The sequence below is a fragment of the Pantoea sp. Nvir genome (assembly GCF_009829915.1).
Classification (GTDB): Bacteria; Pseudomonadota; Gammaproteobacteria; order Enterobacterales; family Enterobacteriaceae; genus Pantoea.
The window spans coordinates 173,015-230,685 of sequence record NZ_SZZW01000002.1; the positions used below are offsets into that span (position 1 = coordinate 173,015).

The window sequence follows — 57,671 nt, forward strand, 5'->3', positions numbered from 1 at the left end:
GCGATGTTCTTGATTAATTTCTGTAATCATTTGCTCAGGAGAAATCCCTAGCTGCTGCGCTTTCAGCATAACTGGCGTACCATGCGCGTCATCTGCACATATAAAGTAAACTTGATTACCACGCATTCGCTGGTAACGTACCCAAATATCAGCTTGAATATGCTCAAGCATGTGGCCAATATGGATCGATCCGTTTGCGTATGGTAGGGCACACGTTACCATTATTTTCTTAGGGACTTGAGTCATAGTTACGTAGCTTTCTGTTGAATAACAAATGGTCTTAGATGTTAACTCATGCCATAGCTTTCGTAAATATAAGGTAGGTCTATATCCAAACTATATGATAGTACTATTGTGTTACTATTAAATACAGCGACAAAAAAAGAATTAGAGTATGATATCACAATATCGAACTTCACATTTATCTAAATGTAATGCATAAAATAATAAAAAGTGTAGATATAAAAATTATAAGTGAGTATTCTTGATGAGGTTGTTTATGGTACGTGAGTACTTTATCTATATCGGGTATCTCCAAGTTTTAGATGATGCACTCAAAACAACTCCTTTAGCAATTAAACACTATCAGGACTTAGTAAAAATAATAACATATTTTTCTTGTTATCCTTTTAATATATGCAGTAGTAATCTACTCACTGCCAATAATAAAATTTTTATACTTCTTTATTAGGTTTTAAAATAGAAATTTTTAAGTCACTTTTCGGTAAATTATGACGCCCTAATTAACCATCAAAGTACAGGCGATATGCTTCTTAATGTTTCTGCACTGACGAAACTAACCCGACTATCTTTTATTAAAAATAGCGGTTGCTACTTGTCGCATTTCATAGTTTTCGTATATATGATTAAAAATAGATAAGTATTATCTCGAGAATTTCTTTTAAAAATTACATTTTTAGCGGAGGAATTTAGATGTCTATTATTAATACTAAAATTAAACCTTTTAAAAATAAAGCTTTTAAAAACGGTCAGTTTATAACAATTACTGAAAAAGACGTTGAAGGTAAATGGAGTGTTTTCTTCTTTTATCCAGCTGATTTTACCTTTGTTTGTCCCACTGAATTAGGAGACATGGCGGACCATTACGAAGAATTCTATAAATTAGGGATAGAACTCTACTCAGTTTCTACTGACACCCATTTTACCCACAAAGCTTGGCACGATTTTTCTGCAACAATCGGAAAAATTCAGTATGCGATGATTGGTGATCCGACTGGTGCGCTAACTCGCAATTTTGAAATCATGCGTGAGGATGAAGGACTTGCAGACCGTGGTACTTTCATTGTTGACCAGAAAGGTATCATTCAGGCGATTGAGATCACTGCTGAAGGTGTCGGCCGTGATGCAACTGACCTATTGCGCAAAGTAAAAGCAGCTCAGTACGTTGCTTCTCACCCAGGCGAAGTTTGCCCTGCTAAATGGAAAGAAGGAGACAAAACCCTCTTTCCATCTCTAGATTTAGTCGGAAGAATTTAATTTATGTGTCGATTTTTTGATTATTCTTCATCGGGTGCTATTGTTATAGCACCCGATTTTTTTAAAATAAACTAACTATATTCAATACTATATTACTACATTGAAAATGTATTCTAAGGCCTATATGATATTACTTTCTACTTTATGAAAAGATTAACGGTCTTTTAAAAATAAACGCATACTCTTATCAGAGGCGGTAACATAAGTAGTATTCCAGCTATGTTTAAGATTTAAAGATAGTAACTTGTGTTTAAGTAATCAACTAAACAATTTTTTATACATATATTTTATGTCATTATTTAAATGATTTTAAATAAATTGATAGATAAGTTAATTTATTTACTGAAATCATGTTAGGGTGAGTGTTAGAAGGATGAAAAATTATCAATTTTTTAGTAACTTACTATGAGTGTAATAGTATTTCATTTCTTTATAGCATCTGAAGAATGATATTTATGCTCACAGTTAGCTACTCTATATAGCAGCTCTAATTATTGAATTTTTAGATAGAAAGTATGTATGACCTATCATACTCACCTCCTACCACCAGTGATAAAAATGGTGTACTGGACCAGTTCCCTTACCAACTTCCAGTGTATCAGCATGCATTAATGCTTGCTGTAGCCATTTTTTTGCTTCACGTAGAGTTTGCGCCCAATTTTCATGGCGTGGGCGCAATGCAGCCAGTGCGGAGGAGAGCGAACAGCCGGTCCCGTGCGTATGGTGAGTTTTGACTCGTGGCATGCTGAAACGCACTGCTCCGTGGCGCGTGATCAACCAGTCCGGACTGTCACTGCTGTTGATAAGATGCCCGCCTTTCATCAGCACAGCCTGGCAACCGAGTGCTAGCAACGCCTCGCCCTGTTTTAGCATGGTGTTTTCTTTACGTGCAATTGCACAATCAAGTAATGCCGCTGCTTCTGGTAGGTTCGGAGTAATTAAAGAAACCTGTGGCAGTAGCAGATCGCGTATACTGGCGATAGTGCCGGACGAAAAAAGAGGATCGCCGCTTTTTGCTACCATAACTGTATCTAGTACTACAAAGGGAATATCGATTCTTTTCAGTTTTTCCGATACTGTCTGTACAATGGCTGTTTCAAACAGCATGCCAATTTTCGCAGTATCGATACGTATGTCACTCAGTACTGAATCAATCTGTGCGCCTATAAAGTGGGGATCTATACGGTAGATAGACTGCACGCCGCAGGTATTCTGCGCTACTAAAGCAGTAATAACGCTAGTCCCATAAGCTCCTAATGCTGAAAAGGTCTTGAGATCAGCCTGAATACCTGCACCACCACTGGGATCGGTACCAGCAATAGTAAGCGCGTTGATCCGTTTTATGATTATACCTCCTGGACCAGCGGCCATAAGACATAAATAAAAACTACAGTAAATGCTGCCCAGTAAGCTGGGCTCGACTACACTACGATAAAAAATATGTAATCGATACTTACATAGGTACTAAAATACGTTGCATTACTTATCCTGATACTGCTCTTACCTTGAACAATTGTCAACTTAAGTAAGAAGTTACTCCACGAAATATTACAAAGAATATAACTTTAATATCGTTATATTAAATGGCCTTTAGTCAACAGCTAATACTTCAGTATTTTTTAAATGAAATGTATATATTACATATATAAAACATATAAAACAGCGGGGAAAAGTTCGAGGAGTAGAGCATTCCATGCGATATGGAGACACTCTTGTGTTTTTGATATTTAGCTTATGATACTAATCTTTAGTTCTTAACTAAAGTTCTAAACTTTAACTTAAAAGTTGTAGAAAAGTTCACATCACTCAAAAAGAATAACCTTAAACTAGCAATAGACACTTCTATGGAAGTGTGACAGCTGAGTGCACCTGGCATTACCTCAATCTTAAATGCGCGGCCGGAGAGCGCTTCACCATCTATATTAAAGGTCATGTCATTTAGCGATATACGGACTTTAGTGTTTCTAGCGTTTCGTTAATGATACACGTGCCGAAGCCACGAGTAGCCATGTTGATAAAATAATACTCTTCATTTACCCGTGCTAAATCTATAACATGGGCTTTACCTTAGAGCACTAGACGCAGTACAGCTTGCATTTTGATAGGAATACCTACGCCATTAGAGAAATAGTTCGCTATTCCAAGTGGAAGAATACCCAGTGCAGGCCTTTTTATATTCTGAATCGTAGCCAGCACTGTAGCAATTTCGTTAATAGTACCATCTCCTCCAACTGCAATGGCAGTTTTAACATCTAGCTGCATCGCTTCGTCAGCATAACTTCAATGTAGCCTTTCTCCCAAGTTACACGTACGTAGATCATAAATACTTCATTACGTAGCTAGCGCACTTATCGCGGTACGTAAATTCTCGTTACCAATGCCTTTACCATTAAGAATCATTAGACTAATGAAATTGCTTATTCATTTTATTTCCTTAAAAAACATAAAAATTTCTGCTTATAGGATAGTTAGGATGGAAAATTTCAGGAAGGAAATTCGCAAAGAAGAATGTAAAAGTTCTTGATAAAATAATTAGTTGAGTAATGTTACTTTTAACAAAATAGTTAATGAACGGTATCTTGCTTGTAAGAGATCCTCTGTAGGAGGAAGGGATATTGACGAGATAATCATAGGCCTCGGTCTCTAGTATTAAGGTCTATCCCACATCCTCTCTAACGCGCAGTCGGGAGGGGTACTTTTGTTACTCTTATCTTTGAAGAGTCCTATGCATATTTTTAGCGATATTAAAAAAATCGCGCCAGATTTTCTAAATTTGTCAGATGTCCGATATTGAAAGATTATTTTTCAGAAAGAGTCTTCAAAGTATGAAAATTGCCATGCAGAGAATACATTTCTCTCTTTCTTAGCTTGCTACTAGCAAGCGTATAATTACAATTGCTTATCACTTTGCCGGTTTTATCTTTCCTTGCAGTAAAAACCTTATCGGCATGTTAGCTGATATGCTTTGTTTTAAATTAACATTATTTATTATAATCGATTTATATATCTCAAAGGAAAGAAGGGGGGGATCGCTTTGTTTTTTATCTTTCTTACACTGATACTATTACGGTCAGGATTTACCAAGTGGTGTCCTGATGTATAAGCGCTATATTTATTACATAGGAACATAATTAGGCAGTGGCTAGATAGATCATATAGAGTGTGTATATGCAAGGTAAGCTCAATTTAGTGATTGGCTTGAAAATGTGCTAAATTAGCATTTTTGGTAAGATACTCAAGCACTAGTATAAGCATTGACCGTGGTGGAGATATTTTCAATTTTTTGTTATGTAGCGTGTTAACCCCCTTTTGCATAATATTTATTTCATACTCCCGCGGATGGATATCAATCTAATGTCTGTGGTGACGCATCACATTAACTAGGGCGTCCGATCTATGGGTGATACTAATTATTTAGTATCAGAATACTGTACATCCAATATTTCTTTATTTTATCGGAAGTTAAAAGAATAATTTTGACATTATTATTCCGCATTGAATAACGCAGTTTAAAAGACCTTATCATACTTGATATATTCAAGAGCAAAATAAGCCATTTTAATAGATCGTGTCTAGATTAACTCTTGGCGGGTGGCTTAACACGTGATCTTCATACTATTTATTCTACTTGTTAGGAAGTTACCATTAATGAAATTATGTGACCGCGATATTGAAATTTGGTTGGATAATGGCCGATTAGCCATTGATCCACGTCCGCCGATGGAGCGCATTAGCGGCGCGACTGTTGATGTGCGTCTGGGCAAGCAATTCCGTACTTTTCGGGGGTATACTGCGGCCTTTATTGATTTAAGCATTCTGAAAGATAAAGTAAATATTGCATTGGATCGAGTAATGAGCGATGAGATCGTATTATCTGAAGGTGAAGCTTTTTTCCTACATCCTGGAGAATTAGCGCTAGGAGTGACATACGAGTCAGTAACAATACCGGATGACCTTGTTGGGTGGCTAGATGGCCGTTCTTCGCTAGCACGTCTTGGTTTAATGGTTCATGTTACCGCACATCGTATCGATCCGGGCTGGCATGGAAGTATAGTACTGGAGTTTTATAACTCTGGTAAATTACCTCTGGCGTTACGTCCTGGTATGCTAATTGGTGCCCTAAGTTTTGAGCTACTTTCTGGCCCAGCGGCACGGCCTTATAATCGTCGTAAAGATGCTAAATATCGCGGGCAGCGGGGTGCTGTTGCCAGTCGTATTGATAAAGATTAATATCGTGTTATGGCATATTAGCACATGACAGTGCTTCTAATGAAGCTTAAAGTGGAAAAAGAGTGTATAATGTAAGCTAATATACTTTATACTCGAATGCCATGCACAACGTGGCATGGTGTGTATTTTTAATCTCTAAATAGAGACCTGAGAACTAAAGATTTAGATAGGATACATTAAATTTTCATTAATCTACGTAGTAGAAGTGTGAACCTACATGCAGTAATAAAGTTAGCATAGAATTTATTTATAGCAGTGATATTTGTGTAGTGCAGTTGCTAATGCTAGAGATCGCCTCAGTAATTATGAGAGTATTGATAATAGTCAAAATATCAAACAAATAGGCGATTTCCTAGTGTTTAGTTGTGGCATATGATACTTTCAAAAATTATAAATTAATACTATGTCCTATTTACAGGATACTGGGTAGCAGATATACCAAAATAGTAGCTAAATGTGGCATTTTCTTAAAATCAATCTGCTAAACGTTGATGATAGTATGTAGTATACATGATTGGTCGTCGATAAAATTTTTTAGTAATTTAACAAAACATAAAATAGCTTATCGATGTAAAATCGGTCGATCGCCATACAAAAAAAGTGATAACGATTGCTTAAGCAGTGACTACATTGATAAATCCTGCCTTTAATCATGTTCTTTATGGTTTTTCAAAATTTCAACTTTTTGCACGCGATGATTTTCTACCTGTAAAACACGTAATAGGTAAATGCCAACTTGTAAAGTTTCCCCTTCTTCTGGCACGTGCTGCAGACTGTCCATCAGTAGTCCTGCTAATGTGTGATAGTCTTGCCTCTCATATAGCGGTAGCTTGATATAAAGCGCTAAATCCTCTAAAGGTATATGACCGTTGACAATCCAGTGGTTTTCTGCTACCGCTTGCACATCGTAGCGAGCATCAATATCTTCTCCTTTAAGAGGTAAATTACCGGCAATAGTCTCCATTAAATCGCTGAGCGTAACAACGCCTTCTACTGAGCCAAATTCATCTACAACAAACGCAAAATGGGTGCACGCTTGGCGAAATTGTTCTAGCGCCTGTAGCAACGTCAGGCGCTCTGGAAATACTAATGGCTGACGAATCAAAGCACGCAGATCAAGAGAATGCTGGTGCAGTGACTGGTGTAACAAATCGATAGTATGCACTACACCCATTAGTTCATTACTTTTATCAGTAATAAATAGGCGCGTATGTTGGTTGCGGTCAAGACATGCCATAATCTCCGATAGATCAGCATCTAAATTGATATGTTCCACATCATGGCGTGGCGTCATAATGCTGTTGACGTGGCGCTGGGCAAAGCCCAGCACACGCGCAATCATAATACGCTCCTGATAATTAAATAAAGCGTGCCTATCGTTCTCAGTAATGAGTAGCGCACTTTTTGGATCTAGCTCATCATAGTCATTCTCGCCTCGCAATAGTCTTAATACAGTTTCTGCAGTACGCTGACGAAGAGGTCGACCCGCTGACAGCTTGCGGCGTTGGTTACGCTGTGCAAGTTGGTTGAACGCCTCTATTAAAACTGAGAAGCCAATTGCTGCATACAGATATCCTTTAGGAATAGCAAATCCGAGTCCTTCCGCCACTAGGTTAAAGCCTATCATTAATAGAAAGCTAAGGCAGAGAATAACTATGGTGGGATGGTTGTTGACGAAGTGCGTTAATGGCTTACTTGCTAACAGCATCAACAGGATTGCGATTGTCACCGCAGTCATCATTACCGGGAGTTGGTTAACCATGCCAACGGCGGTAATTAACGCATCCAACGAAAAGATAGCATCTAGTACTACAATTTGTACTACGACTGGCCAGAATTTAGCACCGCGTTTTTGTTGATTTTGCGTGTTTTCGTGACCTTCTAGGCGCGTATTAAGCTCGGTAGTTGCTTTAAATAACAGAAATAGCCCCCCAAATAGTAGCAGGATGTCGCGTGCGCTAAAAGGATGATAATGTAAGGTGAATAGCGGTTGAGTTAGAGTGACTAACCAAGATAGTACGGCTAGTAACAGTAATCGACAGAATAAGGCTAGCAGTAACCCGCTAATGCGAGCGCGATCTCGATCTTTGTCAGGCAATTTTTCTACTAGAATAGCAATAAACACTAGGTTATCGATTCCAAGAACCAGTTCTAAAATAATTAGCGTGATTAACCCCGCCCATAACGAGGGGTCTGCAAATACCTCCAACATTCTTTAGCCGCCTGAATATATCCTAAGCTAGTAAAATTTAAGAATGGAGCACAGTGCTGGGCACAGCGATACCTTATCCTGGTCATTCGCATAATGTGTAATACGGTAGCTAGTACTGTCCAATAAAGCACATAAATAATCTAATTGATTTCTTTTAGAAAATTGAAAAATCATTCAAAGTAGTGAATAGTAACATAGCATATTATTATGGTAGCGAAGAGAAAAAAGTTTTGTCAAAAGTGTAGTTTGTTTTTCTAATCAATATGGAATAAATCATATTTAAGTAGATGCACTTTTCAAGTGGCCTTCTAGTAAGTTTATATATTTATCTCTACTTATTTTAAATAAAAAATTATAAATAATATAGTAATACATTGACGAAAATTTATAATGATGTTCATACTCATTGATGAGTCTAATGTTAAATTTAGATAGTACAAATTATAGCATGGTGTTAAAGATAAAGTATCTTTTCTAATATTTAAATTGAATCCATGTTAATTTGTTATAGTACTTTACAAGGTAAAGTGTAAAGCAATTATCATGTAACTAATGATTTTTATTAAAAATCAACCTTCCTACTTAGGTAGATACTAGTAGGGATACCAATGAATAGCGTATTAGTACATTTATCTTATTTTCTTCTGCAGGAAGAACCTATTAGCATTAGGTCCTGAGTAAATTTATCCATACAGTACATTACTTATAAGGGAAAATTGAGAGTTATGTAGTGTTGGAGCTAGTTGAAATATAACTAATTGACCCATTTTAGCAATACTTATTTTGACACTATATCGCAAATTGTGTGTTGTCTGCTATTATACGGTGTTTAAAGCACTCAGTATAGTGCAACTATTAACTCCCCTAGTGAGTAGGAGTATTTTTATATTTTGTGAATATTTTATAAATTAGAGCTAAAAAGATAATGTGTCAGCATGATTTTAGTGGAAGCGCTATGAATATGATCTAGGTAATAAAAGTAATTACCAGTTATTATTCATAATTTTATGATTTAACGTATGTTTGCGAAACATAAAGAGATTGTATTAGTTCCCCCACATTTTACCAAAAATAAGTTGAAAAGTTTTTTTGATATGCATTGTCTGATTAAGATCATTTGTTAAATCATATTAAAAAATAAATTTTAACAGCCGTGCGTCGCATTATGACCTATGAATATAAATTATTTACGGTCGCGTTAGAAGTGCTACCAGATGCTCGATCATGGATGATTAGTGATAGTTCCTTTATGTTAATATCGCATTATTGTTTTTTTGACTGAATGACTTTCTTATTCATCACTTGTTCTACATACTCAAAGTGATAGGGTACTTTTCTCGAAGATATCGGCTTCATACTAGGTGTTAGAGAATGATATGCTGAGTGTTGCTCTTTCTAAAAATTTAGCCATTATTACCCAATAATATGGGTAATATTTATTATTTGTTATCATATGCTTTTTACATGACCAGGCGATATGTCATCAATAAACTCCTGTTTGTTTTTTAAAAGCTGTCATGTTTTTTTGTCAATATCTGGAGCGAACCTGAGTATTACTAGTTAAGGCGATAATGGTAGTAACGTATCTTATTCTAATGATAATGGTAGTAACGTATCTTATTCTAATATAGGGAAGGTAGTTGGCATTGCTGAATGGTCATAAGTACGAATGTAATTGTAAACTCATCTATATACATGTTTAGTTTTCTTATAATTTTCAGTAATAAGGAAGCTTTGAAAGGAGCTCACATGGCTATTTTGGTAACAGGTGGGGCAGGATATATCGGATCTCATACTGTGCTAGCTCTTAAGCTACGTGGTGATCAAGTTGTGATACTTGATAATTTATGCAATGCGTCTCGTGAGGTCATTAACCGAATTGAGAAATTAGCTGGGGGAGGGAAAGTTGTTTTTGTTGAAGGTGATATCCGTAACCGTGCTTGTCTCCGTGACCTGTTTAGTAGTAATGATATCTCAGCGGTCATTCACTTTGCCGCACTTAAGGCTGTGGGTGAGTCGACACGTATACCATTGGTATATTATGACAATAATGTCACTGGTACTGTAGTGCTATTGGAAGAAATGAATAGATCTGGTGTTTATAATTTTATATTTAGTTCTTCTGCTACCGTCTATGGTGCTAATGCACCTGTGCCTTATGTAGAAACCACTCCGATTTGTGCTCCTAGCAGCCCGTATGGTACATCTAAAATGATGGTTGAATTTGTTATGCGCGAATTTGCATTTGCTGAACCTAAATTCAAAGCTATTGCGCTGCGCTACTTTAATCCAGTTGGCGCAAACGAATCAGGCGAGATGGGAGAAGATCCAGTTGGTATTCCTAATAATCTTTTACCTTGTATTGCTCAGGTAGCTATTGGGCGGCTACCTTATTTGAGGGTTTTTGGTAACGATTATCCAACAGTGGACGGGACTTGTCAGCGTGACTATATTCATGTTGTTGATTTGGCTGAAGGACACCTCAAAGCACTGGACTATTTATCAAAAGTTAAAGGATATAAAGTTTATAATTTAGGAGGAGGTAAATGTTACTCAGTACTGGAGATGATTAAAGCATTTGAAATTGCTTCAGGTAAATATATTCCTTATAAGATCAAGCCACGTCGTAATGGGGATTTGGCGACATTTTGGGCTGATACGAGGTTAGCAGAGAAGGATTTGGACTGGCGCGTATCGCGCGGTATTACTGAGATGATGCGCGATACTTGGAACTGGTATTTAAAAAATCCGAATGGGTTTCGTTAGTGCTTATGCTTCCTGATTGCAATAATTTAGAATAGAGCTTTATTATTAATATTTTTTATGATAAAAAATCATGAATTAACATGTAGATATATATCCAATTAACTATAGAAATAGTTGGCCTGATCTGCTATCTACATAGCAGATGTAAGAAGAATTACCAATTATATTTTAAGTTATCTGACCAAGATTCATCAATTAAACTTATGTAGATAAGTTTAATGTTCTAAGGTCATGACTGAAAATAAATTCCTGCGAAAATATTACTTAACTTTTCCTTTGATTTCAAAAAAAATTTTATCTTAATGTATGTATATTTATACATTGTACAATAGAGAACCATGTTGGCAGGAGATAAGTTTGATTTAAAAATCAAATTAATTTTATGGATACCTATAGGATATTAAGAGAACATGGCTGTTATTAGTGTAAGTTAGGCAATGTTGTATATCAAATAATTTTTCTCTCATCATATGTATACTAATGATGTTCATAGTACTTTTCCACATTAGAAACAAGATAAATGATAAGCTATTATTTTTTACTTAAATTATATTTTTCTAATCTAGAAAAAGATAATTTTTAATAAAAACAGTTAATAATTATTTAGTGGCAAATGATGATTATTCTAATAAGTTACAATCAGTATTACCAATTGCTTAATTAGTTATAGTTTATTTTTTCCAAAAAATTATTTCGTTTAATGTTATCTATATTTTGAAAGGTAGACCTTTTTGATTTTTGTTGATTTAATTAAATTAGCTTCTGATTGTATGCTAATGATAATATGCCGATACTCTATTGGGTTATGATAAAAGCATTAACTGGTGTTGGTTAGATCTCGACTTCAATAAAAAGGAGAATATTGAAATTTCCTATAAAAACTTTGCACTACTTTATAAAATAATTCTAGTTCACATGATATTATAAAAATATAAGAACTAAAATAACAAAATAATTTAGCTATAATACTATTATTTTTATATGATCGGATTTCTTGAATAATATGCACTTCAGCTAACTAGAAGCTGAAAAATTCTTTCAAAAAAGGTCTACATAAAATCATTTAATGATTTTATGTAGACCGATACTTATCAAAATTTAATTTAAAAATAAGGCCAATTGACTTAATGTTTACTAAATGTTAGGTAGCAAATAATCCTATATGCTAAAATAATAAATGTACACTACATTATCTCACAAAGATAATCATCATATTCCTTGATTGTTCATTATTAGTAATTTAAACATTTATTATATTACATAAATTAATGAATCTAATTACTGTATTAAAATAAAAACTAATAAATTCCGATTATTTTAAATAAAAATGTAAATTAGCATCATCAGAAAGATAATATATATTAACTAAATAATAATATCGATACATATAAATTACATTATATAAAAATACGCACACATAGATAATATTTAACGTTTAACAAAAATATTATTTACGTAAAATAAAACTTTATTTTAAAAAAATAAATTTTTACATAAATTATCTTATTTTTTATATTAAAAGATTTCTTTATAGACGTATTGCTTTTAAATTAAAATTTAATATATATTTAGTAGCTTACATTTTATTTTTATTTTAACCGTATCAGGATAAAACATCCTAGAGCATTTTAGGAGGAGTAAAAGAGTGTGTAAGCAACAAATTGGAGTTATAGGTATGTCAGTAATGGGTCGTAATTTGGCTCTTAACATTGAAAGCAGGGATTATACTGTATCAATTTTCAACCGTTCGCATAGTAAAACCAGAGAAGTTTTTACTAAAAATCAGGGCAAGAAATTAAAGCCTTACTATTCTCTTGAAGAATTTGTGGACTCTCTTGAAAAACCACGTTGTATATTATTAATGGTTCAGGCAGGTCAAGCAATTGACAAAATCTTAGTTTCACTAAAGCCGTACCTTGACAAAGGTGATATCTTAATTGATGGGGGCAATTCTCACTATAAAGATACTATCCGTCGCAGCAAAGAACTTTCAGAACAAGGTTTTAATTTTATTGGTGCTGGTATTTCCGGCGGTGAAAAAGGTGCTCTGCAAGGTCCTTCTATTATGCCTGGTGGACAAAAAGAAGCTTATTATATTGTTGCACCGATCTTAGAAAAAATTGCTGCTCGTACAACAGACGGTGAGGCTTGTATAACTTATATTGGTCCAAACGGCGCGGGTCACTACGTAAAAATGGTGCATAACGGCATCGAGTACGGAGATATGCAGCTTATCTCTGAAGCATATGCATTGCTAAAAGGAGCGCTTTATCTAACTAATAAAGAGTTGGCTAAAATCTTTATTGAGTGGAATGATGGTGAATTAAGTAGTTATCTTATCAATATTACTAAAGATATTCTCGTTAAAAAAGATGAGGAAGATAATTATTTAGTTGACGTTATCTTAGACGAAGCAGCTAACAAAGGTACTGGTAAATGGCTCAGCCAGAGCGCGCTTGATCTTGGTGAGCCACTCTCTCTAATTACTGAGTCAGTATTTGCACGCTACCTATCTTCTATAAAATTACAGCGTGTAGAAGCTTCTAAAGTTTTAAGTGGTCCGCAAGTACAGACTTTTACTGGAGACAAAACGGAATTCGTTGAAAAAATTCGTCGGGCACTCTATTTCGGCAAAATTGTTTCTTATGCGCAAGGCTTCTCTCAGATGTGTGCAGCCTCCAAGCAATATAACTGGAATCTACCCTATGGTGAAATTGCTAAAATTTTCCGTGCCGGTTGTATTATCCGAGCCCAGTTTTTACAGAAAATTACTGATGCTTACTTAGAAAACGCCAATATTTCTAACCTGCTGTTGGCACCTTACTTTAAGACAATCGCTAACGAATATCAGCAGGCATTGCGTGATGTAGTCTCTTATGCCGTAATAAATGGTATCCCGACACCAACTTTCTCTGCTGCTATCGCTTACTATGATAGTTACCGTTCAGAAGTGCTGCCTGCTAGTCTTATTCAAGCTCAACGTGATTATTTTGGTGCGCATACTTATAAGCGTATTGATAAAGATGGTATATTCCATACAGAGTGGTTCGACTAATGAAGTAAAAGGCTCCCTTATGGGAGCCTTTTACTTCATTAGTCGAACCACTCTTTCTTGCTATATCTTTCACCTTCTATATTAAAAAATAAGTCATACATCTTAAACTCCTCCTCCGAAGATCACCTATATCAAAAATTGATAAATACTAGAACATCATTTTCCAGAATAATCTCTACCATAACCTAAATAAGGTGAATACACATTCTAGAAATGTTAAATCAGCTTTTAAAAAAACATACAACTATATTTTGATCTCAGGGACAGCTTATTGTCACTAATAAGAAAAATATACAGATATTTTGGGATAAATAACCGGTTTGTTCTACTTTTTCGCAAAAAAATAGCTGTGTTTCATAACACATACAATTCACCAATAAATCACCTTGATGTCATATTACTCCATCTTAATAAATAATCGAAACTTAAGCATACCGTACGGAACCAGATAGTAGTTATTAAAAAATTTTCCAAATAAATTTATTAAAATATCTACCAGAACGTCTTATGTACGTACAAAAAACCGTACTTTCCCTATCTAGTACTAAAAAGTTTAAACTTGATAATCAATACCCTATTAAAAATAAAAATTAGAAGCTTACTTTTATTTAAATAGGTATATATTCTCATGCTATAAAACAGTTTAATAAAAGAAATCCATATCAAATACTTCTTCCATAATATCCATATATATGATATTTCCTTTTAACTTAAATAAAAAATAATCAGGATTACCCCGTATAATATTTATTATTTTATTTATACCTTGTGCGTAAATTATTAATAATCGTACTAAAATTAAGATTTTGATCCTGTAATAGAACTAGCAAATGATAGATCAAGTCAGATGCTTCACTAATTAGCTCACAACGATTGTTGACCATAGCCGCCAATGCGGTCTCGACTCCTTCTTCACCCACTTTTTGAGCAATCCTTTTAGTACCGCTTTTATAAAGCTTTGCGGTATAAGAGCTCTCTGGATCAGCATTTTTCCGAGTCACCAAAAGTTGCTCAAGCTGATAAAGAAACACCCAATCTGGAGTAGAGTCAGAGAAGCAGCTTGATGTTCCGTAGTGACAAGTCGGACCTACAGGATCTGCCAGTACTAGTAGTGTATCGTTGTCACAATCAGGAGTGATACTGATTACTTTGAGAAAATGACCTGATGTTTCGCCTTTTGTCCAAAGACGGTTTTTAGTACGCGAAAAAAAAGTAACGTTACCTTCGCTGAGAGTTTTCATCAACGCTTCTTGGTTCATATAGCCATGCATCAGCATTTCTCCAGAGATGCTGTGCTGTACAAGAGCTGGCATCATACTCTCAGTTTTAGTCCAATTAAGGTGGACCAATTGCTCTTGAGTTAACACGGACGAATCTCCACTCCATTTTCTTGTAAAAAAATTTTCAGCTCGCCAATATTGACAATCTTCTTATGAAATACTGAAGCAGCTAGCACACCGTCGACGTTCGCTTGTTTAAATGCGTCAAGGAAGTGCTGCAAAGTGCCCGCACCGCCGGAGGCAATAAGCGGTACTTTACAAACCTCGCGCACTTTTTTCAGCTGCGTTAAATCATAGCCTTTGCGAACGCCGTCTTGATTCATCATATTCAGCACTATTTCTCCAGCACCTCGCTTTTGTACTTCTTGAACCCAATGCAACGTTTCCCATTGAGTAAAGCGAGTTCGTGCTTGGTCACCAGTGTATTGGTTAACGTAGTATTTGCCGGTCGAACCGTCGAACCAAGTATCAATCCCTACAACAATGCACTGAATACCAAAACGCTCTGCTAGACGTGTGATGAGCATAGGTTCAGCTAAAGCAGGTGAGTTAATAGAGATCTTATCCGCACCAGATTCTAAAATACTCGTTGCATCTTCCTCGTTTCTGATACCCCCAGCTACACAAAATGGAATGTTAATCACTTCTGCTACGCGCGAAACCCAGCTTTTATCTACCACACGGCTACCACTTGAGGCGGTGATGTCATAGAAAACCAGCTCGTCTGCGTCTTCCTGAGAATAGCTTTGTGCCATTGGTACAATATCCCCAATGATCTTATGATTACGGAATTGTACTCCTTTGACAACCTGGTAGTTGAGCACATCAAGGCAGGGAATTATGCGTTTTGCCAACATGCCATAGCCTCCGAAACTGTGAACTTGCCTTCTAGTAGAGCACGCCCGATAATCACTTCCTTAACACCACTGCAACGCAGCGCCATGATATCTTCAATATCCCTAATGCCACCAGAGGCCTGAAAAAAAATTTCAGGATAGCATGTAGTCAATTCCTGATAGAGTGAAATATTTGAACCACTAAGTGTACCATCACGAGAAATATCGGTGCATAAAACACGCTTTAGACCTAGAGGTTCAAACTGCGTAATAACTTCTTCCAGAGTCACTCCAGATGCTTTTTGCCATCCGCTAATGGATACTTCTTTACGGTTGTTCACAGAGTGAATCTTTACATCCAACGCCAGCACAATTGTTTCAGAACCAAATTCTCTGAACCAATTTTTCACTTCATCCTGTTCTTTTACTGCCATGGAGCCAACTACCACACGGTGGGCGCCTGCGTTTAATATCGCTTTAATGTCATCACGTGTACGGATGCCTCCACCAACTTGGATCATCGCCTCTACACCATTAAAAAGATTTTTCAGTAATTGGATCTGACGCTGCGCTGGATCTTTTGCGCCATTTAAGTCCACCAAATGTAGCACTGTAGCACCTTGGAGAACGTAATGCTGTAGGCGTATCAGAGGAGGATATTCATCGTAATCAAGTTGTTGACTATAATCACCCTGATATAGTCGGACAACTTTGCCGTTAATCAAATCTAACGCGGGTATAATCATTACATCTCCAGAAAATTTTTTAGTAGCAGCGCGCCTGCTTTACCAGAACGCTCAGGGTGAAATTGCACACCAAAGAAATTGTCTTTTTGTAGTACAGCAGTGAAGGACTGGCCATACTCGCATGTAGCAATAGTGCTAGAGTTAACCGGCATGGCATAGCTATGAACAAAGTAGAAATAGCTTTTCTTATCAAGTCCGCGCAATAGACGATGATTGCCCACTTGTTCAATAATTTGGTTCCAGCCCATATGTGGCAGCGGTAGTCCTTTAGTATCCATTAGTGTGCAGGCTGTTTCGATAATGCCAAGAGTCAAAACACCATTATTTTCATCACTACTACTACCAAGTAGCTGCATACCAAGGCAAATGCCTAGTACTGGCTGAGTACAGGTTTTAATTACGTCTATCAAATGGTACTGCTTAAGCTGGTTCATCGCAGTTTGCGCAGTACCTACGCCAGGCACAACAAGTTTATGAGAGTGCAGCACCACGTTAGGATCGTTGCTCACCTCAAGTGAATATCCCAAGCGCTTGACCGCCCACTTAACAGATAACAAGTTAGCACAACCAGTATCTAGAACGACTACCTTCATTACAGCACTCCTTTTGAGCTAGGGAGTGTTTTTCCATCCAAGCGGATCGCCTGGCGAAGCGTGCGACCAAAAGCTTTAAACAGACTTTCGACACGATGATGATCATTTTTGCCTTCGGTTTTCAAGTGTAGGGTGCTCTTCATGGCATAGGAGAGCGAATGAAAGAAATGCTCGACCATTTCAGTACTCATATCTCCGACGCGCTGGTAGCTGAACTTAGCCTTAAATTTTAAGTAAGATCGACCAGAGATATCCAGGGCACAACGTGCTAAACATTCATCCATCGGGAGCATAAAACCAAAACGGCCAATACCATGCTTTTCACCCAGCGCCTTAAACAGCGCTTCTCCGAGCACTAAACCCGTATCTTCAATAGTATGGTGATCGTCGATGTAGAGATCGTCGTTTTTGACTTCTACGTTCATACGGAAGCCGCCATGTACAGGAATCTGATACAGCATATGGTCGAAGAAACCTATGCCAGTATTAATTTTACTTCTGCCTTCCCGGTCTAACCATACTTCGGCTTGAACCTGTGTCTCTTCTGTATTACGGTTGATTAATGCATGGCGATCGCATTTTGTAAGACGTGCTTGGATGACATTCCAATCATTGCCTTCACGGTCAAAACGGATGCCTTGAATTCCCATATTTTGTGCCAGTTTAATATCAGTCAACCGGTCACCGATAACGTAGCTGTTTGCTATATCAATTGCACCCGCTGCCAGCCATGCTTCCACCATTTTAATTTTCGGTTTGCGGCATTGACAGTCATCTTCCGGTCTGTGTGGGCAGATGAGCACGTTGTCAAAGTAAATACCCTGTGAGTTTAACACCTGCATCATCAAGTTATGAGGGCCATCAAAATCTGCTTGCGGGAAACTACTAGTGCCCAATCCATCCTGATTGGTGATCATAACTAGTCGGTAACGGTCAGCTTGTAGCGCCAATAGCGCCGGAATAACATTGTCTTCAAACGCTAGCTTTTCCAAGCGATCTACTTGCAAATCTTCAGGTGGTTCAACAATGATTGTCCCATCACGATCGATAAAAAGGGTCTTTTGACTCATGCTCCCTCCATAGATAAAGCCTGTAATGCAGAAATTAGAGACTCGCACTCTTTACGTGTACCGATGGAGATGCGCAAGCATCCCGTAAGGCCTGGATTTTTGTTCTGGTCACGTAAAATAATACCCTGATTCCATAGAGTTTTAAATATGCCAGAGGAATCAGTAAATCGCACAAGAATATAATTAGTCTCACTCGGAAAGATATGTTGTACTATTCTAAGTTGCGATAGGCTCTCAAGTAACCAGGTGCGGTTAGCATTCAGCTCTGCAACATGATTACGCATCAGTGTAATACCTTGTGCGCTCAGAGCCTGGCTAGCAACGTCGGCGACAGGAATAGCTAACGGGTAGGGTGTGATTACTTTCATTAGGAGATCGATCACTGGTTTGTTCGCTAACGTAAAACCACACCGAAGCCCTGCCAAAGCAAAGGCTTTTGATAATGTGCGCAAAATCACTAGATGCGGGTAATTACTTAGCCAACCGCTTAGGGTAGCTTCCGGACAAAACTCAATATAGGCTTCATCAACTACTAACAGCGCTTTCCCGACCGTTATCTCTAACAGCACACGAATGTCATCTTGGTTGATTAGATTGCCAGTTGGGTTGTTGGGTCTACATATATATACTACTTTAACACCATTAAGCTGAGCCTCGATGGCATTTAAGTTGAGTTGCCAGTTTTTTATTGCGGGCACAGTACGGTATTCAACTCCCATAGTTTCGGCGCTGACGCTGTACATGCCGTAAGTGGGTGGACAGAAGAGGATAGCATCTTTTCCTGGCTCACAAAAAGCGTTCATCACCAGTTCAATGCCTTCATCAGCGCCGCGGCTTACCAGCACTTGGTGCGGTTGTAGACCTGCGTAGTCGGAGTAGCGCTTGATAACTAGTGTTGGTTGACATTCCGGATATCGGTTAAACGTCTTCTGTGACAGCTCGAAAGAAACCGGCAAGGGAAACTCGTTGGCATTGAGCCAGACGTCGCCTTTTCCGCCTAGTCGCCTCGCGGACTGATAAGGCGTTAGATAGCGTACGTTATTGCGCGCCAAATATTCAATATTTCGTGTGTGATCTTTTAATGCGGCTACGCGCAAGGTCACTGCGTTTTTATGGGCTTCCATTTTCTCGGCTGTAGCGAGGGTTTCAATAGTTGAAGCCAAGTTAAGGAAGCCTTGTTGTGTCAATTCCTGAACCGTCATGCGTTTTTGAAAATCGATTAAACCTAAGCTAGAACTAGTGGCAACATAGCCGTAGGTCGGTAGTACATGGTTGGTCCCAGAAGCATAATCACCTGCAGCTTCCGGTGACCAATCGCCGAGAAATATTGAACCGGCATTAGTGATCGAGTCTACTAGAGCGCGAGGTTGGAGAGTCTGTGTCTGGATAATAAGGTGCTCTGGGCCGTACTTATTAGAAATTACCACGCATTCTTCCAAGTCGCGTGCTACTATCAGACGGCTATTTGCTAGTGCTTGACACGCAGTGGAAGCACGAGGTAGTCCTTGTAACTGCTCTTTAATCATCTGGGCTACAATCTGTGCTAACTTAAGCGACGGCGTTAACAAGATCACCTGAGAATCATGGCCGTGTTCTGCTTGCGATAGCAAATCGCAAGCGACAAAAGCTGGTACAGAGCCTTCATCTGCAATCACCAATACTTCTGATGGACCAGCAGGCATATCAATTGCAGCGCCATCTAGACACTGACTGACTTGACGTTTTGCTTCGGTGACATAGGCATTACCGGGACCAAAGATTTTGTCCACTTTTGGGATGCTCTCGGTGCCGAAGGCGAGGGCGGCAATCGCCTGTGCGCCACCGACTTGAAACACCTCTTCAACACCGCAGAGCTGAGCCGCATAAAGGATTCCATTTGCAATCGGTGGGGGAGAGCAGATCACCACACGACTACAACCCGCAATACGCGCTGGTATTGCCAGCATGAGTACAGTAGAAAAAAGAGGAGCAGAACCACCGGGAATATAGAGCCCGACCGATGAAATCGGTCGGGTAACTTGCTGGCAGCGCACACCTAATTGGGTCTCTACATCTACGTCTACGAATCTTTGCGCTTTATGGAAAGTTTTAATATTAGCTCCAGCGACAGCCATCGCTTGCTTTGTAGCCTCGCTTAGGTAGTTACTAGCGGCCTCTATTTGAGCGAGCGTCATGCGCAGCGTGTCTACCTGCTCATTGTCGAATTTGGCACTGAATTCACGCAGCGCGGTATCCCCGTGTTTTTTTACCTTACCCAGCACGGCGCGCACCGTGGCGCTTATAGTCTCATTAGTGGCAATCACGGGACGCTGCAACAGCATCTGTTTCTGTTCTGAACTACATTGCTGCCATTCGACTGGGGTCATAAAGGACATGATTTACTCCATTATTTTTTCAATCGGCATCACTAAAATCGAGCTAGCGCCAAGGGCTTTAAGATTTTCCATGGTTTCCCAGAACAGAGTTTCCGTACTTACCATGTGCACCGCTACACGGTTTTGATCTCCTGCAAGAGGCAGTACTGTAGGGCGCTCTGCACCTGGTAATAATTTAATTACATCTTTCAAACGCTCGCTTGGCGCATGCATCATAATGTATTTAGATTCTCGTGCCTTGATGACGCCTTGAATACGCGTCATTAGCTTATCAATAAGCTCCTGCTTTTCTGGAGACATTAATCCTGCACGCTGGATCAACACCGCTTTTGAGAAATAGATTACTTCTACTTCACGTAGTCCGTTAGCTTCCAGTGTGGCACCGGTCGATACTAGGTCACAAATCGCATCTGCTAGCCCAGCACGAGGCGCTACTTCTACCGATCCGTTTAGCATACAAAGTTTGAAGCTAAGGCCTTTTTTGTCGAGATATTGCTTCAGTAAATGAGGATATGAGGTAGCAATTCGGGAATTATGTAAACACTGCAAGCCGCTATACTCTTCATCAACTGGCATCGCTAACGATAGGCGGCAGCTACCGAAATCTAAACGACGTAAGATACAATAGCGCGGATCTTCCCCTTGTGCACGGCGGGTCAGAAGTTCCTCTTCGAGAACATTTTCGCCAATAATCCCAATATCGACCACACCATCCATTACAAGACCGGGGATATCGTCATCACGTACGCGCAAAATATCGATTGGTATGTTCTCTGCGAAGGCGATTAGACGCTGCTGCTGAAGATTGATTTTAATGCCGCATAGTGATAGCAGTTCACGTGATTCATCACTTAAACGGCCAGATTTCTGCATAGATATGCGAATTCGCTTGTTATCTAACATCGACACCTTCCTTTTCTTTCATTCCTATACAAACAAACAAGGGTATTTGTGCCAATCCATAAAAAAAGCCCCAAGAAGATTGCTTCCGGGGGCTTTGACTTGCGTTTATTCCATTGGAAGATTTAAATATCTCCCAGTGCACACCTCCTGAAAGACTAGTCAGGGTGATGGTGGTGTTTATGGTGGTAATTAAATTGAACGTGTGCCATTAAATTCCATTACTGAATTAGTATTCATTTATATGTTGGTTAAGCTAACGAAGATAATGATAATACGCAACCCTTTTTTAACCTTTGCTATTCTCAAAGAGTGCGCACTAATATGAACAGTATAGATGTAAGTTTAGGAGTTGATATGAAGAAGGTAGCAATCATAGGTCTAGGATGGCTGGGCATGCCGTTAGCACTAGCATTAACAGCGCGCGGATGGCAGGTTACTGGTAGTAAAACTATGTCAGACGGTATTGAGGCAGCCCGCCGCTGCGGTATTGACGCGGTGCAGCTAGAGCTAATGCCAGAGATAAACTGTGATGCCAGGGATCTAGGTACCCTATTCAGCGCTGAAGTATTGGTAGTGACCTTGCCAGCCAGCAACACAGTAGAAGGCAGCAAGATCTATATGCAGGCAGTACAGAACATAGTGAGCCGTGCACTGGAGAATCACGTATCACATATTATTTTTACTAGCTCAACATCAGTTTACGGTAGTGGGAATGGAGTGATAAGAGAGAGTAGCACCCTACAACCGGAGACAGTTGCGGGGAAAACTTTGGCAGCGCTAGAGAGCTGGTTACACGATTTACCGAGCACCTATGTTGATATTTTGCGTCTTGCCGGATTGGTAGGGCCGAAGCGTCATCCAAGCCGTTCCTTAGATGGGAAAATCCGACTAAATAACGGCGGATATGGTGTTAATTTAGTGCATGTGGACGATGTGGTTAGTGCAATTACACTCCTACTCCAGATGCCCAAAGGCGGCGGCCGTATTTATAACCTTTGCGCGTCGCAGCACCCATCACGTGAAAATTTCTATCCTGCGGTATCGCGCCAACTTGGCTTAATACCACCTACATTTCTACCTTCGAATCACGGTGAGATCGGAAAATTAATCGACGGTTCACTCATCTGCAAGGAGCTAGGTTTTGAATATCGCTACGACAATCCTGAAAAAATGCCACTAGAATAATGAAAAAGTCCAGAACCAAAGATAGAATCTGGGATAGTCCAGAAGAACTTTCAAGGGTTATATAGGTACTAATGGATAGTACCATATGTTCTATGATTTACGGTACTTTAAAATGTAGAATGTGTTTTATCAACTGAGCTAAGAACTCTTTGATAAGGTGAGAAAATATTTACTAATCCTTGAAATAGTTATTGTTCGATACCAACAAGGTATTACAATCTACATATTATGCTTTTCTCGATGGAAATAGCTCTATATTTGAAGACAAAGGGAAGTACTATAAAGATATTAAAAATAAAAATTACTTTCCCATGGGCCGTTTTGACTCGTTGCAGAGTCTTAAGTCAAGACAACACAAAGGTTTATTGCGCTATCTAGGACTTTAAATCGGAATTTTCATTATTCCACAGTTTCTGTTAGAGAATGAGTGAAAGGCATGTATCCTGATCCCAGTACCATATTATACGCTCTTTGGTTAGATAGAGTAAAATGAGAGTTTAGTAAACTCAACCTGAAGAAAAAACTGTCTAGCATATAGGAAGCGAACGTGAAGGGTATGCGCAGAACGATTAATCAGACTGCACGAGAAAATCACTATTAATATATTCTCATGTGTATTTCACGATCTTTTTTCTGTGTATAGAGTACCTTGGTCCTAAATAAATTTCACGAAAATCACGTGCGATAGGGAGCTGGGTTCTAGGCGTCGTGATGTATAATACTTTACTCGACCTTGACCTTGGTCGTGATCATATGTAAGCAAGCGGCGCAATATTTATTAAAATAAACTTGATTATTAGGAAGAAATTATAATTTCCCACGGTAAATCTAATTATTCTAGAATAAAATGAATTTCTCTAATACCATAATCAATAATACAGATGTCAAAGGACAATAACAACTGCATAATCTCTTGATGTATGTTGACGTCTTCCTTTTACTGAAAAAATCATCACTTGGCAAGGGTAACTACTGAGAAACTATAGCTGATTATAGGGCGATTTGTTACAAGGCCTTATAATTATAAGGCATATGTAGTTTACACGCATGTTTACCACGACGAGGATTGACTGGATTCCAAAATAACTGAGAAAAATTTGCTATGTTCACCAATATGTGTTGTGTTTTACAGACATTTTAGGGAAAATGCGCGCTTTGTAAAAATATGTATATGACCGATGCTTTTCATGGAAAAGCGGTTATTTTTTGCATGACGTCAACTAATTTGTGTGAATTGGATTTCGCCAGGATAGATTTAATTTAAAAGACGAAGAAGCTTAATAACTGAGGATACAAAGATGGGACTGTGTTCCATTCAGTCATATCACCCTGAAATTAATTTCCGTGATGGTTACAGCGTATCTCTAGCTCATAATTTCATTTTCGTTACTCACTTGAGCAATTTAGTATGGTTGCAGCGCAGGGAGGTTTGAAACATGTTATTTAATACCCCTGCATCACGGGGTGCATATTTAAAAAAAACACTCACTCTACTTCCAGTTGTTATGATGGGCCTAGCATACATACAGCCGATGACCCTGTTCGATACTTTCGGTATCGTATCGGGTCTAACCAACGGACATGTTGTTACTGCTTATATTTTTGCACTCATTGCTATTCTGCTTACTGCTGTAAGTTATGGCAAGCTAGTACGTCGTTTTCCATCTGCCGGTTCTGCTTATACTTACTCTCAAAAGGCAATCAATCCGTACATCGGCTTTATGGTTGGTTGGTCATCTTTACTAGACTACCTATTAATGCCAATGATAAACATACTACTGGCGAAAAACTATATCGAAGTATTGTTACCTAGCATGCCATCTTGGATTTTAGTTGTTCTTTTAGTAGCATTTATGACTTTTTCAAACTTATATGGTATTAAAATAGTAGCTAATTTTAACAGCTTGATTGTAGTATTGCAGGTTATAGTGATGATTGGTATTACTGGCACGGTGATTTATGGTGTAACGCATGGCGAGGGAATGGGTACGCTTACTAGTTCAGCGCCCTTCTGGTCCACTGACACGCATATAGCGTCGGTGGTTACCGGCGCGACAGTACTCTGTTTTTCATTCCTTGGTTTTGACGGCATCAGTTCATTATCAGAAGAAACGAAAAATGCAGAATACACCATTCCTCGTGCTATTTTCTTGACGGCGATGATCGGAGGTCTGATTTTTATCGTAGTCTCTTATTTCTTGCAGCTCTATTTTCCAGATCTCTCACGTTTTAAAGATGCGGATTCATCTCAGCCTGAGATTATGCTTTACGTTGTTGGTTATATGCTACAGTTTAGTATTCTGATCTTTTCATTAATGACGGTCCTGGCATCAGGTATGGCAGCGCATGCAGGCGTATCGCGTTTAATGTACGTCATGGGACGTGACGGCGTCTTCCCGGAACGCTTCTTCGGTTATATTCATCCGGTATGGCATACTCCATCGCTGAATGTGTTACTGGTTGGTGCTATTGCACTGATGGCCATTCGCTTCAATCTACTGACGGCAACTGCATTGATCAACTTCGGTGCACTAGTGGCGTTCACCTTTGTTAATCTGTCAGTCATAGCCCAGTTCTGGATCCGAGAAAAACGTAACCGTAAGATAAGCGATAACATTCATTATCTAATATTACCGGCGTTTGGTACCTTAACTGTTGGAGTACTCTGGCTGCACTTAGAAGAAAGTTCGATGGTGCTCGGTCTAATTTGGGCATTCGTAGGGATTATTTACCTTGCGTTTGTCACTCGTAGTTTCCGTAATCCAGTACCACAGTATGGTACTGACAAATTATAAGATAAAAAAGTTGAGGTGGTAGGTATATTATTTTTTAGCTACAGTTTTTTTAGTTAATCGTACACCATCTCTTCTCTATTTTATTTATAGGTAGCGTTAAATTGCCATTGTAGATGTTACTTATAATTGATTATTATCAAAAAAAAATTTTGATAATTTCTTATTGGGTGTATAAATTATCTAGATAACCTATCAAGTCTACATTAGAGTTCTTTACTCCTTTATCTGTTGTTTGATGCTAGATCAATGTCATTGATAACAGACATATAGGCATATAATGAAAAATTCAGGGAGGTTTTTACACGAACTGATTTTTTTATTATAATATTCTTAACTGCAATATTCATTTTTGCATACTGATAAAAATTAATGTTCTTTAATTACTCAGGTTACTACTATAAAAGTAGTATTGGAAATATTTTACTTTCCTAGAGATAATTTTTATTATCTAAATAATTATTTCTGAAATAGATTAGATAATGTTTAATATATTTCTTTCCTATTAATAAATGTAAATATCTACTGAGTAGATTGTAAACAACAATTATTGTTGTTAGATAATATTAATATTTATTCATCTTTATGAATTATATAATATGGATGTTCTATATTTTACATATAGTGAAATTTTAAAAAAACGTGAATTACGTTGTTTAAATAATGGATATTATCTTAATGTATGTTTTTTTTAAAACATAGTGTTTTAAAAGCATTTCAATGTATCTAACATGGGAAAATACAAAACGAACGTACTATCAGTAAGATGCTAAATCGTAACCTACATAATATATGTGATGTCCTAGCTAGGAAACCAGATCTTGTAAATAAAGACACAGTGCTTTAAGTTGGAACATTTTCTTAACTTCGTTTTGATGTAAGACAGCAAGTGATTCTATTTCCAGTAAAAAATTATGCACACGTTCTGTATTAAGTATTTCACGACGGTGCTGTAACCAGCGTTTCTGTTCGGCATCATCCAGTGTACCAGGAAAATTCCTCGCACGATATCGAAACAACAGGTTTGTTACACGCGGATCTTGGAAGGTTAGAGCTAATGCTGGCAAATCGCCAGGTGCGGTTTGACGCAGAATATTCATTCCTGCACGATCAGATTCACTAAAAAATCCATCATAGAGCTGAGCATCTACATCATCTGATGAGGTAAAAGGCTTAGTATTTGCGAATACCTTCACAACTTTGTCACGCACTGCCGGATGCTGACGTAGTAACATTAAATTAGCAAGGCAAGCATCACGATCTATACATAAACGCTTTATGTCTTCTGAACGTAATGTATTAGCAGGTGCTAGCACGGGGCATTTATTTATATGAACTAGCTTGATTGGTAACGATATATTTTTGTTAGATAAATTACTCTTACGTGTATAAAAGTGTTCGCCAAGCACATCCGCATCCAGCTCTAGCAGAGGTGACATATCAGCAGCTAGGTCGGCAACAATCAACAAGTTGTGATTATTAGGGTGCCAAGCTAACGGAACGATCCAGCTAACATTACTTCGAGCGTCGCCAAAAATGCTGGAAACGTGCACTAGTGGCTTCATCTGCGGAATGTTGATCAGTGTCATTAGCTTCTGTTTCTTACGATAGGTGAACAAAAAATCAAATAGCTTTGGTTGTTTCTTTTTTACCAGCTTCGCCATCTCTAGGGTAGCATAGACGTCAGAGATGGCGTTGTGGGGATTTTTATGCACTGTACCATTAGCTTTGGTGATATGCTCTAGCTTAAAACTAGGAAAGCTATTCTTATTTTCTGGCCAGACGATGCCTTCTGGACGTAATGCATAGCAAGCACGCATCACATCTAGCAGGTCCCAGCGCGAATTATTGTTCTGCCAGCTCCAGCCGTAGGGATCAAAGAAGTTTCTATAAAAAAGGTGGCGTGTCACTTCGTCATCAAAGTTCACATTGTTATAGCCCACTATGCAAGTCCGTTCTTTTTTAGTAAAAAGTTTGTAGATACGAGCGGCAAACTCTGATTCTGTGACGCCATTCTTGCATGCCACCTGCGGCGTAATACCAGTAACTATTACTGCTTTTGGCTGTGGCAAATAATCATCAGCTAGACGGCAGTAGAAAATCTGCGGCTCTCCTATTGGGTTTAAGTAGCTGTCTGTACGTAGTGCAGCAAACTGTGCTGGACGGTCTAGCGAGGGACTTTTACCGAATGTTTCATAATCGTGGAATAAAAAAGTGCTATCATCAGGGGAGGACACGATCCTATGCTTTCCTTTACTGTGGGGGGTCAATAAATGGTGTGACTGAACGAAATTTCTATTACCAACTACTCGCATCTAGCTTACAACAACATTTATAACCATCCATAACAACTCACATGTTTTGAATTTATTCAAAATAAATGATACTTAACTTATTCAGTTACTCCAAAAGTGCTAATTTTAGCATAAAATTTATGATTAGCTCTTGAAAATATTTAATTAATAATTGTAAATAGAAATTTATTCTAGCTTTGCACACTCACGCAAGCTTCGCGTTTTTTGGGCAGAGATTTATTGTAAAAGTTGTTGGTTGATATTCTGTAAATTACGCAAGAAGGTAAAAGTACTCGATCTTATCTGAGTTTGAATCATCATTTCTCACGAAAATGTAGCATAAAACTAGCTGATTATTATTTAGCTGATGAGAGATGAAATTTCTTTAACATAGTGTAGAATCTAAGTCTGAATTTTACTCATTTAAAATACTAGCACTCTGCTTTATCTCATACTGAGTAAATCATGAGTATTAAGATGTACTAATGAAGAAAGGCTTGTTTATCGCGTAAAGATAATGATCAATTGAACATATCGGTGGTAGTCGGTGTTCTTATCTCCTATGCTTTATATTTAACCAAATACATAGCAGCAGTCTATCTGATCTAGATCTATTGTTTCTATAGCTTAACTAAAATTAGGATTTGAAAAAAATTATGTTGTTTAGATCACTCTAAACAAGAGGAAACAATTTTTTATTGTCCCTTTACAAGGGACATAATAATCATTATCCGGGCTAATTATGAGATTTATTTCATAAATAAGAAGCGTAAAAGAGATTCTCCATATCTTCAACTACGCAAAAAACAACGATCCACTTGTTTTTTAGTAGGTTTAACAGCATAACAAAAGATATTATCACCGAATAATTCAGAATTATGGCACAATTACAAATTGTAGTAGCATTGTACTAAATTTTAGTAGTTGCGATAAAAATATACATCGCCACACCAGAGTAAAACACCGAACTCGTCAGTACATGATATTGACGAGTTCGTACTTTCATGAACTGTGCTAAAATGTTTCAAAAACATGCACAAGGAAACATGATTAGTTTTCTGAAATTGAGCTCCTCTGACTGGACTCGAACCAGTGACATACGGATTAACAGTCCGCCGTTCTACCAACTGAACTACAGAGGAATAGTTAGAATGGGATGTATCCTAGCGATATTCTTCTACTTTGTCAAAGTAAAATTTTATTTTTACTCAGTAGAATGTTTATGAGAGAGGTATCGTATTATAATTTTTCAAAAAAATAGAATTTCACTTTGAATTCATTACATGCGTAGCTTTTGCTAGCTGACACAAAATACGGTAAGAGTATGTTTGTTCATGTAATTAAAGAACTACCGTTGATATTATCTTCTACTAACAAATAGTTATTGGATAATCATCATTAATCCATATATAATACGACTAGGATATATAAGATACTTTATGACTGTAAGTATTTTATACTATCCAATAGATAGTCACTCTAAATTTCATCCGATAAGTTTCTGGGAATTTCAATTATCTTGATCAAATGAATATGTCTGCTAAAATAGTCTGACCGTTAGTAATGATAGCAAGCAAGTTAGAGTATCCATAAGATACTAGGGATGTGTACATAGAAAATTCATGCTCCCCCCTAATTATGCGCCAAAGCTCTCACACTGTGTAATCCCAGATGCTCTGTTATATTCTTTAAATATAAATATATACATAACTTGTTATTTTTTCACCTTTCTGTAAAGAAAAGAGCTCTTTTTGACTTAATTCGTTTTTGATAACTTTCAGAAGTGTACTGGTCTTTCATAAGACATGGTAACCACCGTGTATCCGTAAGAAATCTTGTATGTATTATATTCGGCTTACAATAATCATATAGGCTAATCACAATATTATTTTAATGTGTATAATAAATAATGAAATTCATCATATTTGACATTTTGATAAATACTGATATATCATGCCGTCGATATATGTACTTTCAATGCATTTTACCTAGTAAAAAAACTCCTATAGACTCAGAATATTATTCTGAAATAATGATGATGTCATCGCCACGGTTGTTTTATTTTAAGGGATATTACATAATTTATACAGTAGCGTAATCTTATCAAGAATATGTAATATAGCAGAAGCTTAAATAAGCTAGCATATTTTTATAGATGCTATCAAAATATTGAGCTTATAGTTCATTCTCAATTTCAATACTAAACTCTCAAGTATTATCTCTTACTCTAAGAAAAAGTCTCTCAGTTTCCTTAGCAGAAATGCCAAGGATAGTGTGAGATAATTTACGCTCACTTGCCTCGATCAGAAAGAAAATAAATATCAGGATTTACTTCTATTGCGAGTACAAATAGCCATAGGTTGCAGAAAATTTACTGAGTATAGATAACGGTAGGAATCAGAAAGGCTAAAAATATTAGATAAGAGAAATCTAAGTGGCAATGGCAATATCTTTGCGACTTTTAGGTGGACAATATTGTTAAAGTTAACATAATAAGAAAAAATCAATATTAATATGTTAGAAGTTGTGTTACGAATATCATATAATTTTTTTATAATTAAATTTACTGATTTATTTATTATGATTTACGAAGTAAAAAATAAGTAGACGTCACAGATTTTTTAATAAAACAATCATCTATTAGTATTTATATACACCCTATTTTATTAAATATTTTACTTAATGTGTATAGGTTGATATTTTCAATATTGTTTATACTTTTTTTAATTATTTAGCTTTACTAAAGTTCAACTTTTATTTAAAGTAATCAACTAAAAATTATCATAGGATGCATGTATGAAAATTAATGATCGTGTCACCATTAGAACCCGTAGTAGTCTAAAGCGTATTGGTATTATTCTCGCAATAGAGCACTTTAATGGAAGTATTATGTATCTAGTAGCACTAGAAGATTATCCATTAGGAATTTGGTTTTTTAACGAAAGTCACCATCCAGAAGGGATCTGGATTAACGCTTATACAAACTAAGCTAGATTTTTATATTAAATTAATTATAACAAAAAATAATTTCCTTAAATCTAACCTCTTAAGGTATACTGAAAGACCTCGTCCACACAACTTTTTTTGTTTGTGAAGTTTTCCATCACTATCTGATATAGTGATCACAAAGTAGTAATTACATCAATTTCGACATTTTGAATAAACTTCCCCTGAAGTTTTATATCTTACTTGGGGTCAGTCTATTGAGGGTATGCATGTTTAGAAAGCCGTACAGTTCTATTGTACTCAGAAAATATAGTGCTTGAAGGCTGAATAGATGATGGAAATTTTAGATCTTAGAATTGTTGCTTGTGCGCGGCAGGAGTGTCTGTAACTACTGAGTTACATTAAAAACAAGTCATTATATCTGTAATGTTGGTATAAGATTCAAAATAACCTTCTCTGCTACAGCAGGGAAGTATATTTACATATACTCAATAGTTTTAAGCCCGAGTATGTCCATACCCTGTTTTAGTGTTTTTGCCGTAAGCAATACTAGCTGAAGTCGACTCTGGCGCGTGGCTACGTCTTCCGCTCTAATAATTGGACAATGCTCGTAGAAGCTAGAAAAGAGACAAGCTAAATCATAGAGGTAAGAACACATAACATGTGGCGTACCAACACACGCTACTTGTGTAATAATCTCTTCAAATTGCAATAAACGTGTTGCTAGCTGGGCTTCATTCTCCTCGGTAATTGTCAGCGGTCCGTTAATATCGTCGATACCGTCACCCGCTTTTCGGAAAATTGAAAGCATGCGAGTGTAGGCATACTGTATATAAGGAGCAGTATTACCTTCAAATGATAGCATCTTATTCCAGTCAAAGATATAATCAGTGGTGCGGTTTTTCGATAGATCTGAATATTTCAGAGCACTAATGCCAATTACCTCCGCCAATTGCTGTAGTTCTGCTTCACTCATTTTCGGGTTCTTCTCGCGTACTAGAGTCAGTGCACGGTCGTGTGCTTCATCTAGCAGATCAGCGAGTTTGATAGTATCGCCACTGCGAGTTTTAAATGGATGGCCATCTTTACCGAGCATCATACCAAATGCATGATGCTCTAGTGGAACTGATTCCGGCACATAACCTGCTTTACGTACAATAGTCAACACCTGCTGAAAATGCTGATGCTGACGGGAATCAATATAGTAAAGCACGCGATTAGCGTGCAGCTTTTCATAACGATATTTAGCACAGGCAATATCAGTAGTTGTATAGAGGTAACCACCATTCTTTTTTTGAATGATAACTCCCATTGATCTGCCTTCCTTATTTTGAAACTCCTCAAGGAAAACAACAGTCGCCCCTTCATTGGTAACTGCTAAACCCTTAGCACGCAGGTCGGCTACGATGCCCGGTAGCATATCGTTATAAAAGCTTTCTCCCATTACATCCTTACGCGTTAGGGTGACGTTTAGACGATCATAAATTTGCTGATTTTGGTTAATAGTGATGTCAACCATTTTTTCCCACATAGTACGGCAATACTCGTCACCACTCTGCAATTTTACTACATAAGTGCGTGCGCGTTCGGCAAATTCTATATTTTGATCATATAAATATTTTGCTTTACGGTAGAAATTTTCAAGGACTGCCAGTGTAATCGTTTCATGGTATTCATCCTGTTGCTTTTCTAAATAAGCTATTAGCATACCGAATTGTGTACCCCAGTCACCGATGTGGTTGGCACGAATCACTTTGTGACCAAGAAACTCTAAAGCACGCACAGTAGCATCACCGATGATTGTGGAACGCAAATGACCAACATGCATCTCTTTTGCTACATTTGGCGCAGAATAGTCGACTACAATAGTTTGTGACTCGACAACAGTAACGCCCAGACGTGGTTGACTCAGCGCCCATTTCACCTGTGTAGCGAGCCAGTTACGATCTAAAAAAATATTAATAAAACCAGGACCTGCGATTTCTATTTTGCTGGCAATACCATCTAGTTCAAGATGTTGAATCACTTGTTCAGCTAGCTGTCGCGGTGCCTGCTGGCTTAGTTTTTTCGCGATGGTCATCATGCCGTTTACTTGGTAATCCCCAAATTGAAACTTATTAGACTGACGAATTTGAGGTGCACAGCCGGTCGGTATTCCAGCTAAAATCATTGCTTGGCTAATTTTTTCGGAAAGAAGAACCTGAATATTCACTATATTACCTTTTGTGATAAAAATCTCGGCTGTGGTACAGTATCAAGCTTTTATCGTCATCCTTTCTAATACGCCCGTAAGATACCGGAAAATGGAAGGAGAGACAGTATATTTGAAATCTTATGATACGTCAGCAGTAGCAGTTCTCGTATAGAAGTGAGAGGTACAAAAAAATGTACAAAATTTTCTTAAACAGAAAATGGCGGGAAATTTTAAAAGTGCTATTTTGAAAAAAGTGTCAAGGTGTCAACTTTTAGCATAATTCTTTAGTTTATTTTTTTAAGGTTTTTAGTAGTCTTGGGATGGTAGTATGTGTTAAAAACGCATCAATGATATTATGTATAAAAATTTTATAAAAAATCAACCTTCAGTAAGGATCGTAACGATTTTATATAAACGGATACTTAACTTATGAAGATGGGCATATCCTGGCTGTAGTTCTAGCATCTTATGTAGGTAAGGAGTGTTACCGAATTACCGCTACTTAATCTGGGTGATAACCCAGGACCTACTTCCCCCTGTTAGCAGGAGATATTGATTATCTCTTTTGTATATTTCTCCTTAACTCTATATAAACCTACACCGTTCATAAGTTTTCAATTGCTCTTAATATCCTGATTGCAAAGGAAACTACTTGCAAACTATTATATTCAGCATATTGGTTATTCTTGAGAGTACATTTGTTCTGTGATGTAGTGCAAGTAATCCAGTGATGTTAATATAATTAATGTACTAATAGATATATTTTTATCAGCTTCAAGGCCAAGCTAATATTCTCTATCACTATGATAGGTCAAGGTTTAGTGGCAACTAGTACGGCACGCAGCGGTGCCGGATGTCCCTCCACTGTTTTATACGGGTCTCGCGGATCGAGAAAGTCAGCTAATGATTTGCTAGTCATCCAGCTAGTACGACGCTGCTCCTTTATCGAAGTGAAGGTATAATCGACCATTTTAACATTGATAAAACCACACTTTTCGATCCAGTTTATCAGTGCCAATGCTGATGGAATAAAATAAACATTATGCATTTGTGCATAGCGTTCACCAGGCACCAGCACATCTCGCTCATCACCCTCAATTACTAGCGTTTCTAGTACCATTTCACCAGAGCTTACCAGCTGATTCTTAAGATGCAGAAGGTGATCAAGAGGTGAACGACGATGATAAAGCACTCCCATGGAAAAAATAGTGTCAAATGCTTGCAACGATGGCAGCTGTTCAACGCTGAGTGGCAGAAGATGTGCACGACGATCATCTCCCAGTAGCTTCCGTACTGCCTCAAATTGACAAATTGACAACTGCATAGGATCAATGCCGACTACTAGTCGTGCGCCTGCACCTACCATACGATGCATGTAATAGCCGCTGCCACATCCGACGTCTAGCACGGTACGACCCTCTAAGGAAGAGATGTGCGGTAATACGCGCTGCCACTTCCAGTCAGAACGCCATTCAGCGTTAATTTCAGTACCATAGAGCGAATAAGGGCCTTTACGCCATGGCATTAAACTACGCAGTAATTTCTCTATACCTTGACGCTGACGATCGCTGAGGTCATCGTGTTGCGCGCTTACACTGTGCAGTAAATCGAGATATTGTGGCTGCAATTGCGGCAGATGTTCAATCGATTTTTCCCAATTGGGAAACAGGCCATGTAGTGTCTTTTTCTGCCAAGCGGCAATCTGTGCTGGCAGAACTTCAAGCCATCTAATAAGCGGGCCGGTGGCAATCTGCTGATAAAATCGCCCAAACTCAATCATTTCAAAGCCAATAGTGACCCAAAGTTTAAATATTGGAACCAGAGTTCCACATGTGAGAAGAATGCCTGTTTTAGCCGTGCCTTATGGGTCTCTACGCTATCGATCAGCATTACATTCTTCAGCATACTGCGTTTTTGGCTAATTTCTAGCTCACTGTAGCCGTTGGAGCGTTTAAAATCATGGTGCATATTGAATAATAGCTCATTTACTTCCGCATCTTCAAAGCTGAATTTTTCAGATAATATTAAAGCACCGCCAGGGTTTAATCCTTGCCAAATTTTCTTTAATAGATTCAAGCGTGCTGGCCGTTCAAGAAATTGAAGTGTAAAGTTGAGAACTACTAGTGAGGCATTGTTAATATCTACATCTCGAATATCGGCTTCAATTATATTTACCGAAGTATATTCGTAGCAGGAATCGATATGGCGACGACAGCGCTCTACCATTGCGGGTGAGTTATCTACGGCGATGATGGTGCAGCCCGGAACCTGAATGTTACGACAAACGGATAGTGTGGCATCACCTAAAGAGCAGCCGAGATCATAAACTTGACTATCGGGCTCTACAAAACGCTCAGCTAGCATACCAATCATTGAAATAATGTTAGAATAACCAGGCACGGAGCGCTGCATCATGTCATGAAAAACTTCAGCGACGCGCTTATCGAAGGTCCAGTCACCTAGTTTATCGATAGGATCTAAAAATAGCATATCTCGATCAGACATAGTGAATCCAAAGAGCAAAAAAACAAATAAGGTACTATTTTGTTATATAGTACGGTATGAGCACTCCCTTAAGTCTACAGCCAGCTTATCAAGTTTAAATACTAAATTTAAAAGCAGACAAATAATATTAAACGCTAAAGTGCGATAGCATCAGTATTTTGATGTATCTGCAGTATGCTAATCAGTGCGAAAAGCATAATACTTCAGCATGAATTACTGGACTCATGCATAAAAGCAGGGCAGTCAAATATACCATTTAGATATTTGCTCCAGTAACAACATAATATCTCTATAACGTTGCAGTAAATGTGTATTGTTACGCTCATATAGCAAAATTACTATCTTTAAATGAAATAAAACGATATAGTACGATGTTAACTATGAAATTTGTCAATATATCCAGCACAACGTATTTACATAGTTATCGTAGAATAATCAGCTGGCTAAGTTCTCTAAAATAGCGATATTTATCGCAGTTAAGATGCTCAACTGCTCTATATTGTGTCAATTCACCTGTAACTTAGATTATAAACACTATATCAACTAAACACCTGGGGCCAGGAGCATCGAAGCTTTAAAAAAAGCATGCTGTTGCCTTCCACATGAAGAAAATATATAGTCCATCGGCTTCTCTTGATACCTCCTAAGTTTTTAGTACCAATGCTGCTACAGTGGAAGCTCCATACGACCGTTACTGCCTTTTTTTCTGTCAGTTTTGTTGTGTAGGCAATTTTTTGCATGCTGGATAGACAAAAGGCGACGAGATAGCAGTTTAGCGTGCTTATTGTTTATCCCGTTTGCCTCTTTTCATTATATTTGCCTCTTTTCATTATAAAAATTGTCTTTTTATAGACTTATTTTAAAAAGTGACACTTTGTAACAAGTAGCGGTGTCGTAGTTAAAAGGAAATATGGTATGCGTACAGAATATTGCGGACAGCTCAATCTATCTTATGTAGGTAGGAAAGTCACTCTTTGCGGCTGGGTCAACCGCCGTCGCGATCTAGGAATGCTCATTTTTATCGACATGCGGGACCGCGATGGCATCGTACAAGTCTTCTTTGATCCTATTAGCCAAGGGGTTTTCAAATTAGCCTCTGAATTGCGCAATGAATTTTGTATCCAGATTAGTGGCACTGTACGTGCGCGTACCGAAAAAAACAAAAACACTGAGATAGCAACAGGTACAGTGGAAGTCTTTGCTGAATCTTTGACAATAATTAACCGCGCTGAGCCTTTGCCGCTCGATTTCAACCAAAGTAATAGCGAAGAGGCGCGCCTCAAGTACCGTTATCTAGATTTACGCCGCCCCGAAATGGCGCAACGACTTAAGATACGTGCAAAAATATCTAGTTTTGTACGCTATTTTATGGAGAGAGAAGGTTTCCTTGACATTGAAACTCCGATGCTAACTAAGACAACACCGGAAGGAGCTCGTGACTACTTGGTGCCAAGTCGAGTACATAAAGGCAGATTTTATGCATTGCCGCAGTCACCTCAGTTGTTTAAACAGCTACTCATGATGTCCGGCTTTGACCGCTATTACCAGATAGTGAAGTGCTTCCGTGATGAAGATTTACGCGCAGACCGCCAACCGGAATTTACCCAGATCGATATCGAAACTTCATTCCTGACAACTCCACAGGTACGTGAAATCAATGAAAGAATGATTCGTGCTTTGTGGCTGAAAATAAAGAACGTTGATCTCGGTATATTCCCGCAGATCACTTTCGCCGACGCAATGCATCGTTACGGTTCTGACAAGCCAGATCTGCGTAATCCAATGGAGTTAATGGACGTTGACTATCTACTGAAAACAGTTAATTTTAAAGTATTTTCTGATGCTGCCAACGACGTCAAAGGTCGTATCGCTGTGCTGTGTGTTCCTGGAGGCTCACAACTGAGCCGTAAGAAGTTAGATGATTACGGTAAATTTGTTGAAATTTATGGCGCGAAAGGGTTAGCATGGATGAAAGTCAATGCGCGTGCCGAGGGCTTAAATGGCGTACAAAGCCCTGTTACTAAGTTTCTTAATGCAGAAATAGTGGAAGCAATTTTAAACCTTACTAATGCAGCGGACGGTGATCTGATCTTTTTTGGTGCCGATCGCACTAAAAAAATAGTAGACGAATCGCTTGGCGCACTGCGCTTAAAAGTAGGCCGAGATCTACAACTTACTAATAATAATGCCTGGGCGCCGCTGTGGGTAACGGACTTCCCTATGTTTGAAAAGGATAAAGAAGGTGGCCTAGTGGCAATGCACCATCCTTTTACTGCACCGAAAAACTTGTCAACGGAAAAGTTAGCAACCAATCCTCTAAGCGCGGTAGCGAACTCCTACGATATGGTAATTAACGGTTATGAAGTAGGAGGTGGTTCTGCGCGTATCCACCTCGGTGAAATGCAAAAGACGGTGTTCAACCTTTTGGGTATAGAAGAGCATGAACAGCGCGAAAAATATGGCTTCTTACTTGATGCGTTGAAATACGGTATGCCGCCGCACGCCGGATTAGCTTTCGGACTGGATCGTCTTACCATGCTATTAACTGGCACTGAAAATATACGCGATGTGATCGCCTTCCCAAAAACTACTGCTGCAGCCTGTCTGATGACTGAAGCGCCTAGTAAAGTTAATCAATTAGCTCTAGCGGATTTAGGAATTTCTATCGCTTGAAAGAAAGATAAGTTATTTAATGAAGTTATATGTGATATACATCTGGTATCTTTTATGTGCGTAATTTTCTAGTAGGATGTTGATGCTGTAGTAACATGCTAACGGCATGTATGTGGCATTTTTTGCTGTATAGTCTAGAAGAGAGGACATGGAAAAATTGTTTCAGGCAGTACAGCATGTAGTACTGGAGAAAATGGTCATAAAAATTGACAGTAAGTAAGATAGTGTTACAGCACATGGCTATGTGCGTTATAATTTTAATACATGACCGTGGATACTAAGTACTTACCGGTTACTGCTTCCGCTGAACGTTTGCTCATGCTTACTGAGTGTCTTGCTGAATATTAAATTCTACCATTACATAATCCTTAGTAATTACTAGAGGAAGAATATTTCTTTCATGAAAGATTTATCTACTTACACATTTTGTCGAGTATTTAGTGCGTCTTAACAAGGCATCAAGGCATCCATACGCACAAATTCCTAGTTAGAAATTATGGTGGTAGTGAAGTTATGCTGTTGCCAGCAAAAGTAAACAGAAAGTATTCTTACAATACTGTAAAGATGATAACGAGCTCTACTGAAAAATAATATAACTCGTATGACGTTAAAGATCGGAGAATATATTAACCATGGCCGGCCATAGTAAATGGGCTAATACCAAGCACCGTAAAGCAGCTCAGGACGCAAAGCGAGGTAAAATCTTTACTAAAATTATTCGTGAACTAGTCACTGTAACCAAGCTAGCAGGCAGCGATCCAAACTCTAACCCACGTCTACGCGCGGTGATTGATAAAGCCCTATCTCATAATATTACACGTGACACTATAAACCGCGCTATCGCGCGCGGTATAGGCAGTGAAGATGCTTCTAATATGGAAACTATTATCTATGAAGGTTTTGGTCCTGGTGGCTCTGCTGTGATAGTAGAGTGCCTAAGCGACAATCGTAACCGTACTGTACACGAAGTGCGTCACGCATTTGTTAAGAATGGTGGTAACCTTGGCACTGATGGGTCCGTTTCCTACCTATTCAGTAAGAAGGGCGTCATCTCTTTTGCGCCAGGCCATGATGAAAATAAAATAGTAGAAGTGGCATTGGAAGCAGGAGCAGAAGATGTTATAGGGTATGAAGATCATTCGATAGATGTCTTTACTGCTTGGGAAAAGTTGGGCACGGTGAATAATATTTTGGAAATATCTCACCTGAGAGCGGAGAATGCTCAGGTATTGATGATCCCATTCACTAAAATAGAGCTAGATAATAAGAATGCACTGCAGTTATTACGCCTGATTAGCATGCTGGAAGACTGCGATAATGTACAGGAAATCTACCATAATGGCAAGATACCTAATGAAGTCTCAGAAAAGCTGTAATGGTGTTTGCGTGTAAATTTAGCACCGGAGATTCGGCATGGCGATAATATTAGGAATCGATCCCGGCTCTCGCATGACAGGTTATGGTGTAATTCATCAGGCTGGTGACCAGCTTACTTATCTAGGTAGCGGCTGTATTCGCACGAATACCCCGAAATTATCAGCACGACTAAAATTAATTTACTCTGGTGTGAGTGAAATTATCACTCAATTCTCTCCAGACGACTTCGTTATTGAGCAGGTTTTTATGGCGAAGAATCCCAATGCAGTGCTAAAACTAGGTCAGGCACGCGGTGCAGCAATTGTTGCAGCAGTAAATTTGAATATGCCAGTATTTGAGTATGCTGCACGTAAAGTAAAGCAGATAGTTACTGGTACCGGCTGTGCAGAGAAAATTCAAGTACAGCATATGGTGAGTATATTGCTTAAGCTGTCTTCTAATCCACAAGTAGATGCCGCCGATGCGCTTGCAATCGCTATTACACACTGTCACGTTAGCAAGAAGACGGTACTTTTTGACAGCAAACTACTGCCTTTGGATTCTGCTTTATAACTGAGTTAGTAATTGAGCATTTCATTGCGCACGCTGGATATTTATGTAATTTTTTCTGTGTTATAAATTTTGTTGCACTGGTTAACTAAGGAAATGTGCAGGTGATAGGGCGTTTAAAAGGTAATATTCTGGAAAAACAGCCTCCTTTGGTGCTGATCGAAGCGCATGGTGTTGGTTATGAAGTACATATACCGATGACCTGTTTTTATGAACTACCTGAGCTTAACCATGAAGCGGTGCTTTTTACCCATTTTGTGGTACGTGAAGATGCCCAGTTGTTGTTCGGCTTCAATAACAAAGAGGAACGTGTGCTGTTTCGTGAGCTGATAAAAATCAACGGTGTCGGGCCTAAGCTCGCTCTAGCAATACTTTCAGGCATGTCAGCGCAGCAGTTCGTGAAGGCGGTGGAGAAAGAGGAAATTTCCACGCTCATTAAATTACCTAGTGTTGGTAAGAAAACTGCTGAGCTTCTAATTGTTGAGATGAAAGATCGGTTTAAAAAATTGCAAAGTGAACTATTCTCTGTAAAAAATTGCACCGTTTCTGTTCTAAAAAGCAATAGCGCCGAAGTGGAAGCAGTTGCGGCATTGGTATCATTAGGTTATAAAGAGCAGGAAGCGAAGCGCATGATCAGGAGGCTTGATAAGAAGAAGCCTCCTGTAGATTGCGAAACTTTAATTCGTGAGGCATTACGCACCGCTATTTGAGGTAAGTTATGATCGAAGCCGATCGTTTAGTTTCTGCCGTTACTTACAACGAAGAAGAGCGTTTTGACCGCGCGATGCGCCCTAAGCTGCTTTCTGAATATGTCGGTCAGCCGCACGTAAGTGAACAGATGGAGATTTTTATCAAGGCCGCAAAACTACGTGATGATGCACTGGATCATTTACTAATATTTGGTCCACCGGGGCTAGGTAAAACAACTCTGGCTAATATCATTGCAAATGAAATGAGTGTTAATTTACGTACGACCTCTGGTCCAGTGCTAGAAAAAGCTGGTGATTTGGTGGCGATGCTGACTAATCTTGAGCCGTACGATGTACTATTTATTGATGAGATACATCGTTTGGCGCCAGTAGTTGAAGAGGTACTGTATTCTGCTATGGAAGATTATCAGTTGAATATTATGATCGGAGAAGGTCCTGCAGCAAGATCAATCAAGCTTAGTTTGTCGCCGTTTACACTAATTGGAGCCACTACGCGTGCTGGTTCGCTGACAGCGCCTTTGCGTAATCGTTTCGGTATTGTGCAACGATTAGAATTTTATAATGTATCAGATTTACAACAGATTATCAAGCGTAGTGCCACCTGTCTTGGTCTGGTATTAAGCGAAGCAGGTGCGTTGGAAGTTGCACGGCGCTCGCGTGGTACGCCGCGTATCGCCAATCGATTGCTACGACGTGTGCGTGACTTCGCAGAAGTGCGTGCCAACGGTGAGTTAAGTGGTCCAGTAGCGGCAAGTGCTCTGGATATGCTTAACGTTGATAACGAAGGATTTGATCATATGGATCGTAAATTACTATTAGCTATAATCGACAAGTTCACCGGTGGACCGGTAGGGATAGATAATCTGGCTGTTTCTATTGGCGAAGGGCGTGAGACTATTGAAGATGTGATCGAGCCTTTTCTCATCCAGCAGGGATTTATTCAGCGCACGCCACGTGGCCGTACGGCCACGTGGCGTGCTTATCGCCACTTTGGGGTAGCACAGCAAAATAAATAACTATGTTTCTATTTTATACAACATACTACAAAGAAATAGAAATGAAGCGCAAAGTACTACTGAAGGACCAGCAGGTGTATCATAAAAAGCAGATACAATAAGACCACCAGATACAGAGATAATACCAGCAATTACCGCTAAGCTTGCCATTTGCTCAGGCGAACGCGAGAAACTACGCGCTGTCGCAGCCGGAATAATTAACAAGGAAGTAATAATCAAAGTACCCACAAATTTTATCGCCACACCAATCGTCAGTGCCGTCACTAACATTAAAATCAGTTTAGTACGCTGAATATTAACGCCGTCAACCTGCGCTAAGTCTGAATTGATAGTCATTGATAATAGCGGATGCCACTGCCACACTATTATCGTAAGTGCCACGATCACACCAGCACCCACTACCCATAAATCTTCAAGCGTCACTGCAAGGAGATCACCGAATAGATAAGCCATCAGATCTATGCGGATATTTGTCATTAGACTAACTACTACCAAACCTAATGCCAATGTATTATGCGCCATTATACCTAACAACGTATCAATTGCTAGATAAGGACGACGTTCAAGTAATACTAAGCACAAAGATAAACAAACAGTGACTATAATAATAGCGTACCAAGGGTTTATGTTCATTAATATGCCAAAGGAGACCCCTAATAGTGAAGCATGGGCCAAAGTATCGCCAAAATAAGACATTTTACGCCACACTACAAAAGAACCCAATGGACCAGCCACTAACGCTAACATTATCCCACACAGCCAACTTGGTAATAACAACTTGATCATAATGGGTCATGTCCTCCACGTAAAATAATACGTCCCTGTAAGTCGTGGCGATGATTATGATCATGACGGTAAATCGCCAACTGCTGTGCACCCTGTATGCCAAACATAGCAATAAATGCTGGATGCTGAGATACAACTTCTGGAGTGCCAGAACAACAAATATGGTGATTAAGACAAAGTACTTCATCAGTCTTTGCCATCACCAGATGCAGATCGTGGGAAACCATCAATACACCGCAGTTAAATTCATGACGTAGCTGATCAATTAGATCGTAAAGAGCCACTTGACCATTTACATCAACACCTTGTGTGGGCTCATCTAATACTAGAAGCTGTGGCTGATTAAGCAAAGCACGTGCCAACAACACGCGCTGCCTTTCACCACCTGATAATTTCTGTAAGGGTACTTTTAATAGGTGAGCTGCTTGTACTCGATTTAATGCTGGTAGTACATTGTTACGTTTAGCGCCCTTCGTAAGCAACATGAATCTTTCAATAGTAATAGGCAAAGTAGAATCAATATGTAACTTTTGCGGTACATAGCCGATACGAAGTTTGTTGATACGTTTTATGTTTCCAGCAGTCGGCTTTAGTAGCCCCAGTACTAAACGCACTAAAGTAGATTTACCTGCTCCATTCGGTCCAAGCAAGGTAAGAATACGTCCCGGCATTAATTTCAGGCTAATTCCTGAAAGGACAGGCCGTCGTGAAAAGTGCACAGAGATGTTTTCTAGTGTAACGAAAGATGACATATTATTGACAGGTTGCACAGAATTTCGAATGTTATAATATCCCATCTTTAGGTTAGGATGGAATGATGTATTATGTTACTTCTTAAAAAGAGCACAATTTTTACCTCTGCTATATTAGCCATATTGATCTCTCTTCCTGCACAGGCAAATGTTGTCGCCTCGATTAAACCTTTAGGGTTTATCGCTGCCGCCATCGCCGATGGTATCATGCCCGTGGAAATATTACTGCCGGACGGTGCTTCTGAGCATAATTACTCACTACGTCCGTCCGATTTAAAAAAGATTAAAAATGCAACGTTAGTAATCTGGATAGGTCCAAAAATGGAAAATTTTATGGCAAAGTCAATTACCGGATTACACGATAAAAAAAATATAGAAATTGCTAACATGCAAGAAGTTAAACCCTTGCTACTTAAGGAGAACAATCTTCATAATGATGAAGCACTAGTCCCAGAAAACGCTACAATAAACGACAGCCATCAGTATTATCATGGCAATTTCAATATGCATCTATGGTTATCGCCGATAATAGGTAGGCTAGTGGCGATTGAAATTCATGAAAAATTATTAGAACTTATGCCTGAAAGAAAAAATAAACTTGACGCTAATTTACAATACTTTGAAAGTAAACTAGCAAATACCAATGAAAGTATTAATACACAGTTCAAGTCGCTCCGTAACAAAGGATATTTTGTTTTCCATGATGCTTATACCTATTTCGAAAAATATTACGGCCTCTCGCCCAGAGGGCACTTTACCATAAACCCTGAAATTCAGCCGGGCGTACAGCGTCTACATCAAATACGAACACAGTTGGTTGAGCAAAAAGCCGTATGCGTTTTTGCTGAGCCACAATTCAGGCCAGCCGTCATCAACGTAGTTACCCACGGAATGCAAATACGTAAAGGTACATTGGATCCGTTAGGTACGAATATAAGTCTTAGTCCTGACAGCTACGTAAATTTCCTTTCGCAGCTGTCAGGACAATATGCAAGCTGCCTGAATGGAGAATGAGGAATAAGTAAAATTGCAGCAGATAGCACACCCTGTTACCTTTATATTTAATAAGTTGCCCCTACATCAACGTGTTATGTTGGGATCTTTAACTATTATTACTCTAGCCGTTGCCGTCTGGAGTCCTTACGCCTACCGTTGCATAAAAGATATAATCCCAATTGTGCAACACATTAATTTAAATAAGAATCATCTGTCTACTTTACCACCAAATGCCAAAGCGCCGATTCATCAAGTTACTTCTAAAATAAAAGAAAAGTTACCAATAGGTAATATTAGAAAAGATCTTCCTGACGTCACTGCTAAGAGCGAATACACCATCTCTTCAGGAGATACACTCATCGGTGTGCTAAATCAGTACGGTATTGATATGGAAAACATTAACGCATTAACCAACAGGGATAAGATGCTACGTCATTTGAAGGTTGGACAGAAATTAAGTTGGACCATAGCTAATGATGGTACACTGCAATTACTGACTTGGAAGATGAACCAACGTGAAACACGTACATATCAGTGCAGTCACAATGGCTCCTTTACCATGCAATCCAGCAAGATACAAAAAGGTGAATGGCAGAAAAGAGTCATTAAAGGCGAAGTGCACGGCAGCTTCGCTGCCAGCGCGCAGCGCGCAGGCATTATCAGTAGTGAAATCAGCGCTGTAATGAAAGTACTACAGTGGCAAATGGATTTTCGTAAGCTAAAAACCGGAGATAATTTCAGTATTCTGATATCTAGTAAAATACTTAATGGAAAGAGTACACAGAGCAAGATACTTGGGGTACGGTTACGTTCAGGTGGTAAAGATTATTACGCATTCCGTACAAAAGATGGTAAATTCTACGATCGCAACGGTTCAGGTCTCGCACATGGATTTATGCGTTTTCCGACAGTCAAGCAATATAGAGTTTCCTCTCATTTTAATCCGAGACGTCTCAATCCCATAACCGGACGTATTGCACCACATAAAGGTGTTGACTTCGCACTTCCTGTTGGGACGTCAGTGATGACAGTAAGTGACGGCGAAGTAGTAGCAGCAAAAAACGGCGGAGCCTCGGGCAATTATATTGCTATTCGTCACGGGCAACGATATATGACGCGCTATATGCATTTAAAAAAAGTTCTGGTAAAACCTGGTCAGAAAGTGAAACATGGCGACCGTATTGCGCTATCAGGTAATACTGGACGATCCACCGGACCACATCTACACTTTGAAGTATGGATAAATAACCGGGCAGTGAATCCGCTAACGGCGAAATTACCGCGTATAGAAGGTTTGACTGGTAAAGCGCGCCGTAATTACCTAAATCAGGTGAAAAGCTACTTACCACCGCTAAATTTTAGATAACTCTATCGCGATTCAAGGTAGAAATACGACACGTTATACATTGTTTTTTTCTCCTTTTTGCTTCATGAATTGTAAATTCACCTTTCGCCACTATCATTAACAAATCCTTGATTGAGGCGAGCTATGGAAACTCTAAAAAAAAACAATATTGAATTTATCCCTATTTTTAAACTTTCTTTTCTAAAACCCAGATACTGGGTTAGCTGGATGGTAATAGGAGCACTGGTAAGTATGGCGATATTGCCGGTTAAAATAAGAGATCCTATGCTTAGTATTTTAGGGAAAATAGGGAGGAAACTAGCTAAGGGTGCCTATCGACGTGCACTTATCAATCTTTACTACTGTCTCCCCGAAGAGAGTGAAGACGAGCGCAGCGCTATTGCAGAGCGCATGTTTTCCACTGCACTGCAGGCGATTGTAATGATGGCTGAACTTGGCATACGTGATCCGATACGTATTAGTCAACGCGTCGAATGGTTTGGGCGTGAAATTATTGATCAGATGCAGAATGAAAAACAAAATGTCATTTTCCTTGTACCGCATAGCTGGGCTGTAGATATTCCAGCAATGTTGCTTGCCTCAGAAGGCCAGATGATGGCAGCAATGTTCCATAACCAGAGCAATCCGTTGCTCGATTACGTTTGGAATAGCGTACGCCTTCGCTTTGGTGGACGTATGCATGCCCGTAATGATGGTATAAAGCACTTTATCAGCTCCGTACGTCAAGGTTACTGGGGTTACTACTTGCCTGATCAGGATCATGGTGCCAAATATAGTGAGTTTGTCGATTTCTTCGCTACCTATAAAGCTACGCTACCTGTCGTAGGTCGTCTAATGAAGGTATGTAGTGCACGTATTGTGCCTTTATTTCCAGTTTATAATAGCAAGGTGCATAAATTAGAAGTCTATGTACGTCCTCCTATGGAGGACTTACTTAACGCCGACGACAAAACCTTGGCACGGCGTATGAATGAAGAAGTAGAGATCTTTGTGCGTCCTTATCCTGAACAATACAGCTGGATCTTAAAATTACTTAAAACGCGCAAAGAAGGTGATATAGAACCTTACAAACGTCAAGAACTCTATCCCAAATAGTATAAGAGAAGAGCTATAGATTCAGGTTGTGATGTTATTGGCAAACAAAGCACTGAAGAATCAATCTAATTATCATGTTTTTCACTACATTAAATACGTACACACGAAGTGAAAATAATTTCATTAGTGCTAGATAGTCAGTGTTTTAATTTATGCTATTTCATAGGGATAGAAGAGTGTCGAGACTACTCCCCAAATGCACTATTTTTTAATAGTGTCATAGTAGTAGTCTCTATCAAAAGTAAAACGCGATTAACAAATTTGTAAAAATTACATTAAAATCTAATACTAATTTAGTATACACGCAGTGCCCGGCTAGTGTTAGTAGTACCAGTCGCTCCCATGATATCTCCTTGAGTCACAATAACCAAATCGCCAGACATCAAAAAGCCTTTGTCGCAAAGCAAATTGATTGCATCGTACGCGGCGGCAACACCATCTTTATTACTATTGAAGAACACCGGTGTTACACCACGATAAAGAGCAGTTAGGTTTAGCGTGCGCTCATGACGTGACATAGCAAATATTGGGAGACCAGAAGTAATACGTGAGGTTATCAGCGCAGTACGCCCTGACTCAGTCATAGTTATAATAGCGGTAACTCCTTGTAAATGGTTTGCCGCATACATCGCCGACATGGAAATTACTTCTTCAATATTATCAGAAGTCACTTCTAGACGATGTTTAGAGACGTTGGCGCTAGGGATCTTTTCTGCACCCAGACAAACTTTTGCCATTGCAGAAACGGTTTCAGCAGGATATTGGCCCGCTGCAGTTTCTGCTGACAGCATCACTGCATCAGTGCCATCTAGCACGGCGTTGGCTACATCCATTACTTCGGCGCGCGTTGGCATAGGATTAGTGATCATTGACTCCATCATTTGCGTAGCGGTGATAATAGTGCGATTTAACTGACGTGCTCGACGGATCAGTGCCTTCTGTATTCCAACTAGCTCAGGGTGACCAATTTCAACACCTAAATCACCGCGCGCCACCATTACTACTTCGGACGCAAGGATGATATTATCCATAGCTTCCTGCGTCGCTACGGCTTCGGCGCGTTCCACTTTTGCAACTAATTTAGCTTCACAACCTGCTTTAAGCGCCAGGGAACGCGCATAGTCCATATCTTCACCGCTACGCGGAAAAGAAACAGCTAAATAATCAACGCCAATCTTCGCAGCCGTAATGATATCTGCTTTATCTTTTTCTGTCAGCGCTTCTGCAGACAGGCCGCCACCAAGCTTATTAATACCTTTATTATTGGAAAGTGGTCCTCCAACAGTAACTTCAGTCAATACCCTTACGTCCTGTACTTCCAACACTCTCAGCTGCACCCGACCATCGTCAAGCAGTAAAATATCATTTGGCACGACATCTTCTGATAAGCCTTTATAATCGATGCTGACTTTCTCTTTATCACCTGCTTCTTTATTCAGGTTAGAGTCAAGTAAAAAGCGATCCCCAACATTAAGGAAAATTTTACCATCTCTAAAAGTTGAAATACGAATTTTTGGTCCCTGCAGATCACCTAAAATAGCAACGTGTCGGCCTAATTTTTCGGCGATTTCACGAACTTTCTGTGCACGTCGCTGATGATCCTCTAGAGTACCATGAGAGAAGTTGAGTCGTACCACGTTCGCACCTGCGACAATAATTTTTTCCAAATTATTGTCGCAGTCAGTAGCAGGGCCGAGGGTTGTAACGATCTTGGTTCTTCTGAGACGTCTTGACATATAGGACTCCGTTGGAAAATTTTTTTCCTAAAATGTGCAGATCGCTACTATTCTAAATGAAGAATTGCCTGTGTCACGACACATATTGTACATATAATGCTAATTTACGTCATATTGTGTGCCCGCGTCTATTATTTTAAAAAATAACTCTTACAACACTTCTTTCTATCCATTTTAGGTTTTCCAGAAATTCGCACTTTAACAGACGTTAAATGCACTAATGTGGGAACAGCTTTATTTTCTGTGAAACAAATAAAGTATAATTATAATAAGGCAATCTTATCAATTATCACATGCGAACTAGGCAATTATTTTTGCATTGAAACCTTTTACAATTTTTTGTCACTGAACGAAAATATTCTCACTAACTCATTATCGCCTTATGACATATCAGAGTGCACTACTCCCCTAGTAAGTAGACTGTAGGTAGATGCAAAGTGCATAAATCCTTAAAAAAACAAAATAATATGAAATTATATGGCATGTTATATGCTAAAAGCCAAGGCTGTAACCCTTGAAAAAACTGTGAATGCTTAGCGTAAAATGAATATTTATTCACTGGTCGTACGCATACACAGACCGACCCTAAACAATAATTTAATAAAAAAGATTTTGATCATAATTTGATCGGACTTAGCGTAGAATTACGCTGATATCGAAGATATGTAGAACAGGATAAATTCACATGCAGTAACAAAACATTAGTACTCTTTACAGAATTAACTATGCAGACTAACGCATATAGTTTATCTGACTTTTCTAAGTAAGAATATTGTACTACAAGAGAAACATAATAAGCATTAAGTGGATGAGGCTGCTTACAAATAGGATGGTCCTAAATCAGGAGAAGAAATGGTGATGACCCAAACAGCCCAGGCATGTGATTTGGTAATATTCGGCGCCAAAGGCGATCTTGCACGTCGGAAACTATTACCTTCACTGTATCAGTTAGAAAAAGCAGGACATATCCACGAGGACACTCGTATTATCGGTGTGGGACGTGCTGACTGGGACAAAGTAACCTACAGAAGAGTAGTCCGTGAATCTTTGGGCAAATTTATGGCAAAGAAGATTGACGAAGAGCTGTGGGATCAACTGAGCAAACGTCTTGACTTCTGTAACCTAGACATTAACGATATTGCTCATTTTCAAAAATTGAGCAAGATGCTTAACCTGAAAAAACGTACTACTATAAACTACTTAGCAATGCCGCCGAACACTTTTGGATCAATCTGTAAAGGTCTCGGTGCTGCTAAGATGAATACCAAACCGGCGCGTGTAGTAATGGAAAAGCCTCTTGGCAACTCGCTGAAAACCTCCAGAGAAATTAACGACGCTGTCGGTGAATTTTTCGAAGAAAATCAAGTATTCCGTATTGACCACTATCTTGGCAAAGAAACTGTGTTGAATTTGCTAGCGCTGCGTTTTGCTAACTCTATTTTTGTCAACAACTGGGATAACCGTACTATCGATCATGTACAGATCACTGTTGCAGAAGAGGTTGGGATTGAAGGCCGCTGGGGCTACTTTGATCAAGCTGGTCAGATGCGTGACATGATCCAGAATCATCTATTACAAATTCTTACTATGATTGCTATGTCGCCACCTTCTGATCTCAGCGCAGACGCTATTCGCGACGAAAAAGTGAAAGTACTAAAATCACTTCGCCGAATCGACGAGACCAACGTGCGTGACAAAACTGTACGAGGACAGTATACTTCTGGATTTGTGCGTGGCAAAAAAGTACCGGGCTATCTGGAAGAAGAAGGATCGAATAAATTAAGCTCCACTGAAACATTAGTTGCTATTCGTGTTGATATTGATAACTGGCGCTGGGCTGGTGTACCGTTCTATCTTCGTACTGGGAAGAGGTTACCAACTAAATGCTCTGAAGTTGTAGTATATTTTAAAAATCCAGAGATGAACCTGTTTAAGGACTCTTACTCTAATCTACCACAAAATAAGCTCACTATTCGCTTACAGCCGGATGAAGGAGTGGATATTGAGATTCTTAACAAAGTACCAGGACTTGACCATAAGCATAAACTACAGACTACCAAGTTAGATTTGAGCTACTCTGAGACCTTTAATCAATCACACTTGGCCGATGCCTATGAACGGCTGCTACTGGAAATCATGCGTGGCATCCAGGCACTTTTTGTACGACGCGATGAGGTAGAAGCGGCATGGACTTATATAGATTCTATTATCGAAGCCTGGAAAACTGACGGAGATTATTCCAAACCTTATCCGGCAGGTACTTGGGGACCAATCGCATCCGTAGAGATGCTTACACGAGACGGTCGTTCATGGAACGAATGCGAAAAGAACTGAAATTAGCTCTCAATGTGTTCTCTTTTTCTATACCGTTAAACAGTATCTTTTTAACGATGTGCTATTGCCATATCACTGTATAAAGTTATTTATCACCTACCGACAATTTCTTAAAAAAGTTAATTAAATATATCTAATTATCAGGGGTACTTTCTGTAGAATTTATACAAACAACTACCTTAATCTTAGCGCAATAAGGGTACTGTTCTTAGAAAGATTTAGATATTATTAGACTAATTGTGTCTTGTAAGTGGTAGAGGGACTTCTGTTTTTTTTGCTAAAAGCAACGTCGGTATTGAAAACAGGAAAATCATCATCATTACTGAGCACAGTATTCACTAATCAGGCTACTTTTCTATGTGTGTTACACGGATTTTGCATATATTCTGTATTATAATAAGCATTATTTTATATCTATTTTATTTATGTATATTTCATATACAGTACATTAACATTAATAAAACAGAACTAGAATATTGCTAGTTCTGTTTTATTAATGTTAATGTAGATTAATAGCATCGTATGTCGTAGGTAGTCATCTTAAAACGTTAAATAAATTTGAAGATCTAAAATCTGGGTGTACCTCCAGTTTTAGATTATGACTTAACACTTGATGACTGTATGTGATGTAATGACAGTACTTACTCTAAACGGTATTATAGTATAATCTTATTAAGCTGTGTATCTTTGAAAGATACACCAAAAATGTCATAATAGCAGAATTAAAAAAACTAATTAATAATCGTCTTATTACCTTTTGGAACTTGAATTTGCCCACACGATCACTTTGATAAAGTTAATACAAAATACCGTCATCGCATAATAATCTACACGTAGCATACTTTACTTCTTTTTGGATTTATAAGGTAAGCGCGAAAAATTCCGAGATGTTTGACGGTAGTACATTAGACGCTGGCAAAACCAATCACGGAGTTCGGTAGGCTGCTCGTTTTTAACCATCTCTGCCATAACTGACATTGCATAGCGTTCTTTAAACGCTACCCCCGCTGCGGCCAATTCAACTTTGATTTTATCTTTTTCTTCCTGAGGAAGCAGTGCTAAGTTTTTACTCATACAAATCTCCTGAAATTAGGGAAGATTATTCATTCCTATGATTATCTGAATTAAAGACAAATAATAGTATTATTAATACTTACAGATTTAAATCATTGGCGTACATGTTCTCACATTTGCATCGTTGCTATGGTTACAAGAAAAGAGATATTACCAGAAGTTATGGTGCACTACTATCGTGCTAAAACTAATCAGTTAAGATTGTACGTACTGGCGTATATGCTCATCTGGAATTTTTATAAAAGGCTAATAAATCAATTCCTACTTACTGGCGTTTTGTTTGCGCCTAGCGGAAAGTCATCTCAAATTATTTATTCTTATAATTCCTTTTCACTAATTAACTGATTATATTATTTTTTAGTGAAAAAATAATTCTCTGTAAATAGGATTATTATTTTCTATAGCTAGGTGCTAGAATAGCATATTATTAATCTTAGCAATTTTGAAATCGGCAAAACATAGAACAGACAGGCGTGTAGTTGTGATGAGTATAGATAGAAGCAGTCTATTATTTTCGTAGGACCAGATGATAAGTCTGTAGCAATTGCCTGGTGTATTTTACGTTGTATGAAATCACCACCTAACACTTCATTAGGACTACATAATCTGGCTCTTATAGAAGAGCTCCTCACCTTATTGACCGTTTACTGGAATTTTTTTAAAAAATAATCTAGATTTAGATGATAAAGTAAAATCACATACATTAATGCCAACTTTAGCATACGGCTCTCAAAGAGCCATTTCCTTGGACCGAATACAGGACTCGTGTTCGGTCTTTTTTTTAAATTGTGTTTTAAATTTTCTAAGCCTAATTTATTGAAAATAAATTCTTCTGATAAAAAATATATTATATAATCGTGGTGTATAGGAAATAAAAATTCGTCACGCTAAGTAGTCCTTACATAAAACATAAATCCTCTGTTCATTTAATTTACATTTTTATTTCTTATAGCAAGTAGAAATAGTGATTCACAGAAAAACTGGAAAACTACTCTGATTAAAATTAAAGTAAAGCGCTACATCCATCCGTCCATATCATCAATCAAAAAGTAATTTCCTTATTTGGTTTTGTTTGGTCGTACCGGCACTACCGGCACTACCAGCAATACAGCTGGAGCCTTACGTTGGTACTACACCATATCTACCCGGCTTATGGCAAGCTCGTTGTTTTTTATTCTGCAAATAAGGTGTGTAATTATAATATAATGTACGGCATAGGCGTAGAATTCTACTATATATTTTACTAGATAAAAACACGAGAAAATATCTAAGTGTTAAAACTGCATCTAACAACATGAATTTACATCCTCTTTTCTCATTACACTATATCCTTAAAGTATATACCTCTTAATTTATTAAACATTTGATTCCTTTACGAAAGAGATAGACATGAAGAATTTTTTAAATATGTGCTGAATACTTATTTAGAGAATTTAGAGAAGTGGGCTATAGAACGAAGGTTCTATTCTTTAGTGACAACCATTAGATAATAATTTACCTAACAGGGAGGAGGCCTATCAACCTAATTATTTTTCAATAAGCTGCTTAGTAGTTTAGTAAATAAAAATTTTATTCTCTCTAGAGTATTCTCTATTGTACTCGCTGACCAGCTTCTACTAATGAAGCTTTTGCATTGTTATTCGTGCCCACATTTATTAGAGTTTTTACAACCCTATACTGTAAAAAAGATTCGTGTACGAATATTGGATTCGCGAAAAGGCATAAACCTAGAACTAAATTGCCTCTGGTAGAAAAAACCAGACTGACAGCATCAATTAAAGCATAGAGATGTAAGGCAATAACTATTTTGGATTAAGGTTTTTATCGAACTATGTAGAAAAGGAAGCAACTTGAGTTATCTGCTCTAATGTTAGTGAATAATGTTCATCATTTATTAAATCATGCTGTATTACTTGACTTCATCTCTTAACAATAATATTTGCATTTATAAAACGAATGCTGAAGTCATATTTTGAATTATCAAAAAAGTACCTATGTTTCCGGATAGTGTGGTTATCTGATGGTAGTATGAGGATACTGTACCTTAGGCAACAACAACACCATATTTGATATTAAACAAGGAGGCAAATGAGTATGATTTCATATATATTACATATACAGTCAGGGAAAAAGTGTCTCTAATGTCGGATAACGCTGACAACGTGCGTAATATAATAGTTAACTCATAAAGTAAATTTTCTGAGAATGACAGTAGCTTTTAACTAGATAAGTGTAATTGTGATCAGTATGCAGTCATCACCTCATGGCGTAAAACTTTATTAAACTCTTGGTGGTCTCCTCATAGGGCCTTTGTTAGATACATGAAAATTAATGTTATAGTCACAACGAGATGATCTTGATCTACCATATGGTTTTAAAAATATTTGGTGCTAATTTTAATAGATAGATGGTTAAATTATACTGTCAATATTATTATTTAAATAATGAACAAGACTTCCCTTGTGTGTTGCTTTGAATCTTGATATAGCAGCCTTCCTTAGAGGAGAAACATTATTATTTGCCGAGCTGATAGGCAATTTCAGTGTGCTATTATATGAATGCTTCAATAGTGTTAATTGGGAGCATAGTTCTTACCTGATAACTACAGATAAAACGCTGGCATGAGAACCGTTTTAATAAGACAAAACTCTTGTGTCTTTATTCTAGTATATAAAGGGGTTTACGGCACGATGCCATGAAAAACAATACGGAAGAAGAAACAAAAGAGTGCATATATTCCCTGAGCACATTGATTACAAGTGCACTAGTAACAACGAAATCTTTATTTCTTAGACACTAAACAGCGCGGCAATCGGTATATACTAAGAATAATCAACAGAACAGTGTTTAACGCTTCTACAGAAGAATAAAGCTGAGCTATTGGAAATGATTGATAACTTTACGACATACTATGAACAGAGAAAATTAAGAATTTCTATAGATGGGGCGCATCTAATAAATTGAATTACATGCTGATTATAGATATTGTCATCATAATGTTGCCTGCTTATTCTTGCTATTTGGCAATCCCGTTGTAATCAGGAAATTTCATGGAAAATCAACCTAAGTTGAAAAGCAGTAAAGAAGTGATCGCATTTCTAGCGGAATATTTTCCAAATTGTTTTAGCGTAGAAGGTGAAGCACGTCCGCTTAAAATTGGCATATTTCAGGATTTAATAGAACGTGTAGCAGGTAAAATAGGTGTGAGCCGAACGCAATTACGTTCCGCTCTACGTCTATATACTTCTAGTTGGCGTTATCTCTACAGTATTAAAATAGGTGCGGTGCGCGTCGATCTCGACGGTAACGCTTGCTGCACGTTAGAGGAACAACATGTGCATCATGCACGTCAGCAATTGAAAGAAGCGAAAGCGCGTGCTCAGGCTTATCGAGCGCAGCAGAAAGTCTCTAAAAAAAGAGAATTAGGTTCAGATAAAGATGAACTGTATCATCGGAATAGGTATGTCAAGTGTAATAAGGCACAGCCTCAAGTGGGAGAAACTTCCTTACATCCAGCGGTACAACTAAAATCCATTACCAATACTGCGACTTTGAAACCTGGCCAAAAGATTAAAGTTAAAGCAGGTAAAAATGCTATAGATGCTACCGTTCTTGAAGTTTCAAAAGATGGTATTCGGGTTCAGCTAATTTCTGGCATGGCAATGATTGTACGTGCAAAACATTTACAGTTTTAAAATGATAAATGCTGAACATTATTTTGAGCATTTTGCTAAAAGTCAGTATTATTTCAGGCCTATTATTATCAGATCCTTCCTTAGGCACGGAGAACATTATTACTAGTGTCGATAAGATATCCAAGATTTATGAAGATACAAAAAATTTTATCGTCAGCGACTGTGTAACCTACAGATTAACTCAATTTCACTATCTTAGGTTTAATCTAGATCAATCTTTTCAGCTAAAATTTTAGATCGCTATTTGAAAATGTTTAACCGTCACTATAACGTATTAGTCGCATCGGATATAGCACAGTTCGCCGATAAAAAAACAATGCTAGGAGACACACTACATAGTGGTAAACTAAGCGTTTTTTATGATCTTTATAATCTGGCGCAAAAACGTCGTTTTAAGAGTTATAAGTATGCACTTGAGATACTGAGTCACCCAATGCATTTTACCGATAACGATACTCTTGATATAGATCGTACTAAAGAACCTTGGCCAAAGAATCAGGATGAGCTGAACACTCTGAGGAATGCAAAGATAAAGTGTGATGAGCTTATCTTAAAGCTAATTAGTTAAAGATAATAAAGATATCCGTAATATGCTTATCAAACGCTACTGATCTGGTGCAATTGGTTAAAATATAGAGCACGTCTGCTCTACCATTATTAGATGAGAAAATACAGAGTATAAAAGCACCTCTATACCGTGCGTTTTATTGATTGAATGATGGTGTAATGACCCTAGGATATATATCATACGTAGTCAGTCCATGAATAACTGAGGATGATAAATTTTTATGATGCGTATTGCTCTTTTACTGTTGACCAACTTAGCTGTAATGTTAGTCTTTGGGGTAATTCTTAGCCTCACGGGAATTCAGTCAAGCAGTGTTCAGAATTTGATGATTATGGCAGGATTGTTTGGTTTTGGCGGGGCATTTATTTCATTACTACTATCAAAGTGGATAGCATTACGTTCGGTCGATGGTGAGGTTATTAAACAACCCCGTGATGAAACGGAGTGTTGGCTAATGAATACTATAGGCAATCAGGCGCAGCAGGCAGGCATAGCAATGCCTCAGGTAGCTATCTACCACGCACCAGATATCAATGCCTTTGCGACCGGTGCACGCCGTGACTCTTCATTGGTAGCAGTTTCTACTGGTCTGCTTCAGCATATGAGTCGTGACGAAGCTGAAGCGGTACTGGCGCACGAAATTTCACATATTAATAATGGCGACATGGTTACTATGACATTAGTGCAAGGTATCATGAATACATTTGTGATTTTTATATCTCGTATTATCGCGCACGTAGCATCAGGATTTTTTTCTGGTAGCCGTGATGATGAAGAAAGTAGTAATAGTAATACACTAGTTTATTTTACTGTGTCTACAGTGTTGGAGTTGGTGTTTGGTGTTCTGGCCAGTATCATAACCATGTGGTTTTCACGTCATCGTGAGTTCCACGCTGATGCAGGTTCGGCTAGGATAGTGGGACGTGAGAAGATGATTGCTGCCCTGCAGCGATTAAAAACTAGCTATGAACCTCAAGAACCGAGTAGCATGATAGCCTTCTGTATCAATGGAAAAGGGCTCAACTCATTGAGCGAAATATTTATGTCACATCCCCCTCTCGATAAACGTATTGAGGCATTACGTAGTGGCAAGTACGTACATAAGCAATGCAATCAGCGTTAAAGCATTGCGTATACAAAATTAATTGAGATTATATGTTCTGCACCTGCGAACATAGCTCAAGTGTTTTGTGAACAGATCAAAAGCAGTGCAGTCCTCGCCCATCAGCGCTGATCTTTTGTTGTGCCTCAAGCTAGTTCTTATCCAGCTTCATCATGCATCTTAACCGAAGTAAAACATTACGGCAACATGGTGTTTAAAACTTGAGACATTAAAAAATCTGTTCGCATGTGTAAATGCATTACAACATATATTTTTTATAAATATGTGCTTGTAATATAAACAGAGTGTAGTGAAGGTTTCACAGTATAAAATTGAGTCAGCTGCGTATTATTGGAAGTAACC

The 57,671-nt window shown here is 38.4% G+C and carries 36 protein-coding genes, 1 tRNA gene, 3 pseudogenes and 1 other annotated feature (1 of these 41 cut by a window edge); of the genes and pseudogenes, 19 read left to right on the forward strand and 21 right to left on the reverse strand.

Features of this window, described 5'->3' with window-relative positions; all coding sequences use genetic code 11:
* A pseudogene (gene metG / locus FD729_RS02535) lies at positions 1-246 on the reverse strand (methionine--tRNA ligase) (its annotated part extends 1,357 nt beyond the left edge of the window); the annotation flags it as partial.
* Between the two features lie 687 nt (positions 247-933).
* Here metG and ahpC point away from each other — a divergent pair.
* Positions 934-1,497, forward strand: a complete 564-nt coding sequence (ahpC, locus tag FD729_RS02540; protein ID WP_159931718.1) for an alkyl hydroperoxide reductase subunit C — start codon at positions 934-936, stop codon at positions 1,495-1,497.
* A gap of 540 nt (positions 1,498-2,037) precedes the next feature.
* Here the strand turns inward: ahpC and thiD are convergent.
* Together thiD and FD729_RS05385 are read right to left on the reverse strand one after the other, a co-directional pair.
* Positions 2,038-2,841 carry a bifunctional hydroxymethylpyrimidine kinase/phosphomethylpyrimidine kinase gene (thiD, locus tag FD729_RS02545; RefSeq protein ID WP_159931792.1) on the reverse strand — a complete coding sequence of 268 codons (804 nt, stop codon included), beginning with the start codon at positions 2,839-2,841 and terminating at the stop codon, positions 2,038-2,040.
* 723 nt (positions 2,842-3,564) lie between these two features.
* Positions 3,565-3,762, reverse strand: a pseudogene (locus FD729_RS05385) (diacylglycerol kinase family protein); the annotation flags it as partial.
* Positions 3,763-5,145: 1,383 nt separating this feature from the next.
* On the opposite strand from FD729_RS05385, the gene dcd reads away from it, so the two are divergent.
* On the forward strand, positions 5,146-5,727 hold the full coding sequence (dcd, locus tag FD729_RS02555; RefSeq protein WP_159931719.1) for a dCTP deaminase: 582 nt from the start codon (positions 5,146-5,148) through the stop codon (positions 5,725-5,727).
* Between the two features lie 646 nt (positions 5,728-6,373).
* Here dcd and FD729_RS02560 read toward each other — a convergent pair.
* Complete coding sequence (locus FD729_RS02560; RefSeq protein WP_159931720.1) at positions 6,374-7,939, reverse strand: TerC family protein; 1,566 nt, start codon at positions 7,937-7,939, stop codon at positions 6,374-6,376.
* A gap of 1,749 nt (positions 7,940-9,688) precedes the next feature.
* Here FD729_RS02560 and galE point away from each other — a divergent pair.
* Both galE and gndA read left to right on the forward strand, forming a co-directional pair.
* Positions 9,689-10,705 carry a UDP-glucose 4-epimerase GalE gene (galE, locus tag FD729_RS02565; protein ID WP_159931721.1) on the forward strand — a complete coding sequence of 339 codons (1,017 nt, stop codon included), beginning with the start codon at positions 9,689-9,691 and terminating at the stop codon, positions 10,703-10,705.
* Positions 10,706-12,350: 1,645 nt separating this feature from the next.
* Positions 12,351-13,760, forward strand: a complete 1,410-nt coding sequence (gndA, locus tag FD729_RS02570) for an NADP-dependent phosphogluconate dehydrogenase (protein WP_159931722.1) — start codon at positions 12,351-12,353, stop codon at positions 13,758-13,760.
* Between the two features lie 755 nt (positions 13,761-14,515).
* Here gndA and hisIE read toward each other — a convergent pair.
* The 8 genes and pseudogenes from hisIE to hisG all read right to left on the reverse strand — a co-directional run bounded on the left by hisIE (position 14,516) and on the right by hisG (position 21,563).
* Complete coding sequence (hisIE, locus tag FD729_RS02575; RefSeq protein WP_159931723.1) at positions 14,516-15,127, reverse strand: bifunctional phosphoribosyl-AMP cyclohydrolase/phosphoribosyl-ATP diphosphatase HisIE; 612 nt, start codon at positions 15,125-15,127, stop codon at positions 14,516-14,518.
* Positions 15,121-15,897, reverse strand: coding sequence for an imidazole glycerol phosphate synthase subunit HisF (gene hisF / locus FD729_RS02580; RefSeq protein ID WP_159931724.1), 777 nt, complete (start codon positions 15,895-15,897; stop codon positions 15,121-15,123). Before hisF ends, hisIE begins: the two co-directional genes overlap by 7 nt.
* Positions 15,879-16,622, reverse strand: a complete 744-nt coding sequence (gene hisA, locus FD729_RS02585) for a 1-(5-phosphoribosyl)-5-[(5-phosphoribosylamino)methylideneamino]imidazole-4-carboxamide isomerase (protein ID WP_159931725.1) — start codon at positions 16,620-16,622, stop codon at positions 15,879-15,881. The genes hisF and hisA overlap by 19 nt, the downstream gene beginning before the upstream one ends.
* A complete protein-coding gene (gene hisH, locus FD729_RS02590) occupies positions 16,622-17,215 on the reverse strand; it encodes an imidazole glycerol phosphate synthase subunit HisH (protein ID WP_159931726.1) in 594 nt (197 codons plus the stop codon). The genes hisA and hisH overlap by 1 nt, the downstream gene beginning before the upstream one ends.
* Entirely contained in the window at positions 17,215-18,285 is a 1,071-nt protein-coding gene (hisB, locus tag FD729_RS02595; RefSeq protein ID WP_159931727.1) for a bifunctional histidinol-phosphatase/imidazoleglycerol-phosphate dehydratase HisB, read from the reverse strand. The genes hisH and hisB overlap by 1 nt, the downstream gene beginning before the upstream one ends.
* Positions 18,282-19,337, reverse strand: coding sequence for a histidinol-phosphate transaminase (gene hisC / locus FD729_RS05280; protein ID WP_370461863.1), 1,056 nt, complete (start codon positions 19,335-19,337; stop codon positions 18,282-18,284). The genes hisB and hisC overlap by 4 nt, the downstream gene beginning before the upstream one ends.
* 15 nt (positions 19,338-19,352) lie before the next feature.
* Positions 19,353-20,660: pseudogene (gene hisD, locus FD729_RS02600) on the reverse strand (histidinol dehydrogenase); the annotation flags it as partial.
* Positions 20,661-20,663: 3 nt separating this feature from the next.
* Positions 20,664-21,563, reverse strand: coding sequence for an ATP phosphoribosyltransferase (gene hisG / locus FD729_RS02605; RefSeq protein WP_159931728.1), 900 nt, complete (start codon positions 21,561-21,563; stop codon positions 20,664-20,666).
* 59 nt (positions 21,564-21,622) lie between these two features.
* Positions 21,623-21,743 (reverse strand) — a sequence feature (His leader region).
* Positions 21,744-21,917: 174 nt separating this feature from the next.
* Between hisG and FD729_RS02610 the strand changes: the two genes are divergently transcribed.
* Positions 21,918-22,748 carry an SDR family oxidoreductase gene (locus tag FD729_RS02610; protein WP_159931729.1) on the forward strand — a complete coding sequence of 277 codons (831 nt, stop codon included), beginning with the start codon at positions 21,918-21,920 and terminating at the stop codon, positions 22,746-22,748.
* Between the two features lie 1,436 nt (positions 22,749-24,184).
* Positions 24,185-25,543 carry an APC family permease gene (locus tag FD729_RS02615; protein WP_159931730.1) on the forward strand — a complete coding sequence of 453 codons (1,359 nt, stop codon included), beginning with the start codon at positions 24,185-24,187 and terminating at the stop codon, positions 25,541-25,543.
* A gap of 803 nt (positions 25,544-26,346) precedes the next feature.
* Here the strand turns inward: FD729_RS02615 and sbcB are convergent.
* Both sbcB and FD729_RS02625 read right to left on the reverse strand, forming a co-directional pair.
* Entirely contained in the window at positions 26,347-27,780 is a 1,434-nt protein-coding gene (gene sbcB / locus FD729_RS02620; RefSeq protein ID WP_370461864.1) for an exodeoxyribonuclease I, read from the reverse strand.
* A 1,123-nt stretch (positions 27,781-28,903) separates the two neighbouring features.
* Positions 28,904-28,976, reverse strand: a tRNA-Asn gene (locus FD729_RS02625).
* 1,654 nt (positions 28,977-30,630) lie between these two features.
* On the opposite strand from FD729_RS02625, the gene dsrB reads away from it, so the two are divergent.
* Positions 30,631-30,822, forward strand: coding sequence for a protein DsrB (dsrB, locus tag FD729_RS02630; protein WP_159931732.1), 192 nt, complete (start codon positions 30,631-30,633; stop codon positions 30,820-30,822).
* 436 nt (positions 30,823-31,258) lie between these two features.
* Here the strand turns inward: dsrB and argS are convergent, their stop codons facing one another.
* The 3 genes from argS to cmoA form a co-directional block, all read right to left on the reverse strand.
* Complete coding sequence (argS, locus tag FD729_RS02635; protein ID WP_159931733.1) at positions 31,259-32,992, reverse strand: arginine--tRNA ligase; 1,734 nt, start codon at positions 32,990-32,992, stop codon at positions 31,259-31,261.
* A gap of 793 nt (positions 32,993-33,785) precedes the next feature.
* A complete protein-coding gene (gene cmoB / locus FD729_RS02640; RefSeq protein ID WP_159931734.1) occupies positions 33,786-34,754 on the reverse strand; it encodes a tRNA 5-methoxyuridine(34)/uridine 5-oxyacetic acid(34) synthase CmoB in 969 nt (322 codons plus the stop codon).
* On the reverse strand, positions 34,751-35,479 hold the full coding sequence (gene cmoA, locus FD729_RS02645) for a carboxy-S-adenosyl-L-methionine synthase CmoA (RefSeq protein ID WP_159931735.1): 729 nt from the start codon (positions 35,477-35,479) through the stop codon (positions 34,751-34,753). The genes cmoB and cmoA overlap by 4 nt, the downstream gene beginning before the upstream one ends.
* A gap of 915 nt (positions 35,480-36,394) precedes the next feature.
* Here cmoA and aspS point away from each other — a divergent pair.
* The 5 genes from aspS (at position 36,395) to ruvB (ending at position 41,804) form a co-directional block, all read left to right on the forward strand.
* On the forward strand, positions 36,395-38,152 hold the full coding sequence (gene aspS / locus FD729_RS02650; protein ID WP_159931736.1) for an aspartate--tRNA ligase: 1,758 nt from the start codon (positions 36,395-36,397) through the stop codon (positions 38,150-38,152).
* Positions 38,153-38,784: 632 nt separating this feature from the next.
* Positions 38,785-39,528 (forward strand): YebC/PmpR family DNA-binding transcriptional regulator, encoded by a 744-nt coding sequence (locus FD729_RS02655; RefSeq protein WP_159931737.1) that lies wholly within the window; start codon positions 38,785-38,787, stop codon positions 39,526-39,528.
* 37 nt (positions 39,529-39,565) lie between these two features.
* Positions 39,566-40,081, forward strand: a complete 516-nt coding sequence (gene ruvC / locus FD729_RS02660; RefSeq protein ID WP_159931738.1) for a crossover junction endodeoxyribonuclease RuvC — start codon at positions 39,566-39,568, stop codon at positions 40,079-40,081.
* Between the two features lie 101 nt (positions 40,082-40,182).
* Complete coding sequence (gene ruvA / locus FD729_RS02665) at positions 40,183-40,788, forward strand: Holliday junction branch migration protein RuvA (RefSeq protein ID WP_159931739.1); 606 nt, start codon at positions 40,183-40,185, stop codon at positions 40,786-40,788.
* An 8-nt stretch (positions 40,789-40,796) separates the two neighbouring features.
* Positions 40,797-41,804, forward strand: a complete 1,008-nt coding sequence (gene ruvB / locus FD729_RS02670) for a Holliday junction branch migration DNA helicase RuvB (RefSeq protein WP_159931740.1) — start codon at positions 40,797-40,799, stop codon at positions 41,802-41,804.
* On the opposite strand, the gene znuB is transcribed toward ruvB, so the two are convergent.
* Both znuB and znuC read right to left on the reverse strand, forming a co-directional pair.
* Positions 41,805-42,590, reverse strand: a complete 786-nt coding sequence (gene znuB, locus FD729_RS02675) for a zinc ABC transporter permease subunit ZnuB (RefSeq protein WP_159931741.1) — start codon at positions 42,588-42,590, stop codon at positions 41,805-41,807.
* Positions 42,587-43,342 carry a zinc ABC transporter ATP-binding protein ZnuC gene (gene znuC / locus FD729_RS02680; protein ID WP_159931742.1) on the reverse strand — a complete coding sequence of 252 codons (756 nt, stop codon included), beginning with the start codon at positions 43,340-43,342 and terminating at the stop codon, positions 42,587-42,589. The genes znuB and znuC overlap by 4 nt, the downstream gene beginning before the upstream one ends.
* Positions 43,343-43,414: 72 nt before the next feature.
* Between znuC and znuA the strand changes: the two genes are divergently transcribed.
* The 3 genes from znuA to lpxM all read left to right on the forward strand — a co-directional run bounded on the left by znuA (position 43,415) and on the right by lpxM (position 46,799).
* Positions 43,415-44,356 (forward strand): zinc ABC transporter substrate-binding protein ZnuA, encoded by a 942-nt coding sequence (gene znuA, locus FD729_RS02685; RefSeq protein ID WP_159931743.1) that lies wholly within the window; start codon positions 43,415-43,417, stop codon positions 44,354-44,356.
* A gap of 13 nt (positions 44,357-44,369) precedes the next feature.
* Positions 44,370-45,704, forward strand: a complete 1,335-nt coding sequence (gene mepM, locus FD729_RS02690; RefSeq protein WP_159931744.1) for a murein DD-endopeptidase MepM — start codon at positions 44,370-44,372, stop codon at positions 45,702-45,704.
* A gap of 123 nt (positions 45,705-45,827) precedes the next feature.
* On the forward strand, positions 45,828-46,799 hold the full coding sequence (lpxM, locus tag FD729_RS02695; protein ID WP_159931745.1) for a lauroyl-Kdo(2)-lipid IV(A) myristoyltransferase: 972 nt from the start codon (positions 45,828-45,830) through the stop codon (positions 46,797-46,799).
* Positions 46,800-47,092: 293 nt separating this feature from the next.
* Here lpxM and pyk read toward each other — a convergent pair whose 3' ends face one another.
* Entirely contained in the window at positions 47,093-48,535 is a 1,443-nt protein-coding gene (pyk, locus tag FD729_RS02700) for a pyruvate kinase (RefSeq protein ID WP_159931746.1), read from the reverse strand.
* 852 nt (positions 48,536-49,387) lie between these two features.
* Here pyk and zwf point away from each other — a divergent pair.
* Positions 49,388-50,869: a glucose-6-phosphate dehydrogenase gene (gene zwf / locus FD729_RS02705; RefSeq protein WP_159931747.1), complete on the forward strand. Its 1,482-nt coding sequence runs from the start codon at positions 49,388-49,390 to the stop codon at positions 50,867-50,869.
* An 843-nt stretch (positions 50,870-51,712) separates the two neighbouring features.
* On the opposite strand, the gene FD729_RS02710 is transcribed toward zwf, so the two are convergent.
* A complete protein-coding gene (locus FD729_RS02710; protein WP_159931748.1) occupies positions 51,713-51,943 on the reverse strand; it encodes a DNA polymerase III subunit theta in 231 nt (76 codons plus the stop codon).
* 3,050 nt (positions 51,944-54,993) lie between these two features.
* On the opposite strand from FD729_RS02710, the gene proQ reads away from it, so the two are divergent.
* The 3 genes from proQ to htpX all read left to right on the forward strand — a co-directional run bounded on the left by proQ (position 54,994) and on the right by htpX (position 57,329).
* Positions 54,994-55,638, forward strand: a complete 645-nt coding sequence (gene proQ, locus FD729_RS02715) for an RNA chaperone ProQ (RefSeq protein WP_159931749.1) — start codon at positions 54,994-54,996, stop codon at positions 55,636-55,638.
* Between the two features lie 250 nt (positions 55,639-55,888).
* Entirely contained in the window at positions 55,889-56,206 is a 318-nt protein-coding gene (locus FD729_RS05285) for a hypothetical protein (RefSeq protein WP_236421733.1), read from the forward strand.
* A gap of 220 nt (positions 56,207-56,426) precedes the next feature.
* On the forward strand, positions 56,427-57,329 hold the full coding sequence (htpX, locus tag FD729_RS02725) for a protease HtpX (RefSeq protein ID WP_159931750.1): 903 nt from the start codon (positions 56,427-56,429) through the stop codon (positions 57,327-57,329).
* Positions 57,330-57,671 lie beyond the last annotated feature (342 nt).

Excerpts from the sequence above, each read along its gene's own strand:
- lpxM (WP_159931745.1), top strand. The coding sequence starts at position 45,828 with ATGGAAACTCTAAAAAAAAACAATATTGAATTTATCCCTATTTTTAAA.
- galE (WP_159931721.1), top strand. The coding sequence starts at position 9,689 with ATGGCTATTTTGGTAACAGGTGGGGCAGGATATATCGGATCTCATACT.
- hisH (WP_159931726.1), bottom strand. The coding sequence starts at position 17,215 with ATGAAGGTAGTCGTTCTAGATACTGGTTGTGCTAACTTGTTATCTGTT.
- hisG (WP_159931728.1), bottom strand. The coding sequence starts at position 21,563 with ATGTTAGATAACAAGCGAATTCGCATATCTATGCAGAAATCTGGCCGT.
- hisB (WP_159931727.1), bottom strand. The coding sequence starts at position 18,285 with ATGAGTCAAAAGACCCTTTTTATCGATCGTGATGGGACAATCATTGTT.
- zwf (WP_159931747.1), top strand. The coding sequence starts at position 49,388 with ATGGTGATGACCCAAACAGCCCAGGCATGTGATTTGGTAATATTCGGC.
- dcd (WP_159931719.1), top strand. The coding sequence starts at position 5,146 with ATGAAATTATGTGACCGCGATATTGAAATTTGGTTGGATAATGGCCGA.
- proQ (WP_159931749.1), top strand. The coding sequence starts at position 54,994 with ATGGAAAATCAACCTAAGTTGAAAAGCAGTAAAGAAGTGATCGCATTT.
- cmoA (WP_159931735.1), bottom strand. The coding sequence starts at position 35,479 with ATGTCTGATCGAGATATGCTATTTTTAGATCCTATCGATAAACTAGGT.
- FD729_RS02610 (WP_159931729.1), top strand. The coding sequence starts at position 21,918 with ATGAAGAAGGTAGCAATCATAGGTCTAGGATGGCTGGGCATGCCGTTA.
- ruvC (WP_159931738.1), top strand. The coding sequence starts at position 39,566 with ATGGCGATAATATTAGGAATCGATCCCGGCTCTCGCATGACAGGTTAT.
- hisF (WP_159931724.1), bottom strand. The coding sequence starts at position 15,897 with ATGTTGGCAAAACGCATAATTCCCTGCCTTGATGTGCTCAACTACCAG.
- FD729_RS02560 (WP_159931720.1), bottom strand. The coding sequence starts at position 7,939 with ATGTTGGAGGTATTTGCAGACCCCTCGTTATGGGCGGGGTTAATCACG.
- aspS (WP_159931736.1), top strand. The coding sequence starts at position 36,395 with ATGCGTACAGAATATTGCGGACAGCTCAATCTATCTTATGTAGGTAGG.
- dsrB (WP_159931732.1), top strand. The coding sequence starts at position 30,631 with ATGAAAATTAATGATCGTGTCACCATTAGAACCCGTAGTAGTCTAAAG.
- ruvB (WP_159931740.1), top strand. The coding sequence starts at position 40,797 with ATGATCGAAGCCGATCGTTTAGTTTCTGCCGTTACTTACAACGAAGAA.
- cmoB (WP_159931734.1), bottom strand. The coding sequence starts at position 34,754 with ATGATTGAGTTTGGGCGATTTTATCAGCAGATTGCCACCGGCCCGCTT.
- znuC (WP_159931742.1), bottom strand. The coding sequence starts at position 43,342 with ATGTCATCTTTCGTTACACTAGAAAACATCTCTGTGCACTTTTCACGA.
- FD729_RS02655 (WP_159931737.1), top strand. The coding sequence starts at position 38,785 with ATGGCCGGCCATAGTAAATGGGCTAATACCAAGCACCGTAAAGCAGCT.
- znuA (WP_159931743.1), top strand. The coding sequence starts at position 43,415 with ATGTTACTTCTTAAAAAGAGCACAATTTTTACCTCTGCTATATTAGCC.
- ahpC (WP_159931718.1), top strand. The coding sequence starts at position 934 with ATGTCTATTATTAATACTAAAATTAAACCTTTTAAAAATAAAGCTTTT.
- htpX (WP_159931750.1), top strand. The coding sequence starts at position 56,427 with ATGATGCGTATTGCTCTTTTACTGTTGACCAACTTAGCTGTAATGTTA.
- FD729_RS05285 (WP_236421733.1), top strand. The coding sequence starts at position 55,889 with ATGTTTAACCGTCACTATAACGTATTAGTCGCATCGGATATAGCACAG.
- FD729_RS02710 (WP_159931748.1), bottom strand. The coding sequence starts at position 51,943 with ATGAGTAAAAACTTAGCACTGCTTCCTCAGGAAGAAAAAGATAAAATC.
- pyk (WP_159931746.1), bottom strand. The coding sequence starts at position 48,535 with ATGTCAAGACGTCTCAGAAGAACCAAGATCGTTACAACCCTCGGCCCT.
- hisA (WP_159931725.1), bottom strand. The coding sequence starts at position 16,622 with ATGATTATACCCGCGTTAGATTTGATTAACGGCAAAGTTGTCCGACTA.
- znuB (WP_159931741.1), bottom strand. The coding sequence starts at position 42,590 with ATGATCAAGTTGTTATTACCAAGTTGGCTGTGTGGGATAATGTTAGCG.
- FD729_RS02615 (WP_159931730.1), top strand. The coding sequence starts at position 24,185 with ATGTTATTTAATACCCCTGCATCACGGGGTGCATATTTAAAAAAAACA.